Annotated in this window: 49 protein-coding genes and 1 pseudogene; 22 read left to right on the plus strand and 28 right to left on the minus strand. The window is 45.1% G+C overall.

Annotated elements, in window-relative coordinates; translation table 11 throughout:
* Window positions 1-140: 140 nt before the first annotated feature.
* The 5 genes and pseudogenes from FEF09_RS34910 to FEF09_RS22385 form a co-directional block, all read right to left on the minus strand.
* Window positions 141-2,112: pseudogene (locus FEF09_RS34910) on the minus strand (glycosyl hydrolase family 95 catalytic domain-containing protein).
* A gap of 13 nt (window positions 2,113-2,125) precedes the next feature.
* Window positions 2,126-3,346: a DUF4998 domain-containing protein gene (locus FEF09_RS22370; RefSeq protein ID WP_146307170.1), complete on the minus strand. Its 1,221-nt coding sequence runs from the start codon at window positions 3,344-3,346 to the stop codon at window positions 2,126-2,128.
* Window positions 3,347-3,364: 18 nt separating this feature from the next.
* Window positions 3,365-4,624 (minus strand): DUF4959 domain-containing protein, encoded by a 1,260-nt coding sequence (locus tag FEF09_RS22375; protein WP_146307171.1) that lies wholly within the window; start codon window positions 4,622-4,624, stop codon window positions 3,365-3,367.
* Between the two features lie 36 nt (window positions 4,625-4,660).
* Window positions 4,661-6,577 (minus strand): RagB/SusD family nutrient uptake outer membrane protein, encoded by a 1,917-nt coding sequence (locus FEF09_RS22380; RefSeq protein WP_146307172.1) that lies wholly within the window; start codon window positions 6,575-6,577, stop codon window positions 4,661-4,663.
* A 10-nt stretch (window positions 6,578-6,587) separates the two neighbouring features.
* Window positions 6,588-9,833 carry a SusC/RagA family TonB-linked outer membrane protein gene (locus FEF09_RS22385; RefSeq protein ID WP_146307173.1) on the minus strand — a complete coding sequence of 1,082 codons (3,246 nt, stop codon included), beginning with the start codon at window positions 9,831-9,833 and terminating at the stop codon, window positions 6,588-6,590.
* A gap of 188 nt (window positions 9,834-10,021) precedes the next feature.
* Between FEF09_RS22385 and FEF09_RS22390 the strand changes: the two genes are divergently transcribed.
* From FEF09_RS22390 to FEF09_RS22420, 7 genes are all read left to right on the plus strand, one after another.
* Window positions 10,022-10,942 (plus strand): AraC family transcriptional regulator, encoded by a 921-nt coding sequence (locus FEF09_RS22390; RefSeq protein WP_146307174.1) that lies wholly within the window; start codon window positions 10,022-10,024, stop codon window positions 10,940-10,942.
* 79 nt (window positions 10,943-11,021) lie between these two features.
* A complete protein-coding gene (locus tag FEF09_RS22395; RefSeq protein WP_146307175.1) occupies window positions 11,022-11,627 on the plus strand; it encodes a hypothetical protein in 606 nt (201 codons plus the stop codon).
* A 374-nt stretch (window positions 11,628-12,001) separates the two neighbouring features.
* Entirely contained in the window at window positions 12,002-12,565 is a 564-nt protein-coding gene (locus FEF09_RS22400) for an RNA polymerase sigma-70 factor (RefSeq protein WP_146307176.1), read from the plus strand.
* A gap of 64 nt (window positions 12,566-12,629) precedes the next feature.
* The gene (locus FEF09_RS22405) at window positions 12,630-13,637 is read left to right on the plus strand and encodes a FecR family protein (RefSeq protein ID WP_146307177.1); all 1,008 of its coding nucleotides are present in this window, start codon (window positions 12,630-12,632) and stop codon (window positions 13,635-13,637) included.
* Between the two features lie 12 nt (window positions 13,638-13,649).
* Entirely contained in the window at window positions 13,650-17,066 is a 3,417-nt protein-coding gene (locus tag FEF09_RS22410; RefSeq protein ID WP_146307178.1) for a SusC/RagA family TonB-linked outer membrane protein, read from the plus strand.
* A gap of 11 nt (window positions 17,067-17,077) precedes the next feature.
* Window positions 17,078-18,529 carry a SusD/RagB family nutrient-binding outer membrane lipoprotein gene (locus tag FEF09_RS22415; RefSeq protein ID WP_261387677.1) on the plus strand — a complete coding sequence of 484 codons (1,452 nt, stop codon included), beginning with the start codon at window positions 17,078-17,080 and terminating at the stop codon, window positions 18,527-18,529.
* 23 nt (window positions 18,530-18,552) lie between these two features.
* Complete coding sequence (locus FEF09_RS22420; protein ID WP_261387678.1) at window positions 18,553-19,803, plus strand: alkaline phosphatase family protein; 1,251 nt, start codon at window positions 18,553-18,555, stop codon at window positions 19,801-19,803.
* Here FEF09_RS22420 and FEF09_RS22425 read toward each other — a convergent pair.
* Window positions 19,777-20,310 carry a DinB family protein gene (locus tag FEF09_RS22425; RefSeq protein WP_146307180.1) on the minus strand — a complete coding sequence of 178 codons (534 nt, stop codon included), beginning with the start codon at window positions 20,308-20,310 and terminating at the stop codon, window positions 19,777-19,779. The two genes, FEF09_RS22420 and FEF09_RS22425, sit on opposite strands and share 27 nt — an antisense overlap.
* 148 nt (window positions 20,311-20,458) lie before the next feature.
* Between FEF09_RS22425 and FEF09_RS22430 the strand changes: the two genes are divergently transcribed.
* The gene (locus FEF09_RS22430) at window positions 20,459-21,301 is read left to right on the plus strand and encodes a rhomboid family intramembrane serine protease (protein ID WP_146307181.1); all 843 of its coding nucleotides are present in this window, start codon (window positions 20,459-20,461) and stop codon (window positions 21,299-21,301) included.
* A gap of 112 nt (window positions 21,302-21,413) precedes the next feature.
* On the opposite strand, the gene FEF09_RS22435 is transcribed toward FEF09_RS22430, so the two are convergent.
* Entirely contained in the window at window positions 21,414-23,537 is a 2,124-nt protein-coding gene (locus FEF09_RS22435) for a T9SS type A sorting domain-containing protein (RefSeq protein ID WP_146307182.1), read from the minus strand.
* A gap of 121 nt (window positions 23,538-23,658) precedes the next feature.
* Window positions 23,659-24,330, minus strand: a complete 672-nt coding sequence (locus tag FEF09_RS22440; RefSeq protein ID WP_146307183.1) for a suppressor of fused domain protein — start codon at window positions 24,328-24,330, stop codon at window positions 23,659-23,661.
* Between the two features lie 127 nt (window positions 24,331-24,457).
* On the opposite strand from FEF09_RS22440, the gene FEF09_RS22445 reads away from it, so the two are divergent.
* The 3 genes from FEF09_RS22445 to FEF09_RS22455 all read left to right on the plus strand — a co-directional run bounded on the left by FEF09_RS22445 (window position 24,458) and on the right by FEF09_RS22455 (window position 26,722).
* Window positions 24,458-25,171 (plus strand): TIGR02117 family protein, encoded by a 714-nt coding sequence (locus tag FEF09_RS22445; protein WP_186774463.1) that lies wholly within the window; start codon window positions 24,458-24,460, stop codon window positions 25,169-25,171.
* Between the two features lie 49 nt (window positions 25,172-25,220).
* On the plus strand, window positions 25,221-26,102 hold the full coding sequence (locus tag FEF09_RS22450) for a helix-turn-helix domain-containing protein (RefSeq protein ID WP_146307184.1): 882 nt from the start codon (window positions 25,221-25,223) through the stop codon (window positions 26,100-26,102).
* A gap of 77 nt (window positions 26,103-26,179) precedes the next feature.
* Entirely contained in the window at window positions 26,180-26,722 is a 543-nt protein-coding gene (locus tag FEF09_RS22455; protein WP_146307185.1) for a YbhB/YbcL family Raf kinase inhibitor-like protein, read from the plus strand.
* A gap of 59 nt (window positions 26,723-26,781) precedes the next feature.
* Here the strand turns inward: FEF09_RS22455 and FEF09_RS22460 are convergent, their stop codons facing one another.
* The 4 genes from FEF09_RS22460 to FEF09_RS22475 all read right to left on the minus strand — a co-directional run bounded on the left by FEF09_RS22460 (window position 26,782) and on the right by FEF09_RS22475 (window position 29,739).
* A complete protein-coding gene (locus tag FEF09_RS22460) occupies window positions 26,782-27,195 on the minus strand; it encodes a S41 family peptidase (protein ID WP_315898178.1) in 414 nt (137 codons plus the stop codon).
* The gene (locus tag FEF09_RS22465; RefSeq protein ID WP_146307187.1) at window positions 27,080-27,823 is read right to left on the minus strand and encodes a S41 family peptidase; all 744 of its coding nucleotides are present in this window, start codon (window positions 27,821-27,823) and stop codon (window positions 27,080-27,082) included. The genes FEF09_RS22460 and FEF09_RS22465 overlap by 116 nt, the downstream gene beginning before the upstream one ends.
* A 17-nt stretch (window positions 27,824-27,840) precedes the next feature.
* Window positions 27,841-28,545 carry a M949_RS01915 family surface polysaccharide biosynthesis protein gene (locus FEF09_RS22470; protein ID WP_146307188.1) on the minus strand — a complete coding sequence of 235 codons (705 nt, stop codon included), beginning with the start codon at window positions 28,543-28,545 and terminating at the stop codon, window positions 27,841-27,843.
* 213 nt (window positions 28,546-28,758) lie between these two features.
* Entirely contained in the window at window positions 28,759-29,739 is a 981-nt protein-coding gene (locus tag FEF09_RS22475) for a zinc metalloprotease (protein ID WP_146307189.1), read from the minus strand.
* A 333-nt stretch (window positions 29,740-30,072) separates the two neighbouring features.
* On the opposite strand from FEF09_RS22475, the gene FEF09_RS22480 reads away from it, so the two are divergent.
* Both FEF09_RS22480 and FEF09_RS22485 read left to right on the plus strand, forming a co-directional pair.
* Window positions 30,073-31,056: a 2-hydroxyacid dehydrogenase gene (locus tag FEF09_RS22480; RefSeq protein WP_146307190.1), complete on the plus strand. Its 984-nt coding sequence runs from the start codon at window positions 30,073-30,075 to the stop codon at window positions 31,054-31,056.
* A 184-nt stretch (window positions 31,057-31,240) separates the two neighbouring features.
* Window positions 31,241-33,385, plus strand: a complete 2,145-nt coding sequence (locus tag FEF09_RS22485; protein ID WP_186774465.1) for a T9SS type A sorting domain-containing protein — start codon at window positions 31,241-31,243, stop codon at window positions 33,383-33,385.
* Window positions 33,386-33,466: 81 nt separating this feature from the next.
* On the opposite strand, the gene FEF09_RS22490 is transcribed toward FEF09_RS22485, so the two are convergent.
* A complete protein-coding gene (locus FEF09_RS22490; RefSeq protein ID WP_146307191.1) occupies window positions 33,467-34,450 on the minus strand; it encodes a hypothetical protein in 984 nt (327 codons plus the stop codon).
* 138 nt (window positions 34,451-34,588) lie between these two features.
* Window positions 34,589-35,929 (minus strand): serine hydrolase, encoded by a 1,341-nt coding sequence (locus tag FEF09_RS22495; protein WP_146307192.1) that lies wholly within the window; start codon window positions 35,927-35,929, stop codon window positions 34,589-34,591.
* Window positions 35,930-36,015: 86 nt separating this feature from the next.
* On the opposite strand from FEF09_RS22495, the gene FEF09_RS22500 reads away from it, so the two are divergent.
* Window positions 36,016-36,837 (plus strand): ThuA domain-containing protein, encoded by an 822-nt coding sequence (locus tag FEF09_RS22500; RefSeq protein WP_146307193.1) that lies wholly within the window; start codon window positions 36,016-36,018, stop codon window positions 36,835-36,837.
* Here the strand turns inward: FEF09_RS22500 and FEF09_RS22505 are convergent, their stop codons facing one another.
* The 7 genes from FEF09_RS22505 to allB are packed head-to-tail and all read right to left on the minus strand — an operon-like array spanning window position 36,838 to window position 42,754.
* Window positions 36,838-37,035 (minus strand): KTSC domain-containing protein, encoded by a 198-nt coding sequence (locus tag FEF09_RS22505; protein ID WP_146307194.1) that lies wholly within the window; start codon window positions 37,033-37,035, stop codon window positions 36,838-36,840.
* A gap of 55 nt (window positions 37,036-37,090) precedes the next feature.
* Window positions 37,091-38,524, minus strand: a complete 1,434-nt coding sequence (locus FEF09_RS22510) for a DUF6986 family protein (RefSeq protein ID WP_146307195.1) — start codon at window positions 38,522-38,524, stop codon at window positions 37,091-37,093.
* A gap of 14 nt (window positions 38,525-38,538) precedes the next feature.
* A complete protein-coding gene (gene uraH / locus FEF09_RS22515) occupies window positions 38,539-38,877 on the minus strand; it encodes a hydroxyisourate hydrolase (RefSeq protein ID WP_146307196.1) in 339 nt (112 codons plus the stop codon).
* On the minus strand, window positions 38,874-39,380 hold the full coding sequence (gene uraD / locus FEF09_RS22520; RefSeq protein ID WP_146307197.1) for a 2-oxo-4-hydroxy-4-carboxy-5-ureidoimidazoline decarboxylase: 507 nt from the start codon (window positions 39,378-39,380) through the stop codon (window positions 38,874-38,876). The genes uraH and uraD overlap by 4 nt, the downstream gene beginning before the upstream one ends.
* Window positions 39,381-39,393: 13 nt before the next feature.
* Window positions 39,394-40,140 carry a (S)-ureidoglycine aminohydrolase gene (allE, locus tag FEF09_RS22525; RefSeq protein ID WP_146307198.1) on the minus strand — a complete coding sequence of 249 codons (747 nt, stop codon included), beginning with the start codon at window positions 40,138-40,140 and terminating at the stop codon, window positions 39,394-39,396.
* 1 nt (window position 40,141) lies between these two features.
* Entirely contained in the window at window positions 40,142-41,392 is a 1,251-nt protein-coding gene (locus tag FEF09_RS22530) for an allantoate amidohydrolase (protein WP_146307199.1), read from the minus strand.
* A 15-nt stretch (window positions 41,393-41,407) separates the two neighbouring features.
* Complete coding sequence (gene allB, locus FEF09_RS22535; protein ID WP_146307200.1) at window positions 41,408-42,754, minus strand: allantoinase AllB; 1,347 nt, start codon at window positions 42,752-42,754, stop codon at window positions 41,408-41,410.
* Between the two features lie 78 nt (window positions 42,755-42,832).
* On the opposite strand from allB, the gene pucL reads away from it, so the two are divergent.
* Window positions 42,833-43,678: a factor-independent urate hydroxylase gene (gene pucL, locus FEF09_RS22540; RefSeq protein WP_146307201.1), complete on the plus strand. Its 846-nt coding sequence runs from the start codon at window positions 42,833-42,835 to the stop codon at window positions 43,676-43,678.
* Here pucL and FEF09_RS22545 read toward each other — a convergent pair.
* The 3 genes from FEF09_RS22545 to FEF09_RS22555 are packed head-to-tail and all read right to left on the minus strand — an operon-like array spanning window position 43,623 to window position 48,336.
* A complete protein-coding gene (locus FEF09_RS22545; RefSeq protein ID WP_146307202.1) occupies window positions 43,623-44,642 on the minus strand; it encodes an XdhC family protein in 1,020 nt (339 codons plus the stop codon). The genes pucL and FEF09_RS22545 overlap by 56 nt on opposite strands.
* On the minus strand, window positions 44,605-46,914 hold the full coding sequence (locus FEF09_RS22550) for a xanthine dehydrogenase molybdopterin binding subunit (protein ID WP_146307203.1): 2,310 nt from the start codon (window positions 46,912-46,914) through the stop codon (window positions 44,605-44,607). Before FEF09_RS22550 ends, FEF09_RS22545 begins: the two co-directional genes overlap by 38 nt.
* Before the next feature lie 6 nt (window positions 46,915-46,920).
* Entirely contained in the window at window positions 46,921-48,336 is a 1,416-nt protein-coding gene (locus FEF09_RS22555) for an FAD binding domain-containing protein (RefSeq protein ID WP_186774466.1), read from the minus strand.
* 180 nt (window positions 48,337-48,516) lie between these two features.
* Between FEF09_RS22555 and FEF09_RS22560 the strand changes: the two genes are divergently transcribed.
* Window positions 48,517-48,837 carry an ArsR/SmtB family transcription factor gene (locus FEF09_RS22560; protein ID WP_146307204.1) on the plus strand — a complete coding sequence of 107 codons (321 nt, stop codon included), beginning with the start codon at window positions 48,517-48,519 and terminating at the stop codon, window positions 48,835-48,837.
* Window positions 48,838-48,878: 41 nt separating this feature from the next.
* Here the strand turns inward: FEF09_RS22560 and FEF09_RS22565 are convergent, their stop codons facing one another.
* From FEF09_RS22565 to FEF09_RS22575, 3 genes are all read right to left on the minus strand, one after another.
* Window positions 48,879-49,529 (minus strand): HD domain-containing protein, encoded by a 651-nt coding sequence (locus FEF09_RS22565; RefSeq protein WP_146307205.1) that lies wholly within the window; start codon window positions 49,527-49,529, stop codon window positions 48,879-48,881.
* A 66-nt stretch (window positions 49,530-49,595) separates the two neighbouring features.
* Window positions 49,596-50,459 (minus strand): helix-turn-helix domain-containing protein, encoded by an 864-nt coding sequence (locus tag FEF09_RS22570; protein ID WP_146307206.1) that lies wholly within the window; start codon window positions 50,457-50,459, stop codon window positions 49,596-49,598.
* 375 nt (window positions 50,460-50,834) lie between these two features.
* A complete protein-coding gene (locus FEF09_RS22575; RefSeq protein WP_146307207.1) occupies window positions 50,835-51,320 on the minus strand; it encodes a GNAT family N-acetyltransferase in 486 nt (161 codons plus the stop codon).
* A 172-nt stretch (window positions 51,321-51,492) separates the two neighbouring features.
* Between FEF09_RS22575 and FEF09_RS22580 the strand changes: the two genes are divergently transcribed.
* From FEF09_RS22580 to FEF09_RS22590, 3 genes are read left to right on the plus strand one after another with little or no spacing between them, the layout of a single operon-like run.
* Window positions 51,493-52,044 (plus strand): RNA polymerase sigma-70 factor, encoded by a 552-nt coding sequence (locus FEF09_RS22580; protein ID WP_186774467.1) that lies wholly within the window; start codon window positions 51,493-51,495, stop codon window positions 52,042-52,044.
* A gap of 9 nt (window positions 52,045-52,053) precedes the next feature.
* Window positions 52,054-53,043 (plus strand): FecR family protein, encoded by a 990-nt coding sequence (locus tag FEF09_RS22585; RefSeq protein WP_146307209.1) that lies wholly within the window; start codon window positions 52,054-52,056, stop codon window positions 53,041-53,043.
* 16 nt (window positions 53,044-53,059) lie between these two features.
* Window positions 53,060-54,427, plus strand: a complete 1,368-nt coding sequence (locus FEF09_RS22590) for a hypothetical protein (RefSeq protein ID WP_146307210.1) — start codon at window positions 53,060-53,062, stop codon at window positions 54,425-54,427.
* Window positions 54,428-54,469: 42 nt separating this feature from the next.
* Here FEF09_RS22590 and FEF09_RS22595 read toward each other — a convergent pair whose 3' ends face one another.
* Window positions 54,470-55,372, minus strand: a complete 903-nt coding sequence (locus FEF09_RS22595; RefSeq protein ID WP_146307211.1) for a LysR family transcriptional regulator — start codon at window positions 55,370-55,372, stop codon at window positions 54,470-54,472.
* Between the two features lie 102 nt (window positions 55,373-55,474).
* Here FEF09_RS22595 and FEF09_RS22600 point away from each other — a divergent pair, with 102 nt between their 5' ends.
* The 3 genes from FEF09_RS22600 to FEF09_RS22610 all read left to right on the plus strand — a co-directional run bounded on the left by FEF09_RS22600 (window position 55,475) and on the right by FEF09_RS22610 (window position 57,624).
* Complete coding sequence (locus FEF09_RS22600; RefSeq protein WP_146307212.1) at window positions 55,475-56,074, plus strand: NAD(P)H-dependent oxidoreductase; 600 nt, start codon at window positions 55,475-55,477, stop codon at window positions 56,072-56,074.
* Between the two features lie 11 nt (window positions 56,075-56,085).
* On the plus strand, window positions 56,086-57,087 hold the full coding sequence (locus FEF09_RS22605; protein ID WP_146307213.1) for an aldo/keto reductase: 1,002 nt from the start codon (window positions 56,086-56,088) through the stop codon (window positions 57,085-57,087).
* 129 nt (window positions 57,088-57,216) lie between these two features.
* Complete coding sequence (locus tag FEF09_RS22610) at window positions 57,217-57,624, plus strand: DUF6157 family protein (protein ID WP_146307214.1); 408 nt, start codon at window positions 57,217-57,219, stop codon at window positions 57,622-57,624.
* The last annotated feature ends 47 nt before the right edge of the window (window positions 57,625-57,671 follow it).

Consider the following 57,671-nt stretch of genomic DNA (forward strand, 5'->3'; position numbering starts at 1 on the left):
ATAAATCCTGCGTGGCTTTGTATCAGCATTTCAGCGATACCTGCTGTTGCACCGAAGTTACCGTCGATAACATATTCTGGTAAACGCCGCCACCTGCACCATAGTTGATATCAGTTCTGGCTGTTGGTTGAGCAATTCTTTCAGCAATTTGAAGGAGCGGTTGCCATCCTGTAATCTCGCCAGAACAGCAGCTTATAAGCGATTGTCCAGCTGGGACCGTCATCTCCTCTTACTTCCAGCGTTTTCTTTGCTGCTGCTGCCAGATCAGGCGTATTTTCTGCGCTGATCAGCGAAGCAGGATACAATCCCCAGAGATGTGAAATATGTCGTGCTGTGGTTCTGTTTCTTTATAGTCTTCCAGCCACTCCATGATCCTGCCATCCGGCGCAATTACTCCGGGAGGTGGTAACAACGTTACTTTTTGTTGCAGCTCTTTTTTGAAATCAGCATCAAGTCCCAGTTCGGTAGCGGCGGTGATAACATTGTTGAACAGATCACGTACGATCTGGTTGTCAATCGTAGCGCCAATACAGATGCTGGCATGTTTGCCATTGGGCAGATAGAATGCATTTTCAGGTGAGGAAGAAGGTGACATCACCAACCAGCCGGTTTTCTCATCTTTTATCAGCAGACTGTTATAAAACTCCGCAGATCCTTTTAATACAGGATAGATGTCTGCGAGGTACTTTTTATCATTGGTAAATGCGTAGTGCTCCCAAAGGTTGTTACACAGCCAGCCGGAGCCAGACTTCGTAGCACCCCATGAGGCGCTTTCTCCGGGTTCGGTGAAGCCCCATACATTCGTAATAACATGCGCCACCCATCCCGGTGCATTGTAATAAGCTTTTGCGGTACGCTGACCGGGTTCCACCAGTCCTTTTACGAGATCTGCCAGTGGCAGATTCAATTCAGACAGATTCGATACTTCCACCGGCCAGTGATTCATCTGTACATTCACGTCAAGATGGTAATCACCGTTCCACGGAGTATGCACCTGATTGCCCACAAGCCTTGTAAGTTTGGAGGCAACAGGCCTTTTCTGGTGCTGCAGATAGTCAGATAACGTCCAAACTGATAGAACAGGACCGGCAACTCATTGTCTGCAGCAGCATTGTTATAAAATGCGGCCAGCCTTTTATCAGTTGTCAGCGCCCCGGCAGTACCTTTACCCAGATCTACCTGTACTCTGTTAAACAGTTTCGTATAATTACGGATATGCGCCTGTTGCTGTGCTTCATATGGCTTTTTTACAGCTGATGACAACACAGTGCTGATCTGTTTCCTGAAATCATTTTGATGGAAATCAGTACCGGCTGCCACATAGAGGATCACCTCTGTCGCATTTTTGATGACCAGCGCATGTTCTTCTGTAGTGATTGTACCACCTTTCAGTTGTGCTTTTACATTCGCCTGATATTGCATGCCTTTTGCATCATTACCACTGTCCAGCTGACCGTACAACAGCAGTTCGCCGTTTTCTGTGCGGGTAGCAGCTTTTTCCGGACGACTCATCGTGATACGTAAATTCAACTTGCCGGCCTGACTGGCAGTGAGCCGGATAAAAGAAAGATCATCTCCAAAACTGGTGAAGTACTCCCTGTTATAGGTCACGCTATTTACTTTATAACTACAGGAAGCAATGGCCTGTTGCAGAGATAATTTTCTCTCATAGGCTGTTGGTTCCACTTTGTCCGCCTTGTCATATGAAAACTGTATCTGCAGTTCCCCCAAAGTCTGGTAACAGCCAAAAGGAACGTCGCCGGAGCCTTTACCTGTGCAGATAAAGTCTTTATCCATTAATGACTGCGCCTCATCATTACGACCCGCTTTCAGCAGTTCCTGTATCTTGGGCAACTGCTTATAAGCCTCATAATTATTGGCATCCTGTGGTGCACCTGACCATAAGGTGATGTCGTTCAGTACCACTTTTTCTGTCTGAATGCCACCATCCGGCATCATTCCCAAACGTCCATTGCCCAGTGGCAATGTTTCTTCCCATACGGCCGCCGGTTTGTCATATTTCAGCGTAAGTGAACTTTGCTGCGCTTTACAAAGGGCAGCAGGCATCATCATGACAATAGCGGTAATAACGTGTTTCTTTAAGATCTTCATCAGTTTATTATGCTTATTCTTTGTTCCAGAAGGTAATTTCCGACAGGTTCACATAACTTGTCTCTCCGTTGGCATTATGGAGGAACCTGATACGGATATAACGTACAGGCGGAGGATTGTCAATCAGGTTGGTTTTGTAGGCATTGTTGCCATTGTCTGTTCTGATCACTTCTTTTAATAATGTCCAGCCTTTATTGATCATCGCATCTTTCCAGCCTGCGTCATTCGGATTCATTTCAGGGATGGTATTGTTGAGATCAGCGATCCCCCATACTTCGAATTGATCAGGATTGTTACAGCAGTCTCTGCCTGTTTCCTCGATCACGCCAAGATTGTTGTATACCTTTCCCATATCAAAGCTGAGTGTTCTCGGCAATGAGCCGTTTCCATCCGCATGGAAGATATTCGGATATCCCTGCGGACCAACGGAACCATCCCATAATCTGCTGACTCTGGTATCTGACTGATAGATACCCATATCTCCCCACATGTCGCGTTCCTGAAACAGACTCTTGTCGCATTGCACCAGCCTGTATATATCAGGGAAAGTGTCAGCACGCAATGTATAGAATGTATCCAGTGCATTTGACACAGGAATATAGGAAGATTGATACAGAACAGGAGTACCAAATTTATAGTCGGTCAGTGTGAGCATATCGTCGGCCGGTGCCAGTGATTTGCTGACTTCCTGATTCTGCTGATTGGTATACTTCAATGTTGTGCTGATATTGATCGTATCAGGTGCAACAAAACGGAGTGTTACTGAATTGTCTTCATTAACAGTAAAAGGATTATCAGCGTCTGTCAGTCTGTTATTGAGTGTCGCAGTATATACAGATCCATACACTCTGGCATTGCTGATCTCCGTGGCTACGGAACGATTTCCTTTTGCATCATAAGAATAGACTGTAAAAGAATATACATATTCTGACAGACCGGGGATCGTGCATTTTACCGTGTCTGTTGTGTTGTGTGTCGATGCTGCAATGTTGAGCGAGTCAGCGCCATTGTTCCAGAAAACCCTGTATTGCACAATACTCTGATCAGGGCTTGGCTGCCATATCAACTGTATTCTTCCATTACCGGGCATGGCTTGTGGATTGGCCACTTTACCGGGATACACTAATTCTTCCCCATTCAGAAATTCACGGTAGTCCGTAGGTTTCTTGCTGCATCCGAGGACGGTGAGTAAACCGCCGAGCAGACATATGTTAGCTATTTTATATCGTTTCATTGTTTGCTTTTTTGAAGGTTATCTCGGATCGCCCCAGAATGACAGTTCGGTAACGTTGAAGAAATTGTTGGTCTGCGCCATATTGGAAACACACTCAAAACGCAGATATCTCACCTTTGGCAGAGTCAGGGAGAAATTGTAGCTGAACCCTGCATTCCAGAACAGCAGATCTGCATTGGTGTACTGTGGGTTCGGTAATCCGGATGGTTTATCCGGCGCTGTAAAGAAGCCCATATTGATCCAGCCTTTTGGCGTCATTCCTCCTACTGGTGGAAGGTGATTTTCATCCGGCATTGTTTCATCTTCCGGACTGTCCTCTCGTCCCCATAACACCCATGTCCTTGGCGCACCGGCCTGCCATAACCATGTACCACTTCCATCAATACCTCTGTTCCAGATAGTATACCGGCTCAGTCTTGCAGCTTTACCCATGTCAAATGTGATCACTGCCGGCCATACCAATGGTTGTATCGGTTGTTCGGTATGATATCCCGGAGATCCCGTATTGTTATTCCAGAGATTTTCTATTGACCATCCAAAGCCTGTTCTGGCGTCTGTACCCAGCTGATAGCTACGGAACTGTGATTTATCCATTTGCGCCTCATAAACAGGCGTAATAGTGGAAAGGAGCGTGTCTGAGATGTTGCCCCACTGGTCGGTCACATATACACCGAATTTCTGTGGAATGGTATCATATCCGTGCAGACTGAATGAGATAGTATCCTTATCCGTATAGTTCTGCGCAATGATCTGATACTTGTTGGTCTGATCCGGGGCAATAACAATGATCCCCAGATTAGCTTTCGCCTTGTTGATCGCGTCTATCTGTACACCGCCGAAGTCCTGACGCATCGTTACGGTAGGACGGGACAGCAGATAGGGTGGCGTATCGGGATGTACTTTGACACTCACCGGTTCTGATGATACCTGTGCCCGGCTTACTACGCGTAATTCTACGTCATAGTCCTGACTCTTTGCAAAACCACTTACGGTAACGCTGTCGGAATAATAAGAGGACTTGGTTTCCCTGCTTGTCTTATCATTGATCTTGTAAGTAGCCTGTACATAAAGGATGTTGGAAGACTTAGGCAACGTATAAGTAATATAGGCGCCTCCATTAAAGTTCACCACCTTTACATCTTTGACAGGATCCGGTTTGGTCATGTCTGTAGATACGATTTCGTTGTAACCGTCAATCTCCTTACAGGAGAAAGGCAGTAAGCCTGATATAAAGAATAACAGCAGCAGCTGTTGTATATGACGCATTTTAAATTTCATACCGTGAATGTTGTGTTGATCAATAGATGCGACGCTTTACCAGTAAAGGGTCTGTACCAGATTCGGATTCGTGAGCAGGTCATAGTCCTGAATAGGATAGAGATAGTTCCGCACACCGAAAACGGTCTGCTGTGCAATTCTCAGCTGATAGTAACCTTCGGTTGTTCTGTTGAACACATTCCATCCCTGTAATGGTGTACTCAGTACATTCTGTAACTCTTTCCATCTGCGTAAATCCCATCCTGCCTGACCTTCGAAGGCTGTTTCAATTCTTCTTTCCTGATGAATAATTGCACGTAATCCGTCTTTGGTATTATACTTATTCGGACTGGTTGAGTATTGGGACCATGATTCCGCTACTCCTTTCAAACCCGCTCTTTCTCTTACTTTGTCGATCCACAGGAAAGCATCAGCACCCGGTCCGTTTACTTCATTCAGACATTCTGCATACAGCAGCCACAGACTGGTCAGGCGCATGAATGGCCATGAATAGTTCTGTTGTACGCTTGTTTGTCCGAAGGTAGTCTGATAAGGTACCAGTTTCTTCGCCCAGTAACCCGTCGCGTTATAACGCAGCTGATCAGGAGGTGCAGCGAATCCGTTCACCGCATTGACGAAGTTCGGATTGTTATCATCGAGATTGCCGGAACCAAACCATACGCTTCCATCAAATGCAACATCTGCATAATAACGGGGCTCACGGTTAAAGTTGCCTTTTACAGTGGTATATCCTTTTTTGATATAATAGGCATGTGAATCGTCGCCCACCTGTAGTTTGTAACGGTTCTTATAATCCCATGTTCTGTCTTCGCTGATCGGTACACCGTTTTTACTGTAGAAGAGCTCTGACTGACCAATCGGTACAGAGAAGTTCGAATACACCGCAAACACATTCGCAGCTGCATCTGCAGTGACTCTCGGAGAGGCCATGTACTGCCAGCCAAACTGTGGATTGAGTGTCCATACCTGTTCAGGATTCCAGCTATCTACAAAGGCGCCTTGTATAGTCAGCAACCTGCGTGTTTCATCCGACATATGCACAATACCTCCGCTCAGTCTCAGCTGATACAAATTGGCGCCCGCAGCAGTTGCTGCATCAATCGCATCCTTACAGGCTGCCATTGCCAGTTGCCATTTGCTCTCGTCATAAGCTGCTGAAAACAGCTGCGTACCGTCTTTTCTCTTCATCGCTACATAGTCACGGTTACCATTGAATAATGGACTTGCAGCGGTTGCCAGTACTTCTGCTTTTACAGCTTTTGCTATTGTTGCACTGATACGACCCTGTTCGGCAGCCAGATTCTGTATCACCGGCGGAAGATCTACGATCGCTTCATCCAGTAAGCGTACTACATAACTGAAGCAGGAGTCTACAGGTTGTTGTTTTATTCTTACATCGTCTATCGAAGCATTGACAGGTAAATTGACATCCACGATAGGAATGGGGCCATACATTCTGATCAGCCAGTAGTGAAAATAGGCTTTCAGAAATTTGGCTTCAGCAGCCCATCTCTTACGTTGAAACTCGGGCAGATCAAGTGGTATGTGTACGTTCTCCAGAAAGATATTACACTTACGGATGGCCTGCCACATGTTCAGTCCCATGTTATAACCATCCCAATAGTTTAAAAGAGGATTGGCGCTGTTCTGTATTCCACGCAGAATACTGAAACCGGCGTCTCCACCGCCACCACCTAATGTGGTCTGATCCTGTAATGGATAAGGGAACATGACTTCACCCGAAGTGGTAAAGCCGGCGTTACGACGTATATCTGTAAGTGCCTGCATAGTGGCATAACAGCCAAACAGGTAAGCCTGGGTTTCATTCGCGTTAGCAAATGCACTTTCCAGCGTAGCAACATCGTCAGGTACTACGTCCAGATATTTGTTACAGGACGATAGCAGACATATAGATAAGGCTGTGCTGATGAATATTTTTATGATGGTTTGCATCTGCAATCATTTATAAGTTGACATTGATACCAAAGTTGAACACCTTCTGGATAGGATAAGCGAATCCCTGTCCGGCCTGTTCAGGATCCCACAGTTTGAAGCTGCTGAATGTGAAAAGATTCAGACCGCTGAAGTAAAGACGCATATTTCTGATATGCATTTTTCTGGCAAAGTCCTTAGGGATAGTATATCCGATCTCCAGTGATTTCAGTCGCATGAAACTACCATCTCTCAGCCACCATGTGCTCTGCTGCTGGTTGTTCAGGATGTCAGTGGTGGAAAGGCGTGGCCACAGCGCATAAAGATTTTGTTTTTCTTCTGACCAGTGGTCATCAGCATACGCCTGAAGGATCTGTGCATTATTGATAAATGGTGCAGTACCATATTTACCCCAATATCTGTCATCCTCTGAGGTTGCATTGATGAAGAAAGATTCTCTTGCAAGACCCTGGAAGAAAGCATTCAGGTCAAAGTTTTTATAACCAAATGAAAAACCGAAACCATAGATGATCTGCGGAGTAGTGGGCAGACCAATAGGCACCTGATCGTCCTGATTGATAATACCATCTTTATTCACATCCCTGTATTTGATATCACCACCGATAGGTAATGGGGAAGAACCAAACAACTGAGTAGGAGAGTTTGCCGCTTCTTTGTCATCTACAAACAGTCGCTCTGCGATATAACCGAATGGCTGGTTGATCGGACGACCGGTCTGGAAGCGATAATCATACTTGTATTGCGGTTCTTCGTAGCGGCCGTACTTATTCGCAGTAGCGGTAAAGTTAGCCAGTACAGATACCCAGAAGTTTTTGTTGATAGTTTGTTTATAGTTGATATTCAGATCCAGACCTTTTGCATAAGCAGTACCCACGTTGGATTTAACTGCTGCTTCCAGACCATTGGTAACAGGAATATAACCACGTTGCTGCAGGATATTATACCTGTATTCATGATAGATCTCTGCCGTAACATTCAGTTTGTCAACGAATGTCATTTCTGCGGCAAGGTTTGTTTTGCGGGCCGTTTCCCATGTTACACCCGGATTAGGATAGTTGCGGATAGTAGTACCGTACAGTTTCACACTGTTGTTGGTGCCGAATACCGCAGAAGGTCCATTAACATCATCCGGTTTAACATTGGACAGATAATAGAAACGGGTGTTGTCGATATTGTCATTTCCGACAAGACCATAGCTACCTCTCAGTTTAAATCTGGTCAATACATTGGAGATCGGTCCTTTCCAGAACTTTTCGTTTGACACTACCCAGCCTGCACCGATCGTCGGGAAGAATCCCCAGCGATTCTGCATAGAGAAACGTTCAGAACCATTGTACCCGAAGTTGAATTCAAGGAAATATTTCGTGGCATAAGAATAGGTCGCTCTGCCTGCGAGTCCGAGGTTACGGTATGGCAGTGAATATTGTAATGATGGTTGGTTTGTCTCCGGATCATTTGCATCCGCATTCAGCTTCTGCTGACGGGTAGCAATGATGGCGCTACTGATATTATGTTTGCCGAAAGCACGAGCGTAATCGATTGAGCCCTGCAAGTAAAGAAAAGTGTTTACATCCTTGTTACCAGGGTAGTAGCTAAGAAATTCCTGTGCAGATCCTGGTTGATTGTTCAGCCATGTCAGTGAATAAGTATTGCTGGGCTGGTCGTAGTTAGCTACATCATAGTAGAAAGGCAGGTAAGATCTGGTCAGATCAAAATATGCGTAACGGTTGGTACTGAATAAGCCATGGAAGGCCAGTCCTTCGGTGATAAAGTTGAAGTTCTGATTAAGCTCGAACTGTGCAGACAATCTTGATTCTGAAAAGCTTTTATAACCATACATCAGCGAAGCATATGGATTGGATTGCAATCCGCCGGAAGTAGTTAGTGAATTACCAAACAGGATATGTTTGGTCAGGAGGTTGGCACTATCTGCCGGGAAATAGGCTGGAAATGCTACCGGACTGGTATGCAGTGCTCTGTCATACATATCACTTGCCAGACCGGAACGGTCGCCGGTAATAGGACCGGTGTATTCGTTGAAATTACCCCATAGACGAACAACTGCTTCAGTGGTTTTTGTCAATTTTACATTCACATTGGAACGAAGCTGATAGTTTTCAAACTTCATGGAAGAGTTAAAATTGTTCACCGGATTTACCTGCAGGATTCCATTATCCCTGTCATAAGAACCTGCGATATAATATCTCGCTGCGTCTGTTCCCCCTTGTACGCTGAAATTCGCACGCTGTGTGGTTGTCTGATCTTTGAAAAGTGTTTTCATCCAGTCTACTGCCGGATATACATATGGATTGTGGCCGGGTGCCTTGTCCATAGTCGCCTGTGTATTGATGATGTCATTCGGTGTATAGAGCGGAGTGGCCAGTGGATTTCTGGTAGTCAGCGCTTCGTTATACAGTCGCATGTAAGTCACCGGATCTGCCAGTTTAACCGTCTGTGTAGGACGTGAAATAGAGCGCTCATAACGGACATTCACATTGGCTTTACCTGCTTTACCTTCTTTGGTGGTTACAAGGATCACACCGTTTGCACCTCTTGCGCCATACAGCGCAGCAGCACTGGCATCTTTCAGGATGGAGAAGCTGGCGATGTCATCTACCTGCAGACGGGCAAGGTCGTTGGCACTCAGTTCGATGTTGTCCACAAGGATCAGCGGACTTGCACTGTAACCGAAAGTGGTCACCCCACGGATAAAGAAGTTGGAGTTGTCCAGACCGGGCTGGCCTCCGCGTTGAAAAGCAACCATACCCGCAATCTGTCCTGCCATCGCATTTGTCAGGTTGCTGGATGGAATTTTCAATGCACCGGGATCGATCGATGTAACAGATCCCACAACTGCTTCTTTTCTCTGTTTACGACCATAAGCAACCACCACCACTTCTTCCGCTTTGAATGTGGTCGGCTTTAACACAAGGTTGATTACTTTGGTAGAATTACTAACGCTGATAAACTGTTGTTCAAAACCTACGAAGGAAAACCGGAGCATTGTACCCGGTTCAACATCAAGGATGAACTTTCCAGTCTGGTTGGTCGATGTAGCGACGTTTTTTTTGTTTTCCGCAACAATGTTCACTCCTTCGAGTTTTGCGCCTGACGAATCGGTAATCGTACCGGTGACGGTGATTTTGGCCGGCTGTTGTGCAAATGCGTTGTAGGCAAAGAACGTGGAAAACAGCGTTAATAGGTATACGTGTTTTAGCGCCCCGGGTAACCGGGACATGGAGAGGATACGTGGCATAAACCAGCTTTTTGGGAAATTGTGTTAGTGAAAAATGCTATTTCATAAATGGAATTATCTGGCAAATCTATTTCATCACCTTTGCGGTGTAAATAGTTAATTCGTCTATTTTGATGAATTATTCCACGATTATTCGTCGGGAATAAGTATTTTTCAGTTACAAGAAACATCAAAACAACAATCACGTTATGGGGACTTTGAAGAGAAGGGACGGCTTCGAAGGAGAACAGTTAATAAGTCTCCCCGAGGCAGTCTGGAAAAACGCAATCAAAATCAATCCTGTATTGGGCCAGCTGTATATTACCCATATCGGTTATTTTCCTAAAGCCGCCTTTCATTATAGAGACAGAGAGAAAGGCTGTGTTGATAATATACTGATCTACTGTACGCATGGTAAAGGCTGGTACTCAATAGACGACAGGACATTCAAGGTCGGCATGAACGAATACGTCATCATCCCTGCAACGGAGCTTCCTTTACGCTATGGATCCGATGATGAAAACCCATGGACCATTTACTGGGTGCACTTTACAGGGAAAGACATGGCCGCATTTAATCAGGGGTTCAATATCGGTTTATATGACGGACCAAGGCATATTCACAGAAATGAAAAAGGCATTCAGCTGTGGAACACTATGTTTCAATGCCTGAAAATGGGATTCGGAAAAGACAATCTTGGCAAGGCAAACCTGCATCTGTACCACTTTCTGGCTACTTTCCTGTTTCCGGATAAAACACTCCGCGAGCGACAGCAAAGCCGCGACAGGATCAATGAAACAATCATTTACATGCAGCAACATCTCACTGCTGTACTGACAGTAGAAGAGCTTGCACAGCTGGTAGAACTGTCTCCGTCTCATTTTTCCACGCTGTTCAAAAAGACGACCGGCATGTCACCGCTGAACTATTTTATCCACCTGAAACTGCAACAGGCCTGCCTCTTGCTATACACGACAGATATGAAAATCAAGCAGGTCGGTGTAGCAATAGGTTATGATGACCCTTACCATTTTTCAAGACTGTTCAAGAAGAGTATGCACGTCAGTCCGGAACACTACCGGGGCATGCGCAGAAAGGATCACGGAGGGATGGATTGTCTCGTGTTGTGATATATATTATTATACAGGCACCAGATTTTTTGACGCAGATATTTTTTTAACACATTTGCATATTTTTTTCACTGGTCTATTGAAGGGCAAGACCAGCAATGGTTTCAGCGAAGATGAAAAAGCGGCTGGTATGGTGCTCTACCAGACCAGCGACGGGAGTGCTGTGATTGTTTACCAATTTAGTTTTATTTTGGCCGATGGAATCGCCGGCGCATTTCCGGCAATGATAAAACTAACAGGTATGAATATGAAAAGGCTTTTCCTCGGTATGACATTTTTCCTGAGTCTGGTATGCTCAGATATTTTCGCACAGCAAACAAAACCAGCCAGACAGTTGCGTGAAGGCACACATAATTTTACGCTGCAATGGATCAGCTGGGATAAACCCGGTAAAGTGCAGATAAAGAAACAGCAGGATGGTACATTTACCGTGAAAGGAGAACAACGTGGAAATGATGGTGACTTCGTTACGATCGATGGTACACTCACTGTCGTCACTTTCGCAGAAATGACATTCACCGGTAAGATACAGACCAGATATGCCAATATTAACAAGGGAGAGGTATGTGATAAAACAGGTACTTATCACTTCCTCGCAAAAGGTGCAAGAAAATATTGGCGCCTGCAGGAAATGGATAACTGTGAAGGAAATAATGTGGTAGATTATGTAGATATCTACTTTTAATATTTAAATGAAATAATAAATGCGCTGTTTGCAGATAAATGCAGGCAGCGCTTTTTTATTCCTGCCTGCAACCATGATACATCAGACTGTTGTATTTTTAGCAAATAAAGTATCCGGTATCGTAGAGATGTGTATCATACAGTACTCATCCTATACTCATCCTACCTTAATGCTACGTTATTAACGTAGCATTAAGGTAGGATGAGTATAGGATGAAGCAGATCACATCTGAAAGAAAGCATTCCGATTACAAAACGCGCCGTTTTCAGCTGCCGGTATGTATAAAAGTTTAGTAATTAACCCCTGATGACACGTTCTAAGACTTAATAAAAACCTAACATTAAAACCCGCGCCCGCCCCTTAGCTTTGTGCCAATGGCACGCCAGTCTTTCGATGATAACTACTACCTGCAATTATTCATCTCCGGCAGCGAAGATGCATTTGATGCTATCTTCAAACGTTATTATGAAGGATTATTGCAGTTTGCCAAGGTACTTCTGCCATACCCCACAGATGAAGCAGAAGACATTGTAGCTGAAATGTTCTGTACCTTATGGCATAACCGTCGGCAAATAGACATTTCCACCACTTTAAGCGCTTATTTGTACGTCTCTGTAAGAAACAGGGTGTTTGACTATTACCGTAAGCGTAAGACGATTTTTAACCTCCCGGAAGAAGCACTGGCAGATACCCCGGATGCTGGTTATCAACAACCTGATCATCAGCTGATGTATAAAGATATTACCTCACAAATACAGTCGCTTGTCGCTCAGTTACCACCCCAGATGCGGCTTGTATTCAAGATGCACAGATATGAAGGATTCAGCTATGATGAGATTGCGGGTCTATTAAATATATCTCTGAATTCCGTTAAGACACACATGTTCCGCGCACTCAAATTCCTCAAAGCAGCCTACCCAATGTTACCAATATGTTAACTCGTTTTTTGCTGTCACGAACAGGATCAATCTTATCGTCCTTGTCTTTGTAAACGGAAAAATATTGGAACAGCAGGAGCTTTATTTACTGATCACAAAGCATTTTAACGAACAGACCGCCCCATGGGAAGAAGATTTTTTGGCTGATTGGCTGGTGAGCGCAGAAGAGAACAGACAAACCTACAGCGCACTGAAAGACATATGGCAAAGCAGCTATCAGCAACATGATGAAGTATTGGTCAATGCAGCACTGCAGGATGTGAAACAACGCATCAGCAGACGTCCGCAATCACGACTGATCACTATTATTAATCAATACCGTACACAGATCGCGGCCGCAGCTGTTGTAGCAGGTATTATAATAAGCAGTGTACTTTATCTGCGCCATAACGGAGATGGTAACGCTATCGCCTATATGGAAAAGAAGAGCTTACCCGGTCAGGTGCTGAAAGTGACAATGCCAGACAGTACAGTCGTGCACCTCGCTCCACAAAGTAGTATCCGTTATGCACCCGATTTCGGAAAGGGTGATAGAAAAATCATTCTGGAAGGTGAGGCATTTTTCGATGTCAGCAAAGACGCACATCATCCTTTTACCGTACAGGCAGGTCAATTGTCAGTACAGGTATTGGGTACGCGTTTCAATGTCGCACACTATAAAGGTGCAGACAGCGCTGCCGTATCACTGGTAGACGGAAAGGTACAGGTGAGTGTTCCCGCTCAGCCAAAACCGTATGAACTACAGCCAGGACAGGAATTGTATTATGACAGTCACGCGCAGCATGCTTACACCAGAACGTATGATGTGGAATCTGTAACCGGTTGGACGTCCCGTTTACTCGTATTCCGCAACGAAACACTGGCAGTAGTAGCCCGCAGACTGGAGCAATTGTATGATGTCGAGATCACCTTCGCAGACCCGGCTATGGCTAATTACAAGCTTTTTGCAAAGTTTAGTGACAAGCCACTCAATTACATTCTGAACGTGATCAAAGCAACGGACAATCTTGATTACACCATTGACGGAAAAAAGATCCGATTTACCAACAACAACGCCTATCAATCACGCTAAATGCATGAATTTATGTTTCCTTTTTACCAACATCTGAGTACCGCACGCAGTAAGGTAGTTTTATGCCTGTTGCTTTGCTGTGTGTTTTCATTGCCATTTACAACCGTAAAGGCAGGAATGCGCGCGGACCTGCACAAGGTGCCCTGCTCCCTGACCGTACATAATAAACCATTGGAAGAAGTGTTCGAATTGATCGAACAACAAACGCATTACGCCATCATCTGTGTGGACCAGTCCGGACTGATGGAGAAAAAAGTAAATCTGACCGCAAGAAATACAACGCTGGAAAACGTATTACAGCAACTCGCAGGACAGGTCGCATTTAACTACAAGTGTCTGGATAATAACATCATTGTAAAAGCAGGTACTGTGAATGCCCCGGGAGATCCCGCTGAAAAAACCATTTCCGGTAAAGTAACGGATGCTAAAAAGCAAGCCTTGCCCGGCGTATCTATCATGGTAAAAGGTACCAAACGTGGTACGATCTCCACTGATAATGGTGACTTCCAGATCAAAGCAAATGAAGGAGAAGTGTTACAGTTCTTTTTCACGGGCTTTCAACCTTATCAGCTGACTGTTGGTAAAGGTGAAACATATCAGGTAACCCTGCTGGACGATGAGAAGAAACTCTCCGAAGTACTGGTAACCGCACTCGGTATCAAAAAGGAAAAAGCAAAAGTTGGTTATTCTGCACAGGAAGTAAAAGGTGCTGACCTCGTAAAGGCGCGTGAGCCGAACGTGATCAGTTCACTGACAGGTCGCGTGGCGGGTCTGACCATCAGAAATACCACTGACCTCTTTCAGGATCCGGGTATTTCCCTCCGTGGTGCAAAACCATTGATCGTTATAGATGGTATCCCTGATCAGTCAGCGGATCTTTATAAGATCAATGCAGATGATATCGAAAGTATGACCGTACTGAAAGGTGCTTCTGCTTCCGCATTATACGGTTCTATAGGCTACAACGGCGCTATCATGATCACTACCAAAAGAAGTGGTTCTAAAGACCTGAGCGTTGATTTTAACTCTTCTACACAATTCCAGACCAGCTTTATCCGCATCCCTAAAGTGCAGACCACTTATGGTAACGGTTTCAAAGGTGAATATCAATATATAGACGGTTCCGGTAGCGGTCCTGAAGGTTTCGGCTGGATATGGGGCCCTAAACTGGACCAGCGTGATCCTTCCACACCAAGTGGTTATTATGAAACACCACAGTTCAACAGCCCTGTTGACCCTACAACCGGTAAACTGGTACCATTGCCTTTCCTGTCCCGTGGTAAAGACAATGTGAAGAATTTCTTCAGAACAGGTGTTATCACCAGCAATAACATCAGCTTCACAAAATCAGGCGACAACGGTACTTTCAGGGCTTCTGCTTCTCATATCTACCAGCAGGGTATCGTACCCAATACAGACCTGAAGAACACTTCCTTCAATATGGCAGGTAATTACAACCTGACAAAGAACTTCAGCATTAACGGTCGTGTGAGCTACAACAAAGAATATACACATAATTTTCCGGAGACAGGTTATGGCCCTACCAACTACCTGTACAACCTGATCCTGTGGACAGGGCCGGATATTGATGTGCGTGACCTGCGTAACTATTGGGTACCGGGTAAAGAAGGTATACAACAGCGTCATTACAATATTTCTTATTATAACAACCCTTATTTTCAGGCATATGAATACCTCAGAGGATATGATAAGAATAACACTTTTGGTTCTGTGGATCTGGATTATAAGATCAGTCCTTCTTTCAGTGCGAAATTCCGTACAGGTATTAACCAGTACAGCCTGAACCGTAATTATAACGAGCCTAAAAGCTATATCGGGTATGGTAATAAATCAAGAGGTCAGTATACAATTACCTCCGACACTTATTTCGATGTGGTGTCTGATCTGATCGTAGATTATAACCATACCTTCAGCGAACACTTCAAGGTGCATGCACAGGCAGGTGGCTCCAACTATTACCGTAATTTCAAATCAGTATCCAACAATACAGATGGCCTGACCATTCCAGGTCTGTACAATCTTGGTAACTCTGCGAATGCGGTACAATCTGCCAACTCGTTGGAAGAACGAAGAACGGCGAGTGTATATGGTATTGTTGACGTAGAACTGTACAATGCGATCTATCTCTCCCTCACAGGACGTAATGACAAGATCTCAAGATTACCTGTTGAGAACAATAGTTTCTTTTATCCTTCCTTATCCGGTTCGGTAGTGATCTCTCAGCTGACGCGTTTACCTGAATGGTTCTCTTTCCTGAAAGCGAGAGGTGCTGTATCCCGTGTATCCAGCGGGGAACTGACTGAAGGTTATACCTATGGTTACCTGCCCTCCTATGATAAGGGTACTATCTGGGACGGCGTACCCGGTTTGAAATATAAAGATGTTATCAGAAATACATCCCTGCGCCCGCAGACTTCCGATAGCTGGGAAGCTGGTGTTGATGCTAAGTTTTTCGGTAACAGATTGGGTTTTGAATTAACTTATTTCCAGACCAAAGACTATAATAATATCCTGAGCATTCCGGTATCTCTGGGTAGCGGTTTTGCCAGCAGACTGAAAAATGGGCACGTTTATCAGCGTAGAGGGATTGAACTCGTAACAACGGCAACGCCAATCCGTAAAGATAAAGTCAGATGGGATGTGATGCTGAACCTGAGCACTTATCATCGTTATCTGAAAGAAATTACGGATGGCACTAAACTCGGTTATCTGAAGGCAAATGACAGAACAGACAGGATCTTCGCTACAGTTTATCAGAAAGATCCTTCCGGTAACATCATTTACAGAGCGGATGGATTCCCATTGGAAGATAATATTCAGCGTTATATTGGTAACTCAGATCCGGATCTGATCTATGGTCTGGAGAACAGTTTCTCATATGGCAATTTCAGCCTGCGTTTCCTCGTAGATGGTCGCCTCGGTGGATTAATGTATTCTACTACCAACCAGAAAATGTGGTGGGGTGGTACACATCCGGGTACCGTTAATCAGTTCAGAGATGATGCCAATGATAATAAATCAACTTTCGTAGGTAAAGGTGTGGTAGTTACTTCAGGTCAGGCCACCTATGACTCAGATGGTAACATCGTGAGTGATGACAGAAAATTTGCACCAAATACACAAGGTGTGAACTATATCGACTACATGACCAATACCAGCAATGGTGCAGATGTGAACTATAACTATTATTCACAGAGCTTCCTGAAACTGAGAGAACTTACACTTACGTACAGAGTGCCATCCAAATGGCTGAAGGGACGTGTGTTCCGCGCTGCAGATATCTCTGCTGTAGGCCGCAACCTGCTGTTGTTCACCAAAATGCCGAACGTTGATCCGGATTCAGGTGTGGATAACTTACAGACGCCTTCTACAAGAAGCATGGGTGTGAACCTTAACCTTAAATTCTAATGTCAGCAACAATGAGAAAAATATTCAACATAGCAGCCGCCCTGCTGATTGTAGCAACAGGTTGTAAGAAATTCGAAGATTTTCAGACGGATCCTAACAAGCCTACAGTATCTACTCCGGATCTGTTGCTGAGTACTGTGATACAGGATGCATTTCAATCCACTACGCTGGGCGCTACACTGGCTACCAGACAGATGGTGTTTGTGAACAGCGTATCTAATGAGCAGTATTATGGCTGGACACGCGCAGGCTTTGATACTTATAACGACCTGCGTCAGGTAGTGAAAATGGAAGAAGAAGCTAACAGAATGGATAAGCCGGAATATATTCCTCTGGTAAAATTCTTTAAGGCTTATTACTTTCTGAAGCTGACAAATACTTTTGGTGATATTCCTTATTCAGATGCATTGAAAGGAGAGAGCGGTGGATTGTCACCAGTGTATGATAAACAACAGAATATCTTTGTATCCATACTGGATGATCTGAAAGCAGCCAATGCACTGATCACCAATACTACTGCAGCAGTACAGGGAGATATCCTGTATGGTGGTACCATGCAGCAATGGAAAAGACTGATCAATACCCTGTCTTTGCGTACACTCATGAGTCTTTCACTGAAAGAGAATAATGCGTCTTTGAATGTGAAGGCAAGATTCGCAGAAATCGTGAACAATCCTGAGACCTATCCACTGATGACAGGTAATGATGATAATGGTGAACTGGTGTTCCATGATGTACTGGGTACCCGTTATCCTACTTACAATGACAATGACCTGCAGACAGCTTACTATATGGATGCAACCTTTGTTGATCTCCTGAAAGGATTGAAAGATCCGCGTTTATTCAGTTTTGCAGAAAAAACACCTGATTCTGCGGCATTGCCGGACAATAATTTTGCAGCTTATGGTGGTGCGAAAGGTAGCGATCCTTTGAATGATAACAGTACGAAAGTACTGGCAGGTGAAGTATCCAAGATCAAATCCCGTTATTTCAACAATCCTGTGAATGAACCAAGTATCGCTATTGGTTATGCAGAACTGCAGTTTATTCTGGCCGAAGGGGTTGTACGCGGATGGATCACCGGTAGTGCAGCTGATTACTATAAGAAAGGTATACAGGCTTCTATGTTGTTTTATGGTATCGCCCAGACTTCTATAGATCAATACCTGACCACAAATCCTTTCCCTGCTGCTGATCAGCTGAAAGCTATCATGACCCAGAAATACATCGCTTCTTTCATGAACAGTGACTGGAACTTCTTCTATGAGCAACGCCGTACCGGTTTACCTGCTTTTGATGTTTCCGGCGGCGGTGTGCTGAACGATAAGAAAGTACCTAAACGCTGGATGTATCCTGTGTCTGAATTACAGAATAACCAGACGAATGTAAATGCAGCTATCAGCAGTCAGTTCTCCGGCAATGATAATATCAACGGAATTATGTGGTTACTGAAAGCAGAATAAGTTGTATTTTATAATTTTAAGTCATGATGAAGAAAATATACCTGGCCTCCTGCTTATGCCTCCTGCTGGGAGGAGCAGCACAGGCACAGCAAAGAGAAAAGAAGGTGGTGTTTGTCATTGCAGATGGTATTCCGGCAGATGTACTGGAAAAACTGCAGACGCCTGCGATTGACCGTATTGTTGATGCGGGCAGGTATACGCGTATGCATGTAGGCGGGGATAAGAATACCTATAACCAGACGCCTACCATATCGGCGGTAGGGTATAATAGTCTGCTGACGGGTACCTGGGTGAACAAACACAATGTGCCTGATAATGACATCACTGATCCTAACTATCATTATTATAACCTTTTCCGCCTGTTTAAAACACAGTATCCGGCAAAGAAGGTCGCGATCTATTCCAGCTGGCTGGACAATCGTACCAAACTGGCGGGAGATGGACTGGCACAGGCCGGAAATGTGCATATCGATCTGCATGCAGATGGTTATGAACTCGATACTGTTCATTTTCCACATGACAGGAAAAGGGACTTTATGCATGCTATTGACGAAAAGGTGATTGATGAGGCAAGCGCCGGTATCAAAAAAGACGCACCATCCCTGTCATGGGTATATCTGGAGTATACCGACGATATGGGACACGGCTATGGTGACAGTCCGGAGTTCTACAAAGCAGTTGAACTGATGGATAAACAGATGGGGCGTCTCTGGGAAGCGATCACCTACAGACAGCAACATTTTAAGGAGGATTGGATGCTGGTAATAACTACCGACCATGGCCGTGATGAAAAGACCGGTCGTGATCACGGCGGACAATCTGCGCGTCAGCGGAGCACATGGATGGTAAGCAGTTATAAGCCTGCCAATGAGTATGCCCGTTATTATGAGCCGGGTATTGTGGATATCATGCCTACTATTGCCCGTTACCTTCATATGGATATTCCGGTAGGTACGGCCCGTGAGATAGACGGTATCCCTATGATCGGTAAAGTAGCGGTAGCGAATGTAAATGCCAATTTCATACAGGAGCAGATCGACCTGAAATGGTCAGCCCTGCAGGATACAGGCAAGGTGAAGATATGGGTGACCACCACAAACAATTTCAAAACGGGAGGTACTGACGAGTACAAATTGCTGGCAACTGTACCCGTACAGGACCGTCATGCGCTGATAAACGTTGGGCAATTGCCGTCCCGCTTTTATAAGATCGTACTGGAAACAGATGCTAATACTGTGAATACGTGGTTAGATCTGGATGCCAAGTCCAGGTAAGTAACGCTCTTTCAGTATCCGCAGATGGTGTAGTTCATGTCCGGGAATGATATAAGCCAGTGTCCGTACAGAGACTGGTTTCCCACTGGCGGTGCCTATCACGGTTTCCTGCTCTTTTTTAAGATTACGTAAGAGGAATATAGTAGATTCCCGTACTACCCTGAATTCATTTGCCAGGTCCTGCAATGTGCGGTCATTGGCAAATGAGTTCGGGACGTAATCGTCCTGTTCAAAGCCGGGTAAGCCCTGTTGTTCTCCACGGGCAAAACACATCAACCGGTAAGCAAATACCCGCTCTGTATCGATCATATGCCCCAAAGTTTCCTTGATCGTCCACTTCCCCGGAGCATACGCATAACTTCCTTTTTCTTCAGGAATCTTCGTAAAGAACGCATACGTACTGTCTTTCAGTTCTTCTGCGATAGCCGGTACTTCCGCATCACCGACACAGTTAAGATAAACTTCCTGGTAGGGTACAAATTCGCCAGGTTGAGGTCTTGAAATCATGGGTGCGATTTTTGCTAATATTAATTAAAATTCCGTGAAAGCGCGAATTCATGACGGCAGAATTGGATATATTTGTAGTAATCGCAATATCCGAGTGAACGATATATCCGGCTGACGTTCCCTATAGTTATTTTAAAACCCGCATTGAATGGCATACATTGGTCTTATTAACCTCTTACTGATTGTTGTAAACATTGCAGTGTCTTACAAAGGACTAAAGGATCGTTCCTTTTTTAACAAGTATTCTTTTGAAGTGGATCGTATCCTGATAGAAAAGGACTACAAACGACTGATTTCCTCCGGTTTCCTGCATGTCAGCTGGATGCACCTGTTTTTCAACATGGTATCACTTTACCTGTTCAGTAGTAGTCTGGAATTAAAGCTGGGGCCTACGGCTTACCTGACTTTATATTTTGCCAGTCTGATTGGCGGTAACCTGCTGTCCCTGCTGATTCACCGGAACCATGGGGACTACAGTGCGGTAGGTGCTTCCGGAGCTGTTTGCGGGGTTATTTTCGCTTCCATCGCCGTGTATCCTGCTATGAAGCTGGGTTTCTTCGGAATACCCTTCTCTATCCCCGGTTGGGCGTATGGCGTGTTATTCGTTTTATACTCCGTTTACGGAATCAAATCTAAGAAAGATAATATAGGACATGAGGCGCACCTTGGTGGTGCATTGATCGGGATGATTGTGGCATTGTGTATGGTACCGGAAGTAATTGCGGAAAATTATCGCACCATACTGTCTATTCTCCTCCCGGGCTCCCTTTTCGTTTATGTGATTGCCCAATGTCCGCATATACTGTTTATCGACAATAAGTATTTTAAAGCGCATGTCGGCGATTATGATCTGGACGACAGGTATCATCTGGAACGTGCCGGTCAGCAGCATGATCTTGATTATCTGCTGGAAAAGATCCATAAACGTGGCATGAAAAGCCTGACCAGAAAGGAGCGGGATATGCTGATGAAATACTCTGAGGAGGTGTGATAAAGCCAGTTCCTGACCTTCGCTTCAAAGACTGCCTGATAGTTTCAGGTATCCATAAAAGAAAAGCGCCTGTATCATATTTTGATACAGGCGCTTTTCTTTTATGGATATTTTAGTGAACAACTACAATTTCTTTTGTGACTACTTTCTTCCCATTACTCAACCTGAGATAATACATGCCGCTTTTCAGTTGAGAAACAGGATACTGAACACTGTTTCCTGCTACCTGCAAAGGTTTCTCTTCAATGAGATGACCCGCGGTGCTGAGAATGGATAAGGCAATTTTTCCCTGCCATCCTTTATCAAACTGTAAAGTAATATGATTGTTGGCAGGCTGTGGATAGATACTGAAGCCTGCTTCATTTGCTGTTGTTTTAGAGACAGCCGCTGTTCTTGCCCCAAAATTGGCCGCTGTTGTATCACTGATGATGATATCGTCTATATAGGTCTTAAAATTGCCGGTTTCATTGCCATGTACATAATCGACAATGATCCGGTCAATTGTTTTTCCGCTTAACCATCTGCCGATGTTGCAACTTACCTGTGACCAGCTGTTTACGGTACCGTGTCCGGCACCGGGATGCATCGATACACCATTCTGGTCAACCGCGCCTGCATCCCGCAACGAAGTACCATCTGTCATAATCAGATCTACTGTAACATAACGGGAGATGTTATTGGTGGGATAGAGCCAGAAACTAAGTCCGGTACTGGCGGTAACCGGAATATTGACGTCAAACACTTTATAGGCGCAGTAAGCATTCGCAGTAGCAGAAGTGGCCCTTCCAGCAAAACGGATGGCAGAAGGCCCCGTACGGCTGACCTCATTCTGCACAATACCACAGATAGGAGTGCCGGTACCATTATCGCCGGTAACATTGGTAGGTATAACACTTTGGTCGGGTGTGTCTGTCCATGTAAGTGTAGCGTCATATTGTGCCTCCATACTGGTACGGAACCAGAGTGGTGCAGTGGAATAAGGGATAGTGACATTGGTGGTCAGCGGCGCAGTACCTTTCAGTACTTTAGTCGCCTGTCCTGCCAGTCGCAGATAGAAGTCGGCGCCGATATAGGTACCATCTGCACTGGTTGTCAGGAAATATTGATTATTAGGTACCGCAAAGTAGCTATCCGCCATTTTTGCAATAACAGTACCTTCATCATATTCATCAAACATGGCGATATAAGCCGTGTTCATCCCCAGACTTTTGATGTTGTAAAGCTGACGCCAGAAGAATTCACCTTTGCTGCGGGAAATCTGGTTGCTGGTACCACCATTCCAGTTGCTCCAGGCAAAGCCGGGAAATATAACCGGCTGATAATCCAGTCCGTTTGCATTACAATACGCCAGGTCAGGTGCCAGGTTCTCATTTTTGAAATTATCAGCACCTTCAATGTTGCCAAACCGGCCTACAGCCCATGGAGACAGCATATTGAATGCTTTGTATACATGCTCATATCCGGCATAGGAATCGCGCGTTCCTGTACGCCATCCGGCAGGTACACCACCGATGACATAATAGCCTTTGCCTTTCAGCCAGTTGATAATGGCGAGGCTGTTAGCAGGTTGGTTGCTGCGCTCATTCAGGCCGAAGCCCCATATACAGATAACAGGTTTGCCGTTCTGATGGGCATAATAAGGGGACTCCTGCGGACGAAGATCATTTTCAATATGCAGCCAGTCTGCTTTGAAGAAGGCAGTATCGTCCGCATTCATATCATACATGATATAGAAAATACGCTGATACTTTTCGGCACTACGTCTTATTCTGAGTACAAGGCTGTCCATACTTGCTTTATAGACGCCGTCTCTTGTAGGGCCCAGAAAGCGTTGTTGTGCGACACCATCAATTCCGTTTTGTTGCATCCATGAAAAATGCAGGTCGATGGTTGTCTGTTTCCATGAGGTGAATAAGCGGGCATTACGGCCATCGTTCAGGTTGCCCAGAGCGGTCTGGAACAGGTTGGCAGCCGGGTATTCCGTTATATCCGGATAGGCTTCAAAAGTGATACGTCCGGGTGCTGGCTTAGGTGTGTCTGAACGATATCGGCCGGAGCTCCAGTGAGACCATCTCTCAATGGGCGAGCCGTCGCCGTAGCAATTGAACCATGCCTGATATCCGCACATCAGTTTACCGGTCACTGATTGTGCTGCAGGCGCTACCTGCGCGTTGGAATGGAGTGTGATGGTCAGTAGTAACGTGAACACTAAAGACCATGCTGAGGGTTTTCGCATAGAGGGTTTGTTTTGATTGTTTCTCAAGATATAATACATGCATACCTGTGTACATGGAGATGTTCACAGGTATGCACATTTATAGCAGTATACAATGCAGTTTCTACGCGATCGTAATGTACTAAACTACTGATGGTCTGTCAATGTCAGAAATGGTGGCATTCCCTTGTTGCAGTAGCAGTTCGGCCAGTTTCATACGGCCTTCTGCACCATGTTGGGTTACGTATTCAAGTTCTGCCAGTGTCAGTAATTTTACGTTGACGATTTTAACCGGTTCGATTGTAAGCTCGAGGGTATCGGGTACAGCTTCATCAGGGAGTCCCATAATTACACCCACTCTTCCTTCCTCATTCACAAATTCAGCAGGGACGTCCACATCGTAGAATTCACTGGTAATATAGGTCATTTCCTCCAGCAGCCCTACGATGTTTCCATGATTGGCCATTAGCTGTGCTGCCTGGTAGGCCATCTGAAACTGCCACGTATTGCTTGCCTGTCCTTCGATAGGAGCGGAGGCTACATAGACTTCCAGTCCGAATCCGTTGTAAGGGGCATTCGCATTGTTTGTCTCCATATCATCATAAGGATCGCTCAGTCCATCGCTGGCAATGATCGTACGATCAGCCCGGCGGATAGTGGCGTATGCCTGTCTGAGTGAGGGCCATCTCGGACCGCCCATAAAGGAAGGATTGATTGCATGGGCAATCACATCAGGGTCCAATTTGCCAACCGTATTCCAGTATTCGTCCCTTAATTTGCAGGAGGCCTCGAAGTGTTCCTCGTAGGTATTCATTGGAGTTGTATTTTAATTCCTGTAATGTATAATAATATGCTTATGAAACAAAGTGTTGGCTGTTTTTTAACATAACCTGACTACAGGAATAGTTGACAATCTACCGACAGATTACTAATTTTAGCAGATGGAAGCATGGCTTCCGGTAAATAAAACAGCATTGAAGAAAATTATCAAGATTGTTGGGTGGACCATTCTGACCCCGGTATTACTCGTAGCCCTGTATCTGTCAGCAGCTTATGTACTTTCACGCATTTCCGTCGATAAAGAAGAACCTTCCGGAAATGACATCACATTGTTCATCCTTACCAATGGCGTGCATACTGACCTTGTAATGCCTGTCAGAAATGCACAGATCGACTGGAGTAAAGAGGTGTTATTTTCCAATACTAAAAGCAATGATACCACTGCACAGTGGATCGCTTTTGGATGGGGGGATAAAGGCTTTTATCTGGAAACGCCCACATGGGCAGATCTGAAGTTTAGTACCGCTTTTAAGGCCGCTACCGGACTTAGTACCTCCGCTATTCATGCCACTTACTATTACAGTATGTCAGCAGGTAGTGATTGTATAAAACTGAGTACAGACAGCGCACATTACGCAAAACTGATCAGGTACATACAAGAGAGTTTTGACCGGGATGAACAGGGGCGTATCATGCATATTGTAACGGATGCCAATTATGGTAAAACAGATGCATTTTACGAAGCAAAAGGCAGTTATAGCCTGTTTCATACCTGCAATACATGGGCAAATAGCGGTTTAAAAAGCGGCGGACAAAAAGCTTGTCTATGGACGCCTTTTGACAAGGGGATCTTTTATCAATACAGCCACAGGTAGCAATGAGTATATAGCGCGTCCCTGTAATATTGGTTATCTTAGTGCAGGTATGGTTAAGCAGCAAATTTACTCCGTTCCCTCATTCATGCTTCCTGCGAATGTGGTTAAAGAAGAGATACATATACTGGCGCATCAGTTTACGGACAGCTGGGTGAAAAGTAAAGTCACATTAGAACAACATCTTTTCAGCTTTCTGGTAGAAGGCGAGAAGAGCGTGTTCTATGCGGAAAAGCACGCCGTGATTGATAACACACAGTTTGTATTATTATCGGCCGGTAACTGCATCATGAGTGAGAAAAAGATCTCAGCAGATGGGTTTTATAAAAGTGTCGTGCTGACTTTCGAACCGGCTGTACTCACAAGATTCTTTTTGAAATATCCACATCTGTGTGTTGAAAAAGACCATAAGGGCCAGACAGAAGAACCCTTCCTTGTTTTCCGGACAGATAGCTTTCTGCAAAATTTTGTACAGTCCCTGTGTTTGATGGCTGCATCAGATAAACCGCTGCCAATAGACCTGCGGATACTTAAATTTGAAGAGTTGCTGTTGTATATGTCTGATCGTTATCCACAACAGTTATTGCGTCTTCGGGCAAATGTGAATAGTAATGAGGAAGAGGCTGTGATCAGAAGGTCAGCCGAATCCAATCTCTATAACAATGTAACCATCGAGGAACTGGCCTTTTTGTGTAACATGAGCCTGTCTACTTACAAGCGAAAGTTTCAAAAGATATATGGTACATCTCCCACACGCTGGTTCCTGCAAAAAAGGATGGAGCAGGCAGTAGGCATGTTACTGGTACAGCGGGAGAAACCCAGCGAGATTTATCATAAACTGGGATATGAAAATCATTCCAGCTTTACACAATCCTTTAAGCAGGTGTATGGTCTGACACCCAGTGAATACCAGCAACAGAAACTGACCGTTTAACAACAACTTCTGAGCTGTTAGCCCTATATCTTCCCCTGTCTCGCATAGTAGCTTTGCAGTACTTTAAAACAAGTACTATGAAAAGAACGAGCACTTTGCTGGCATTGATGGTCTTCGCCTGTTCTGCTATGGCGCAGACGTTTACCTTGAAGAGTAATGACCTCGGAGGTCAGTTTGTCAATAGTCAGTTACTGAATGGAATGATGGGGTATAACGGAGGTAATGTTTCCCCGCAGCTATCATGGGAAAATGCACCTGCGGGTACGCAGAGTTTTGCCGTAACCATGTATGATGTGGACGCTCCTTCCGGTAGTGGCTTCTGGCATTGGGTAGTGTATAATATTCCGGCAGATGTACACGAACTGCCAGCTGGTGCGGGGACTACTGAGCGTAAATTACTGCCTGCCGGTGCCGCTCAGGGTATCAATGACGCGGGTATGCCGGGTTATCTGGGGCCCGGTCCGCTGCCGGGCTTACCACATCAGTATATCATCACGGTATATGCCTTAAAGACAAAAATCAGTCCTGATAAAAGTACGCCAGCTGCATTTGTGGGTGTGATGCTGAATCAGCAGTTATTGGCTAAGGCGTCTATTGTTGGTTATTCACAGCATCCATAACAATAAAAAACGTCTGCATGATCCATGCAGACGTTTTTATCTCAGTGTATATAGTAGTACTATTTGGTTTTCGCCGCAGCGATATCATCCTGTTCTTTCTTTATCAGCTTTTCTGCTTCGGTTCTTGCATCTTCTCCTTTTACAGCCACGTCAGGAATCACACCTTTTCCTTCCCAGCCTTCTTCTGAACCGGGAGCTGCCACCATTTTAACAGGCATAAATACTACGAGGTTTTCTTTCAGCGGGATCATTGAACCAGCTATACCAGCACCAGCAGTTGTATCACCTACGATTGTAGCACGGTGCATTTGTTGTAATGCAAAAGCGAAACCTTCTGTAGCGGAGGCAGTGTGTTTATTAACGAGTATATACTTTGCTGTCCGGCATTCTTTTGCCCGGTACAAAGGGATATGTCCATTCCTGAATATCTTTGGTCCTGTCTTTATGATAGCCATGCAGGTAATAGCGTTCATCGCCGGCATTGAAGAAATAGCCTGCGAGGAAACGTCCCATCATACCAGTTCCACCACCATTATCTCTGATGTCAATGATGATGTTTTTGGAATAAGCGGCCATATTCATAGCATTAGCGGCCATTTCAAAAGCTTCCTGATCACCATGGAAACCACCGGATATCTTGATATAGGCAGTAGATGTTTTCTTATTCAGTTCTACAGCATCGAAGCCGTAGTTATTCTGACGTTTTCTTTCCAGTTCCAGCCGGTCGTCTTCTGGCGTACGTGTATTGGAAAATGATCTGGTCAGTTGTTCATAATAGTCTTTGCTATGAAAGATGGTAAGGTGCACATCCTTATGCGTTTCACGCAAATCTGAGGTGATCTTCCGGGCCAGTTTTGCCGGTGTGAGATCCTGATAAGCTTTCTTTGATTCCTGACTTTTCAGGGTAGCAATATATTTCCTGGAGATCTCCGGAAATGGATAACCTTCTTCCAGTTGTCTGCTGATTTTTCCGATAATTTCATGTGCATCTTCTTTACTCACGACATGACCCGTATCCTGCGGCGTTTGCTGAGCTGACAGGCAAAGCGGAAGGCATAGTGCGCCCAACAGGGCTGCTGATTTATAAAAATGTAGTTTCATACCTCGATTCTGGTTGCTTAATATATCTGTGTTTGTTTTTTGTTCATTCCTTTTTCATAGTCTGTCGGATAGATGATCAGATCTTTCTCCGCCAGTGTATGCATCAACTTCCGGACATGTTGTTGCACCGCCATTGGCAGAGTGTAAAATGTTGCGTCTACCTGTATGTTACGTCCTTCATCCATTACGGAGTTCTGACACCTGATGGCAGCCTTTTGTCCTTTATAGTACAGGACGATCTTCACTCTTCCGTCATCATATCCGTTCATGCCATTGGTGCCGTATACCAATAACGGATCGATGGTACCATCATTATCAAGGTCTTTCAGCTCACAGAATTTTGTCCAGAACCAGTTAGAAGTTTCTACCCCCTCTTTTGGATCATGACTGTTTCTGAAGTCATTCAGTTCCCCCGTTTTAGTAAATCCGCCTGTGGTGGATAGTTGCAGAAATATAGCCTTGATCTTATAATGCACAGTATCATCTGCTTTGATCTCGTCTCTGCTTTCACAAAGTGCCAGATAATAAGTTCCCGTAACATCTTTGTAACGATAAGCCCGCTGTACAGGCAGGCTTTGGAAATAGGTATTTCTTACAGCATCATCAAACGTCTTTTCGGTGACAGATGGAGAAAGAATTTCACTCTCTGTTTTTGTCTGTTGTGCGTATAGTAATTTACCACTCGTAAGGATGATAACCAGTGCTATCAGAAACATCCGCATAATGACGAATCTTTAATGAATTGTTATTATCTTAAATGAATTGTTAATGCAGTAGGGGCGGGCGTTTCGCCCTGCTGCAAGATATTATTATTCGTCAATTTTAGCAACGTGAAACGAAAGAAATTTTGCCTTTAAGCAAACAAAAAAAGCGAAGGATGAATAATCGTCTTAACAACATTCAATTACATAAAAGCTCTCTCCCGGAACTTTTATTTACTGGGCAAAACCAGTACGGCCACCACCAGTCAGGAAGGTCGCCAGCATTCTGGTTTTTTGTCCGGCAGTAAACATATACATACACCTGTCATCAGTATAGTCCATGTAGTTCATGGTCATCTCTATCGGATTACCTGCGCAGGTGCTCAGGTGTGGATAGGAAAGACAACCATAGTTAGGCGCGTTGTGTGTAGGCGTATCGCCAACAAAGTCATTACCGCAGGTTGCATCACCCCAGATATGACGCAGGTTAAGCCAGTGGCCTATTTCATGGGTGGCAGTTCTGCCTTTGTTGAAAGGTGCGGTAGCAGTACCGGTATTACCGAAGCAATCATCTGCGATGACTACGCCATCTGTGGCAGCTGCGCCACCCGGGAACTGTGCATAACCGATCACACCACCGCTCATGGCTCCCACTATCCATATATTCAGTACAGAATCTGGTGTAGTAGCGGCAATGCCACCTGAAGATACCTGCTTCATAGCATCGTTGGTGCTCCAGCTGGTGCGGGTAGTGGATTTTCTTACTACGGATTTCAATTCATAATGAACACCTATACTGGCTTTCACAGAACCGAAAGTAGTAATGGTATCATACTCAGGATTGAGTCCGTTAAAGTCCTGATTCAGAATGTCTATCTGAGACTGGATCTGTGCAAGGGAAATGTTTTCAGCAGTTGTTCTGTATAATACGTTAACAACTACAGGGATCAGAATAGAACCATCAGGCAGCAGACGAAATGCAGATTTGTCTTTCGCTACACGTGCGGTGAGATCTTCTATACGGGCCATTCTTGCCGCCAGCGAAGGGTCTTTTCTCAATTGTTCCTGTAATACTTCCATGGAAGCGCAACGTTTTCCGAGGGTTGCGGGCTGTTCTTCCGGCGTGTTGTTGTCTGTTGTGGCAGGTTTATCATTTTTAGAGCAGGCTGAGAATAGAATGGTGCCACAAAGCAATAGCAAACATAGTCTTTTCATTGTGTTTACAGATTTTGGTAGTTACTCATACATCTATCTTAGGGTTTACTTTACCGGGAGAGAGCAGGATAGATTGTGGGTTTACCATACAAATATAGGCGGATCGGGTGCAAAAAATAAGCCTCCCGGGTAAATCCTGAGAGGCTTATCAGACTAGACTAAAATAAACAATAAAACTAACGCTTTAACCAAATTGACCTGCTCTTAATGGGTACGAGGGAAAAGGTAAATTTTGTTCAGGTGCAAAATTATCTGAAAGACTTTGTTGAAAATATCCCTGAAAACCGTCATTTATGTATTTTGTGGGTGGATAACCTGAAATTTAATATAGCTATGCGAAAGAGAGTGTACATAACAAGAACAGTTCCTGAGATTGCGTTGCAACATTTAAAAGCGAATGGTATCGATTATACAGTATGGACAGAAAGACGTCATCAGTCGGAAGAAGAACTGATACCTGTTCTGAAGGATTATGATGCCATTATTGTGTCCGGTCCGCTCAAAGTAAACCGCGCTTTTCTGGAAGCATGCAGCCACCTGAAAATTGTCTCCATGATGTCGGTAGGGTATGATAATGTAGATGTTGCCGCTGCAAAAGAGCTGGGTATTGCTGTAGGCAATACGCCGGGAGTGCTGAGCGGTGCTACTGCTGATACCGCTTTTCTGCTATTACTGGCCGCCTCCCGTAAAGCTTTTCATATGCACAAGGAGATTATCAGGGGAAACTGGAATTTCTGGGATCCTACGGCTAACCTTGGTCTGGAGTTGAAAGGTAAAACACTGGGAATAGTTGGTTTAGGCAGAATAGGATTTGAATTGGCGCAACGATGTATCGGCGCCTATGGTATGAAACTGATTTATCATAACCGCGGTACAAATGAGGAAGCAGAAAGAGAACTGGGGGCTGTCCGCGTATCTTTCGACGAACTGTTACAGCAGAGTGATGTAGTCTCCGTACATACAGCCCTGACACCTGAAACAAAAGAGCTCTTTAATAAAGACGCATTCAGTAAGATGAAACCAACTGCCATCTTCGTCAATACGGCAAGGGGTGGCATCCATAACGAAGCTGATCTGATCGCCGCTTTGGAAAGCGGAACCATCTGGGGCGCAGGACTGGATGTAACAAATCCTGAACCGATGGCAGCAGATAATCCTTTACTCAATATGCATAATGTAGCCGTATTACCGCATATCGGTTCGGCAACCGTTGATACCCGTAATGCTATGGCAGCCATAGCCGCCAAAAATGTCATCAGGACATTTGAAGGAAGAGCGCTTGAGCATGCCGTTGTTGAAAATATTCATCGCCTGTAAGGGAGGTTGCAGGGGAAAGCGTTTATTTAAATTACGAATTGGGAATTGCCTTTTAGTAAAGGGTTTAGTTAGTGTTAATAGTCTTTTAGACATTTATAAAAATAGTCTTCTGTTGTTAACTTGCAACTAACCGGTTCCTGATTCGTAATTGTTTAAGTATCCGGTCACCCTAAAACTTTCCCGTATGAAAATGCCCGCTACACATCTACTGCTATGTTGCAGTATCCTGTTCTTTTCTTTTGCCACTTCGGCACAGTCCAAACAAATGGAATTTCTTTCAAGAGCCCCCGTAGCCGTCCGGCAAAGCAGCAGTGCTGTTTTTGTCAGCTGGCGTATGCTGGGGACTGACCCTGCTGCCATCAGTTTTAACGTGTATAGAAACGGTGTAAAACTCAATGCAAGCCCTATTACCAATTCCACGAATTATGTAGATAACGTTACCACTAATGGCACTTATACCATACGTCCGGTTATTAACGGAACGGAACAAGCTCCTACAGCTGCTGTCAGCGTGTGGACAAGCATCTATAAAACCATCCCGCTACAGATCCCGCCGGGTGGTACTACACCAGCTGGTGAAGCATACATCTATACTGCAAATGATTGTAGTGCAGGTGATCTGGATGGTGATGGTGAATATGAGATCATCCTGAAATGGGACCCTACCAACGCCAAAGACAATAGTCAGGGTGGCTATACCGGTAATGTTTATATAGACGCTTACAAGATGAACGGTACACGCATGTGGCGTATTGATCTGGGCCGTAATATCCGTGCAGGTGCACACTATACACAGTTTATGGTGTATGATCTGGACGGTGATGGGAAAGCGGAAGTTGCAATGAAAACTGCTGATGCTACTATTGATGGTGTCGGTACTGTGATCGGTACCGCCAGCGCAGATTACAGAAACAGTAGCGGATATGTGTTGAGCGGACCTGAATTTCTGACCATCTTCAACGGACAAACAGGTGCTGCAATGGCTACTACCAATTATCTGCCTGCACGTGGCACCGTCTCTTCGTGGGGGGATAACTACGGGAATCGTGTGGATAGATTCGTCAATGCTGTGGCCTATCTCGATGGTGCCCGTCCTTCGCTGATCATGGGACGTGGATATTATACCCGTCTGGTGAGAGTGGCATGGGACTGGCGTAACGGTCAACTGACACAACGCTGGACTTTTGACAGTAATACCTCCGGTAATAGTGCCTACGCCGGACAAGGAAATCATCAGGTAACTGTCGGAGATGTGGATAACGACGGTAAACAGGAACTGATCAATGGTTCCAGTGCTATTAACGATAACGGGAGCGGCCTCTATGCCAACGGACTCGGACATGGGGATGCTATGCATATGACCGATCTCGATCCTGAGAGACCCGGACAGGAATTATGGCAGTGCCATGAGACGCAATCCCAATATGGCAACTATGGTATTGAATTCAGGGATGCAGGCAGTGGTACGCCGATATGGGGAAGAGGCCCTTCTCAGGGTGTTTCCGGAGATATTGGCAGAGCGATGGCGGGAGATGTAGATCCGACTTACCCCGGTTATGAGGTATGGGCTTCTGCCGGCGAACTATATACCTGTAAAGGCGTTTCCATCGGTACCGCCAAACCCAGTAACAATTTCGGTATCTGGTGGGATGGTGATCTGTGCCGGGAACTGCTGGATGGTGTAAAACTGGATAAATGGAACTATACTTCAAAAACACTGAATCGCATACTGACCTTGTCTGATTACGGCGCCACTTCCAATAACAGCACAAAGGCCAACCCATGTTTAACAGCAGATCTGTTGGGAGACTGGCGGGAAGAAATACTCCTGAGAAGCAGTGATAACACCAGTCTGTTGTTATTCACAACGACAACGCATACCAGCTTCAGACTGTATACCCTGATGCATAATCCACAGTACCGTACAGCTATTGCGTGGCAGAATACAGCCTATAATCAGCCGCCTTATCCTGATTACTATCTTGGTACTGGTATGAGCACACCACCGCAACCAAATATCTATATCCCTAATAGTCAGGCGGCAAGGACAGCCGTACAGAGCACAGCCATAATACCGGATGCTAATACACTGGTCATCCGCCCCAATCCTGTGGATAATGCCGCTTACCTCGACTATAAAAGTGAGAGTACGCGTTTAATCGTCGTTATAAGCGCAGGAGACGGCCGTGTGGTGTTCAGGCGTACTGGTAGTGTCACGGAGTTAAATAACGGTTTAAATGCCGTAATAGGTGGTTTTGCGAAGGGATTGTACGTCGTGCAGCTGAGAGATGGGAAGAAGCAATTTAAAGGAAAGCTTGTGAAGCAATAGCAGGATACAGATAGTTATAAATAAAGCGGGGCTTCCTGTATTGGAACGCCCCGCTTTATTTATAATAGTGAGATTGTCGGATTATTTCTTTTGTTCATAAAAGAATTCTATTCCGACCATGTCCCACACCGGGTAGATATTATTTTCAAAGTAGTTGAATGTTTTCAGTATGCCATTCTGGTCAAACGTCGCTTTGTTCTCATAATCTACGTACTTTATGAACTCATCCTTTATTACTGTACCGACTTCATACAGTCTGCCTGTTCCATTATTGAAAACATTTTTTGCTGATGTATACAGATAAGTGGTGAACAGATAAGGTTCCATTGCATTTTGGTATGACAGGCCGTTCTCGCGTAACGCCAGTACGAACAGGTACCCGGCAGGTAATCTGGACAGGCCTATATTTGCGTCATTATTTTGTATGGAAGGGAAGGTTGCACGTTGGACGTCAGCATAACTGGTATAATCATAAGTTCTTCCCTGCATGGACGCTAAATTGTTTGACGGGGTCCATAAAAAATCAAATTGTGCTGAGTAAACTGATGAATTGGTTTTAGTATAGAGGGTATACTTCACTGTAGTTACCTGTCCCTGATCGTTCCTTGTTGGGTTTATGATAACATGATCGCCATCACCATGATCATTGGGAAGGTTAGATCCCAATATAATACTGTCAAGCAGGCCCTTACTATACATCAGAGAGTAGGTATTCGTATACCCTTCAGCCAGCGACGAACTGGTGAGTACAGTTGACAGCGAGCCATTTTCGTTGTAAGAGAATGTATATACAATTTTAGATAAATTGTTTACATGTTCAACTTTTATAAGCTGGTCCTTCTCATTATAAATAAGTGTGTCGCGCATCAAAGGGCCGTTTATACCGTCTCTGAATTTGTTATAATGGATCGTCTTTCTTAACAGTATATTGCCGGGCATCGTCTCCGCTGGCTTACCTGGGTCGATCTCAGGTTCGATGATATTTATCTTGTCTTTTTTACAGGCAAAAAACAATGTGAGTGTAACCACGATCAGTAGTACATTACTGAGTTTAACAAGTTTCATAGGTCAATAGAATTAATGAAGGTTGCAAAGTTAATGCAAACAAATGCTAAAAATATATAAATTGTTTATTGGTCAGAGAGAATAAAAAAAAGCTTCCGGAATATCATTCCGGAAGCCAGTAAATATCTTCAGCAAGCCTTATTTTATCTTTTTGCCGGGCAATTCCCTGTCATTCTGATACAGGATCATGCCTGTTACTTCATTTTTATCGTTTCTGGTAAACCTCACCTGTGCATCCACTATTTTCAGGAAAAAGAAATCCTCTTTCTCTGCAAATAAAGGTGATTCCCGCTGACCGGTAGGTTGTCCCATCAGCATACCCTCTTTTACGCTCATGACGATGTTAAAACCGGGACGCAGGTTATATTCTCCTGTATATTGTTGCAGTGTTGCCTCTGGTAGTCTGATCGTGATCCTTTCTTTCGGTATGTTATAAGGTTGATTGTACAATACGGCCAGTAGTGACGAAGCTATTTTACTAACGTCTCTGTCGGAGGCATTATCGAGTACGATCACACAGACATCATCTTCCGGTACTCTCATGATGCTGGTGATATATCCGTGGATACCACCGCCATGTGAAACTTTCCGTTTACCAGCAATGGAATCTGACTCCCATCCGTAGCCATAATGATTCATAAACGGGGTGTACGCCTTCTCCCAGTCGGCCTTAGAGATAATCTTATACTGCTGGGCCGCCTGATGCCATTTATACAGGTCGGCAGTAGTACTGTACATCGCGCCGGCTGCAAACGACACCGTTGAATCTACACCCGGAGCCAGTGTACTGCTGGAATCGTTGATGTTGAAATAACCGGTAGACTTTTTACTATCCTTCAGGTTTTTGAAATCAAAGCCCGTATGATCCATATGTAATGGCGTAAAGATGTACTTTCTTACAACTTGCTCATAAGGTTTACCAGTCGCCTTTTCGATGATATAGCCGAGCATGGAATAGCCTGAATTGGAATAATCCCATTTGGTACCGGGGGAGAAGTTCAGCGGTTTGTCTTTAAACAGGGCCATGATCTTTTCTCTGCTGGCCGGATTACTGACTTCTTTATCCATAAAGTCTTTGTCATTGGTATAGTTGAATATACCAGAAGTATGTGTCAGCAGATTTTCTATGGTAATACTATCTCCTTTCGGATAATCCGGGAAATATTTAGACAGCTTATCCTGTATGCTGAGTTTATGTTCTTCTGCCAGTTTCAGGATGACAGTAGCTGTGAATTGTTTGGTAACAGATCCCAGCTGAAAAATAGTACTGGTTTCATTGCGGATACTGTCTGCAGTACGCTGATAACCATAAGCTTTATCCAGCAATATGTTGCCTTTCTGTGCCACTAATACGGTACCATTGAACTTGTGTAACCTGCTGTACGCGCTGACAAGTGAGTCCATTTTTGCAGTCGTGTCCTGTGCAAATGCATTGTGCAATGAGCCGAGGATAAGCCCGAGGCAAAGCAATTTTTTCATGTGAATTGAGATTTGGGAAGACGGCTGGGCTATGTTGTGAACCTAAAGATAATGTTATATTTTGGGATTATATAAATTCACGTATCATGAAAAGATTATTGCAGGGAATATTGATCTGTTGCTGTTCTCTGACCCTCCTCTCCGTACAAGCCCAGAAAAATAAACCTTTTAAAGTACTTGGTTTCTACACCGCCTTACACGATCAGGCGCACATCAGTTTTGTACATGAAGCCAACCGCTGGTTTGCCGATATGGCAAAACGGTATCACTTCACTTACGATTCCACCAATGACTGGAATAAGCTGAATACAGATGTATTGGCGCAATATCAGGTGGTTCTCTTCCTTGACACCAGACCAGATACACCTGCCCAACGGGAGGCTTTCAGGAAGTATATGGAAAATGGTGGCGCATGGATGGGCTTCCATTTCTCCGCTTTTGCCCTGACGCCATCTGATTATCCGCAGAACTGGGATTGGTACCATAACGAGTTCCTCGGCTCCGGTTCCTATGGTAGTAATACCTGGCGGCCAACGTCCGCTATTCTACGTGTGGAACACCCGGAGCATCCTGCAATGAAACACCTGCCGGCTACTTTCAAGGCATCCCCGAATGAATGGTACAGATGGGCTAATGACCTGAAAACCAATAAAGATATAGAGATACTCTTATCTATTGATCCGGCGAGTTTTCCGTTGGGTACCGGTCCTAAACCACATGAGATATGGCATAGCGGCTATTACCCTGTTGCGTGGACAAACAAACGTTACAAGATGATCTATATGAATATGGGGCATAATGATATTGATTATGAGCATCATACCAATAAAGACCTGTCTCATACCTTTGACAACAAGATACAAAGCCGCTTTATACTGGATGCATTATTGTGGCTGGGAGGTCGTTGATCAGCTTACTTTCTCATAAGCATAATGGCCTTTGATGTGTTTGTTCAGATAAGTGCCTTTAGACCCGGAGCTTTTCATCGCCTGATATACTTCCTCCGGTACGTTCTTGTAGTCATAGACCATACCCGAAACGAAGATGACCCGCAAAGTAGCTGTCTCATGGTCATAATGCATTTTATATACAACAGACGATGGCATCACTGATCTGTGTACAATTGCCGCGCCAGTTCCGGCAGCGTCAGCTGTATATGGATCAGTGCTGTTTTCTTCTGCCTTCCAGTATCCGGTAGAAGGAACGACTTCTTATTTCGTCAAGCGTCAGGCCTGTCGCCATTACTTCCTCTTCAGTGATCGCCCCGCAATTGATGGCTTTCAGAAAGAAATTCAGGAGTCCTTGTCCGGTAGCAGCATCATCAAAGATGTCTTTCGTTAATGTGGATATTGCGGCACGTTCTACAAATGTTTTCAGCCGGAATAAGGCATCCTCATAGTTACTCAGGAAGAACAGATAAATTGCTGCGTACCGCATAGGCAGTTGTGCCGGGTTCAGATCCCATCCCTGATAAAACCCGTTGATCAGTGAATGTTGGCTATGGCCATAACCTGTACGCCAGGCATGATGTACACTTGCCGCGTTTTCCTGTAACTGCGCCAGACTCAGATGATCGCCTTTATGGGGCGCAATGGGAATAACATTGGTAGCACCATCGGAAAGAAATATACCTGTACCTCCTAATGCGACTTTCGTCATATGATGCGCGAAGTCACATACCGGATGTGCCATCGTCTGATATCTTGCTGTAATACCACAGGAGGCCGTATAATCGTAAGTGCCAAAATGTGCCGCAATGCAACGTCCTTCGCTGGCGCGGATGATACGCATCAGAGGATTCCTTCCCTCATCATCCATAATGATCTGTGTTGCTTCTACCATGGTTTCCATTTTCAATGCACCTGCCGGCAGGCCATGCGCTTTTTCCAGTAGTTCGAATAGTCTGACCAGTGTAGTTGCCTGTTCGGGAATAGTCACCTTGGGCAGCATGACAACAAAGTTCGCAGGTAATACTCCTTTCGTTTCCTGCAGGAGCGTCGTGAGAAACAGGTCCAGTGTTCTTACACTACGATATTTGAGGTCTTCTGTAAACGGCTTGATCCGGATACCGATGAAAGGGGAGATTGTCTGTTGTTGCATTCCCAGCGCCAGTTCTTTTGCGGCAGCAATGGCCGTCGCATCTTCTTCTGCATCCGGGCGATTGCCAAAGCCGTCTTCGAAATCTATGCGGAAATCTTCCACGGCTTCTGTGGATAACTTGCGGACTATCTTATTGTAAACCGTATAATACAAAAAGGCTGGTTCCTGTTTACGGTCTTGATCTGACAGATGCTCCAGTTTTTGCTGTAAGGCGGCAATGTCTGCCGTTTTATCAGGTAATTGTTGGTGTCCCTCCAATTGCAAGGCTTTTGCCAGCGTAACAAAATCAGGTGCATATGTCTGCAGGTGTTTCAGCGCAATCTCTCCCATACGGGTGCAGGTATCGGCTTTGAAAAGATTAGCACCGCCATAGACGGTATGTACGGGTTGTCTGTCAGGCTTATCACCGGGATATATCTGCTGGAATTTCAGATTTGCTTGTTGCAATGTCTGCAGCAGCTGTTCTTTTTCATTTTCAGCTATAGCGAGTTGCATAGTCAGGGGGTGTTTTAGGTACCACGGTAAGTGGAATAACCAAATGGATTTAACAAAAGGGGAACATGGTAATGTTGCTGATCGTTGATAAAGAAAACAACTTCTACAAAGGGGTAGAAGCTGTTGATGCCTCGGGTATCAAAGTAGGGTTGTGTTTCAAACCTGAGTTTATACACACCGGCGGTTAATATTTCTTTCTTCTGCAGCAGATCAGTCACCCTGCCATCCTGATTGGTATGACCGGAAGCGATGGCCGTCCAGTCTTCTTCCTGTTGCCGGAAAAGATGGACGGCCACGCCCTGTGCAGGAAGGCCTGCGGAAGTATCCAGTATATGTGTGGTGATCCGGCTCATGCGCTCAGCAGCTTTTTGAGTCTGATAGCGGTGATCTTTTCCTGTTCACCCATTGCGATCTTTATCTCTTCTCCTTCATTGTTTTTCAGTCGCTCGGTAAGGATTGATAACATTTCGGGAGCTGATTTACCGGTAGCGCATACGATGAAGATGTAGCCGAATTTATCTTCATACAGTTTATTCCCTTTTGCAAAGGCCTGCAATATTACGGTCGAAGCGTCGACTGTACCCACCTGTTCTCCGGCGGCCCATTGTCCTGTAGCTGCAAACTTGTGTTGCAGGGCATGCAGGTCGCCTATTTTCGGGTGATGGGTAAAAGCTTCTTTCCAATCTTTTTCTGTACAGGAATGCCAGTTACGGGCCGCGGCTGCCAGCAGACTGTCTTCATCCTGTACGGGAAATTCATTGCTCATTTTCTGAATCCATGCGGTTGCGCCACAGCATTTACTGAGCGCTTCATTTAATTGTTCTGGTGGTAGTGCATTAAGTGCTGTCAAAGTCATTGGGTGGAATTTATTATAGAGTAGTGGGGAACCTGTTTACATTCTTGTAATAGATGTAAACGGCAGGTTCTTTTCCCATAGCAGTAAACCATTGCTGGCAATAGGGTGCCATCCAGATGGCGTCACCTTTTTTAACCGGATACCATTCATGATCCAGCATATAGATACCCTGTCCCTGTAGGTAGAGTAATCCGTGTTCCATGACATGTGTTTCTACAAAAGGCAGATGTCCGCCGGGATCGTAGGTGAAGATGTTCACCGCCATATCAAAAGAGAGATCTTCTGGTAATAAGACCTGTAAACGAAGCGCCGGATCACCCAGAAAGGCAGGGCCGTCTACATTTTCGGCGTTGCCGAAGATGAACGGCGGACGTTTATATCCTTCGAGTGGTTCGTATACTTTATGAAAAGTAAGGATCTGGGTACCTGTTGTAAATTCATCCAGACGATAGGAATGTCCGGCAGGTACGTATACAAAATGTCCATCAAGCAATGTTTTATCCTGCTCATCCACTTTTGCGGTGCATTGACCGGAGATGACATAAAAAAAGATCTGTCCGGTTTCTGTATTGCCGGAAATAACGGTGTCTGGTTCTGCGGTGATCAATGTCTGTGCGAGGTGCGCGCCCATCTTTTCATTAATGAGCACATTCACGCGGCAATTGGTCCATCCGGGTACTACGCTGTTGACATGTCCATCCGGAGATATCACTGCATGGCTACGTGTTACTACTGATCTCGTCAATGCTGATATTTTCATATTACCGCTTTTTATAGACCTCGGTGAGGCGATGAATAAAATGATCTGATACTTTTACGGCGGCGGCGATATCGGGTACTTCTACATTTTCCAGCGGCTGGTGACTGATACCTTTGTAACATCTGACAAACAGCATGCACACAGGTGCAACTGCAGCAATGGTCACGGCGTCATGTCCTGCACCACTATGCAGGTTCTTCAGGTCATAGCCTGCTGCCGTAACGGACTGTGCGAGCAGATGGCTTAAAGCCGTATCACACGCGACAGGTTTATGTTTTTGTATAAGGTCCCAGTCTGCTGTAAGTTGTCTTTCATGACAGATCTGGGAGGCAATATCCTTCAGTGATCTTCTCGCTTTTTTAAGGATCATGCCATCACTGCTTCTCAGGTCCAGTGTACAGGTCACTTCTCCCGGTATTACATTACTGGCCTGATCAGCAATATGCAGGGTGCCTATTGTCGCCAGTAGTGCATCTTTCTGTGTAGATGCATAGTGTTCGGCTGCCAGTATGAATTCAGCTGTTGCACACAATGCATCATGTCGCATGTCCATCGGTACGGTGCCGGCATGTCCTGATACGCCATTGAACTTTACACGGATGCGTTGTTGTCCGGCGATACTTTGTACAATGGCTACCGGCAGTTTCTCTTCGTACAATACAGGCCCCTGTTCAATGTGTATTTCAAAATATCCCAGCCATTCTTCCCGGGGAATTACATCATCGGATAACAATGCCGGATCTCCGCCAATGGTTTTGATCGCATCACGGAGTGTAATGCCGTCACTGTCTGTTTTATTCAGCAGTGAGATATCAAATGTGCCGGCTACAGCCGTGCTGCCCAGATAAGCAGTGTGAAACCGTACTCCTTCTTCATCGCTGAAAGCGATCAGTTCTATGTTGAAAGGTAACTGTACATTTTCCTCCTGCAGATGGTGGATCAGGTCTATGCCCATGATAACACCCAGAGGTCCGTCAAAGCGGCCTGCATTTCTGACGGTATCGATATGGGAAGCGATCACCAATGTACGTGCATCGGGTACCTGACTATTCCATCTGCCTCTTACATTACCGATGTTGTCTATTCTGGCTGTCAGTCCTGCTTCCTGCATCCATGACAATACTTTACTGCAGCCGCTGATAAATGCGGGCGAGCCAAATGTGCGTGTGATACAGGTTGTGTCCTCGCTGATATCTGCCAGTTCGTGAACTCTGGCAAGGATACTGTTTGCGCGGTGCAGGTAGTTTTCCATACGGCAGTATTTAATCTATACGTTCGATTGTCTGAAAATGTTTTTCCCCTGATGTGTATGGGGGAAAATTCCCTGATCGAATACTTTTACTCCTTTCAGATACGTCTGTTCCACTACACCATATAATCTTTCATTCAGGTAGGGCGTCAGTTTGTGTTTATGATACAAACTTTCTGCATTTACCGTAAATGATTGTTCCGGATCCCAGACAACGAGGTCGGCATCATATCCTTCAGCGATCTTTCCTTTCTTATGTTGAAGTCCTGTTAATACAGCAGGACCTTCGCAGAGCCAGCGGGCTATCTGTGGAATTGTGATACCCCTGCTTCTTCCGGCTGTCCATAGTGCGGGTAATGCCAGTTGCAGGGAAGCAATGCCTCCCCATGCCTGCGTAAAATCGCCTGTTTCCAGCTGTTTCAGTTCCGGCGGACAGGGAGAGTGGTCTGTGGCAACAAAGTCTATAATACCGGCTTTTAAAGCCTCCCACAGCTGTGCGTTATTCTCCCTTTCCCTTATAGGTGGTGCACATTTAAAACTGGTATTGCCATCGGGAATCTCTTCTGCGTTAAAATAGAGGTAGTGCTGGCCTGTTTCGACCGTCAGCGGTAAGCCTTTCTGCCGGGCGATCGTGATTTGTTCTATGGCCGCAGCAGCAGACAGATGAACAATATGTACCCGGCATTGATATAATTCACAGAAATGAATCATCAGTGCAATGGCTGCCTGTTCCCATAAGGGAGGACGGGAAGCCATATATTGGCGGTAAGAACGCTTATTATCCTGTAACGGATATTGTAAATCTGGCATCAGTTCACAATGTACCAGCAGGGGTAGGTTATGTCTGGCAATAATGGGCATGGCCATTTCCAGATCAGCTGCTGTAACATTGGGAAATTCTTCAATACCTGAATGGGTAAGGAATGCTTTGAAACCGGTAACACCTCTATGTGCGAGTCCTTCAATTTCATGTGTATTACCGGGTACAATACCACCCCAGTAGCCACAGTTACAATGTAACTGCGGAGTGGCTGCCTGTATTTTTTCTTCAAATGCCTTTACACTGGTGGTTACCGGAGAGGCATTCAGCGGCATGTCTATGAGCGTGGTAACACCTCCTGCCACAGCTGCCTTCGTAGCCGTTTCGAAACCTTCCCAGTCTGTTCTGCCGGGTTCGTTGATATGCACATGGGGATCGATAATGCCCGGCATCAGTATGCTGTTACCAATGTCTACAATGGTAACGGCATCTTCAGGCAGCGTCTCACTCACTGAGTAGATGGAACCATCTCTCACTACTACCACCGCAGGTCTTAAACCATCAGGTGTGAGTATATTATTTCCTTTTATAATGAGGTCAGACATATATGGGGGCTTCTAAGTAAAAATAGGCAATTAATTCTTTATATTAGGGTATGTGACCACCAAATAAAATGCCTCAAAATGAAAATCAGACTCGGAGAAAACTGCTATGGAAAAAACGCGGTACAGCTGTCCAAAATTATACGTCATCCCGCTTATCATGAATTCAGACAAATAACAGTGAACGTATCGCTGAAAGGCGATTTCGAAGAGGCGCATACAGTGGGTGATAATACTAAAATATTGCCCACCGATACACAAAAAAATACCGTGTATGCTCTTGCGAAAGATCACTTTAAAACTTCCATAGAAGACTTTGCCCTGCATCTGGTGCATCACTTTGTTACCACACAGCCACAGGTAACGGAGGCGACTGTTGAAATAGCGGAACATGCGTATCACCGTCTCTTACTGGATGGTACAAGTCATCCGCATGCCTATATCAGCGGCGGCCAGGAAAAGCATACCACGCTGGTCAGAAAAGATGCTGCAAATGTCAGTGTCAGTTCGGGTATCAGTGACCTGCTGATCCTTAAAACCACTGACTCTGCTTTTGAAAAGTATATCAAAGACCGGTATACCACCCTGAAAGAAACAAGTGATCGCATACTGGCCACAAAATGTACGGTGAACTGGGTATATGATAAATTGCCGGCTGATTACAATCAACAGTTCGACGGTATCCGGGACGTGCTGTTGCGTACATTTGCCGGACATAAAAGCTTATCTGTGCAACAGACGCTGTTTGCCATGGGGAAAGCAGTACTGGAAGCATATGCCGGCGTGAAAGAGATTTCTCTTGAGATGCCCAATAAACATCATATCCCTTTTAATCTGGAACAATTCAATATTCCGCACGAAAACGAAATATTTATTGCGACGGATGAGCCTTATGGTCTGATTTCGGCAACCGTTGTACGGGATTAGCAAGATGTCTTACCTGTATGATCTGTGCCGCAATACTGACGGCTATTTCCTCCGGTGTCTGACTGCCGATCTCGATACCGACAGGGGCACAAAGTCTGCTTAATAGTGTTTCATCTATACCTTCTGCCCGATATGTTTCCAGCATCTTGTCAATTTTAGCAGCGCTGCCCAAAACGCCGCAATAGGCGAAAGACTTGTGCATCAGGGCGCGGATGGCAATATCATCTGTACGGTAACCTACCGTCATGATCACTACATAGTGATGGTCTCCGCCGGGGATCATTATTTTTAGCTGACTATAATCACGTACTATCGTCTTTTCGTGCGCGGTATTGTTTTCCAGCAGAGTATGTACATGCGGACGGTCTTCAAATACATGTACATAAAAGTCCAGTTTGCGCATCAGTTCTGAGAGTGCCAGTGAACAATGTCCGCCACCAATGATATACAGATAGTCTTTGTATCCGATCTTTTCCTGATAGTGCCAGTCCAGCTCTGATTGCATATGAAATACCTGATCGGGCTTGCCTTGTATATCCGTGCTGAATTGTAGTCCGAGAGGCGACAATTCAAGTATACCCTGATGATGCAGGGTGAGACAGGCAATGATCTTATTGACGGGGGTAATACTTTCCGGCGTCAGTTTATACAACAGGATGGTCTGATCGCCTGAGCAGATCATACCACTTTGGTTTTTGGGAACGGTTTTGTCGTGATATTGCTGATGAATGGAATAAGAGGTGGCAAAGTGTCCCAATTGTTCTTTGGCCATCTCGGCAAATTTATGTTCCATAATTCCACCACCGATGGAGCCAGCTATGTCTCCCGACTGATTGACTGCCATAAAGAAGCCTCTTCTTCCGGGGCTGCTGCCATTACTTTCCAGTACATAGAGGAGCATAACGGGAATGTTCTGCCGGAGGCTTTTACTGATCAATTCCCAGGTGACTAACTGTTTCTGCATGTTGTTGATTCTTTTCCGGATTGGTTTTAGAATATAATGCCAACAGCACTTTTTCAGGTGTCATAGGAGTGATAAACGGGATATCAGCATACGGATGGAAAGCCCGTATGGCGTTATGCAGGGCAAACCATGCGCCTATACCGTACATCAGAGGCGGTTCTCCTACCGCTTTGGACCGGAATATAGCAAGGTTCTCCCTGTTAGTTTGTAAAGCTGCTATATCAATTGTTTTAGGGACGGAATAGATATCCGGCACTTTGTAAGTAGATAGCGCGTTCGATCGCAGTCTGCCTTCTTTATCATACACAACTTCTTCCATGGTCATCCAGCCGATACCTTGTACAATACCACCTTCGATCTGTCCACGGTCAATGTCTGTATTCATACTGTTGCCAAAGTCGTGTACTACTTTTACGGTATCAATGGTATAGATACCCCGCAGACAATCAACGGTTGCTTCAAGTATTGCCGTGCCATACACATGATAGGCAAAAGGATGTCCTTTTTCTTTTACCGCATCGTAGTGAATGTCCGGCGTGGCATAATGTCCGTGTTCAGACAGGCTGATACGTCTTGCAAAGGCGGTAGTGATCAGTTCCTGCCAGTCCCAGTGGGAGGGCATCTCATTCACAAGTACCTTTCCGTCAGACAATGAGATACTGTCAGTACTTACCTGAAAGGCTTCCGCAGCCAATCTCTTCAATCTGTCCAGTATAGCCGTACAGGCAATGAGCGTGGCTTTCCCATTCAGATCGGCTGTAGCACTGGCAGCAGAAGGAGAGGTGTTGGCAATGGTATAGGTGCTGGTATTATTGAGTCTGATCTTTTCCGGAGGAATAGAAAATGTCTGTGCTGCTACCTGCAATATTTTGGTGTTGACACCCTGACCCATTTCAACAGCGCCGGTACTGATGCCTACGCTGCCATCGGAATAAATATGTACAAGTGAACGGGCATTGTTCATCATGGTATTGGTAAAGGAAATACCAAAACAGATGGGCATAAATGCCAGTCCTTTTTTAAACAGTTTGTTGTCGGCATTGAATTGCTGTATTCTTCTCTGCTGATCGATGACATCATACAATGCCTCTGCTTTTTCCCATGAGTTAAGCGCTTCACTTTCGGCTGTTTGTCCGTAAGGAAATTCCTGACCTGTACTGATCAGATTTCGCTTCTGGATAATCGCGGCCTCCACTTTTAATACGCATGCTGCTTTCGCGATAGCTGCTTCTATCACAAACATACCCTGTGGACCGCCAAAGCCTCTGAAGGCGGTATTCGGTGGCAGGTGTGTTCTGCAGCTCCACGCTGTTGCTTTTACGTTGGGAATGTAGTAGGCGTTGGTACAATGAAATAATGTTCTGGCCAGTACCGCCGGCGAAAGATCTGCGGCGGCGCCGGCATTCTGGAAGAAGGATGCTTCATAGGCGAGGATCTTCAGATCTTTATCCAGACCTATTTTAAAGTCGGCGGCGTAGGGGTGTCGTTTACCTGTCATAGCCATATCTTCCATCCGGTGCAGGGCGTATTTAACAGGTTTCTTCAGTAACCATGCAGCCAGTGCACACAGAGCAGCCCATGTATTGGCCTGATCTTCCTTGCCACCAAAGCCACCACCAAGTCTTGTTACAATGACTTCAAAACGATGCATAGGCGCCCCGATAACACCGGATACGGCACGTTGTACTGCTGTTGGTCCCTGTGTGGAGGAATAGATCCGCAGACTGTTATTTTCCTGTGGAATGGCGTATGCCCCCTGTGTTTCAATGTACAGGTGTTCCTGTCCGTTGATATCCACATTTCCATCTATGATATAAGCACATTGTTGCCATGCATGGTCTGTATCTCCCAGCTGGAAGGTACGTGGTGGTATGATCAGTTCCCCTTTTGCCTGTGCTTCCCTTGGATCAGTGATGACGGGGAGCGGATCTGTTTTTATACGGATCTTTCTGACTGCAGCACGTGCTGCTTCTCTTGTCCGGGCTACAACAAAGGCGACAGGCATTCCGCAGAAGTGTACATGTTTATCGGCCAGTAGGGGTTCGTCTTTGATGATGCCGCCTATCTCATTGTGTCCGGGGATATCAGCGGCTGTGAAGATGCGTACGACGCCCGGTATCTGCAGGGCTTCTTCGAGTATTAATTCCCTGATCACGCCATGTGCGCAGGGGGAACCATATGCGGCTCCGAACAATGTTCCGTTCAATACGGGTACATCATCCAGATACACAGAGGTACCGCTGACATGGGTGTTGGAATCAATATTCTTCATACAGCACTATAATAAGCGTTCCACCTGAAGCGTGGGGAACAGGGTGATGAAATGTGCTTTTATCAGTTGTTCGAGCAGCAGTCGTTTATATTCTGCTGTACCTCTCGTATCGCTGATAGGCGTGATCTCCAGTTGTGCAATGGCGCATGCCTGTTTGATGGTCGCTGTACCGGGGGCTTTTCCTGTCAGGAAAGCGGCAGTATCTGTCAGCATTAATGGCACCGGACCAACGCCGCCGGCAGAGATGCGTATTTCCCGGATCAGATTTGCGGCCATCGTAATACTGACAGCACTGTTGACACTGGCAATATCGAGATGTGTACGTTTGCTGACCTTTTCAAAATTGAAACCGGTGCTGTCTCCCGGCAATTCAAACCAGCAACGGGTAATATATTCTTCCGGTGTCTTGTTCAGCTGTTTATATCCTTTATAGAAATCGCGCAGCGGCAATGTCCGGACGGTATGTCCGTCGCTCAGTTCCAATATAGTATCCAGTGCCAGAAAGAAGATGGTCATGTCTCCGATGGGAGAGGCATTGACAAAATTACCGGCGATGGTGGCCATGTTCCTGATGGGGGTGGAAGAGACCAGTTTCAGATAATTACCAAGCGCAGGAAACCAGTTACGCATAACAGATGATTCCAGCAGATCATTCACTGTGACGGAGGCGCCCAGTACACAGCGATTATCTTCGCGGGTAATGCCTTTCAGCAGTTCCTGTCCGAGAAGGAAGCGGATCGGCTGTTCCTGTATGGTTTCAGGTTGTTGTACATACAGATCTGTACCGCCACCGACAAATATTGGATGACTGTCGGGAGAAGGGTTTAATTCGCCGTTTAAGGACATAATAAGGCGCTTTAAGCGCTCTTTTACCCCTGCGAAGTATTCCGGGAGTATTTGTTGTCCGGCGGCAAATATGGCCGGTTCTTCGCCATTTCTGTCGATCAGTAGTTTTGCTACTGTGCCGGCTGCTCTTTCAATAGATTTGTAACCGGTACATCTGCAGATATTTCCATCTATGGCTGCAATGGCATTTTCCGCATCAGGTGTTTTTCTGTCGAGGCAGAAACCAGCCAGCGACATGACAAATCCGGGTGTACAGAAACCGCATTGCGTGGCGCAGTTGTCAGCCATTGCCTGTTGTATGGGATTGAGTGCCGGCAACATATTAATGCCTTCTATAGTGACAATATGTTTGCCATGGGCATTACCCAGTGGCGTCAGACAGGATGTCCACGCGCGGTATACCAATACGCCCTGTTTCAGTTCTCCCGCGAGGATAGTGCAGGCGCCGCAGTCACCTTCATTACAACCGGTTTTTGTACCGGTCAGGTGCTGATGATATCTGATGAAATCCAGCAGCGGCATACCAGGGGGCAGGGTGGTACCAACATCTTCATTATTAAGGATAAACTTCAACAAGGGTTACAAAGGTGCTTTCTCTGAAGTTAACGAAAATTTTCCATGTCCGGAAGGGGCATTTCGTGATTATAAGCGGGTTTTTCATGTGTATGCGATGTTGAAAAACAGCATTGATGGAAAGAAGACTGGCTTTCCGTAATTTTGTAACCAAACGGTTGCTTAAAATCAGTTGTTCATATCATGAGAAGGGATGTTTTTCAGGCTATAGCAGATCCTACGAGGCGGGAGATCATCAATTTACTGGCGCATCAGACCCTCAATCTGAATGCGATTGCGGATAAATTTGACATCAGCAGACCGGCAGTCTCCAAACATATCAGGATACTGACGGAATGCGGACTACTGATGATCACCCAGCAGGGGAGAGAACGATATTGTCGTGCGGACCTGCAGAAGTTGCAGGAGGTATCGGAATGGACGGCGCAATTCCGTTCTTTCTGGGAGCAGCGACTGGATGCGTTGGGGGAGTTTTTGGAGAAAGGACCGCAGGATGAGCAGTAAGAGACAGGATTGGCGCTTCATTTACGAAGCGCCAATCTGCTTTATTCGCCCCATGGTGAGTGCAGAATGCAATCGCAGAAGTTCTTTCGCTCGAAGTTTGGTATCATAAAAGCACACACGTCTGCTTTGATATTCCCGAAGGTGGTGTCTGTTTTATGCTTAAAACCATCGAAGAAAGCAGGGATGATCTTCTTTTTAAAATCCGTTCTTGGGAATGCTTTAATGATTGCATCCCTGTTTTCTGTACTCAGGTGCTCATATCCTTCACCCATCACATCCAGTCCTACGCCTGAATACATCAATGCTACTTCCGGTTCTTTATATTCGGCAATACCAATGGTGGTGTGCAGGGCAATGGTATCCCATACACGTTGTAATGACTGTTCCGGATAACCATGACTTTTCAGGAAGTCTCTTGCTGCGTTGGCACCATCTACTTCGAAGCGTTTATCCGGACTGCTGTAATGCGGTACCAGTCCGAGGTCGTGAAAAATGGAACTGATATACAGTAGTTCTGTATCGTGTTTTATGTTGTTACGTTTTGCATTCAGAGAGGAAAAGAGGAATACCCTGAGCGAATGGTTGTAGAGAAATTCTGTACCATGTTCCAGCAGCAACTCTGTGGCCTGCTTCGCTACCTGACTGTCCGGAATGTCTACTCCTGCTAATTTTGATAATCTGGTTACTGGCATAATGTTAAAATTTATACCCCAAAATTACCGGGAAAGGAAAGCGGAGGAAATGCTAAAATCGGTGATTCAGATACCAATTTTAACAAACTGGGATCTGTATTCTATGGGAGAAATGTGTGTTTCTTTTTTGAAGAAGTTGCTGAACTGATAAGGTGTGGCAAAGTTGAGTATATAAGAAATCTCTTTCACTGGTTTTGTGGAAAACTGCAACATACGTTTGGCTTCTGCCACCAGTTGTCCGTTGATAATATCCTTTGCATTTCTGCCTCCGCAACGTTTACAAAGGTCGGCCAGTTGCCGGTAGCTGATACCCAGCTTTCCGGCGTAGTCATTCACTTCATGTGTATTACGATATTCTTTGCTGACCAGTTCTACATACTGGCGGTATACTTTGTTTTCTGTTGTACTGTGTCCTGCGTGTAGCAGACTATTGACATTGGCTACTTTGATCATGATGATCTTAAGATAGGCTGCCAATGCGTCGCCTTTATTCACATAATCAGGACTATTGAATTCTTCAAGTGTTGTGGCAAGCAGGCTGTCGATAGCCAGTTCGTCTGCTGCGTTTAACTGCATCTGCTGATGACCGGAAGGATCATTGTAGAGTACCGCTTTGCAGTTAGCCGCGCTGGCTGGCGTTTTCTCCCAGAAACAGTCTCCGAAGCGGAGTATATACCCGCTGATCTGATTGTGGTCGCTGACGGAATAGATCTGTCCTTTGGAGATAATAAAGAGGCTATGAGGGGCGATTGCATGGGCTTTTCCGTCAATGGTCATAGTACCATGCCCCTCCTGCACGAATATCAGTTCGTTGAAGGAAATGCGTCGCAGGAAATCATCTTCAAACAGGCGACCATCTATCGTCGCTATTGAAAAAGAATCTTTCAGCGCAGGGTTGATATCTATGTTTAATATGTTAGCCGTCTGCATACCATAAAGTTAAATAAATATCCATAGTAAGGATATTTAAAGAATTGATGCTTTTATAGATAGTGTGGTAAAAAAGACCTCCACGGTGATGTGGAGGTCTTTTTTACCACGTGGAAATTAAGCAAATCGTGTTTTATCAGGATATGGATATGGTTTCCGTTGTGTCTTTTATTGGTTTAATATCGGTTGTTTTTTCCGACTGGAAAGATGCGGCTTTTCAGTGGATTGGAAAATCCCCGAAAACGGGGAGGAGGCTTTTCACCGATGTATAACGAAGGTATTTCATGACTACGCCGTCATCTCTTCGTAGTGGTACGAAGCAATAACGGCGTAATCATGAAGTTATATGGGGATGATGGTAAAAACTGATGAAGATCAAAGTGGTTTTAGCATCCAGACGGTGCAGGCGAAATGGCCGGAATTGCCTAGTGGCTTTTCAAGGTACTGGAAACCAGCTTTTTCATAGATGCTGATTGCTTTTGTGAAGTCTGGGAAAGATTCCAGATAGATCTCTTTATAACCTAATTGTCTGGCGCCTTCAAAGGTCTGTTCCATCAGGGTTTTGCCCAGTCCTTTCCCACGGGCGGCACTGCTCAGATAGTATTTAACGAGTTCGACGCATCCTTCCGGTAAGCCGGCTGTAGGGAACAGACCGCAGCCACCCAGCACCACGCCGTCCTCTTCTGCAATATAATAAGCACTACCGGGCGTCTGGAAAAGGTCGGACAGGTGATCTGTTTCCGGATCGGAGTAAACGGTGCCGGTTTTCGGTACGGTATCAAATTCGTCAAACGTGTTACGGATGATCGCTGCTAATGCTGCATTATCAGCCGGGCTAATGTTTCTTATAGTTACTGGCATGGCGTATACTGTTCAGGGAATGATTGAACAGGATGCAAAAATAACTTAATCAGCGGGTTAGAACAGTGACAAACTGTACCATTGGGAAAAATAAAATATTTTCCGGCCGCATAAGGGTATTGATCTGCTGGCGTGTCTTCTATATAACCGGTCATGCTAAAAGCTGTACACATTGAATAAACTGATCAACCCGCAAAGTGCGAAGGATATTTACAGGCAGTGCTTTCACGATAACTTTGAGCGCCTGCACCGCTATGCCTTTACACTGTTACAGGATAATGAGGAAGCCAGAGATGTTGTGCAACAGGCTTTTATCAAACTTTGGCAAAAACGGGACGAGATCAATCTTGAGCTGGCCGGCCGTTCATACCTATATACAACGGTACAGAGACTGTGTATCAACATTTACAGGCATAATAAAGTCAGGAGGCATTATAAAGATTCGGTACTGGCTACGCATCAGGAGGAGTATACTGATCATCAGCTGGAAAACCGGGAGATCAGTAACAGGATCAGTGCGGCTATGGATGCTTTGCCGCCAAAATGCCGGGAGATATTCTGTAAGAGTCGTTTTGAAGAAAAGAAATACGCAGAGATCGCCGCAGAGTTAAACATATCGGTCAAGACTGTAGAGGTGCAGATGGGCAAGGCTTTGAAGATTATGAGGGAGCAGCTGGCAGATATCATCACAATTTCCATTATTCTCATTGCATATTTCAAATAGCGCTTCATCATGAGTTTACATCAAAAGATAGCAATAGATACCACTCTACTGACCAGATATCTGGCCGGCGAAGCGACCCCGGACGAAGCGATGGCAATAGATGACTGGTTGAAAGAAGGTACGCATATACAGGAATTTGAACGCCTGCAACAGTCATGGCAACTTATTTATGGTGCCATTGCATATCAGGCGCCAAAGGAAGATCAGGAATGGGCGGCGCTGGAGGCTGCCTTACCCGCAACAAAAAAGCATGGTAGCCTCAGGCGGATGGTCGTACGTTATGCAGTGGCAGCTTTGATCACTGGTGTGCTGCTGGGGGCGGGATTGTATACTTATCTTCATTACAGCAGACCGGTATGGCAGCAAGCGCTTGCCGGAGCGGCACGTGATGTGCGTAAGGGTGTATTACCGGATGGATCAGGTATTGTTATCAACAGAAACAGCACCCTGCAGTATGCGGCGGATTATAATAAAGATGACCGGAAAGTATTACTGGAAGGAGAAGGGTATTTTAATGTTGTGGCAGATAAGGAACGACCTTTTATAGTGCATAATGGCGCATTGAAAATACAGGTGCTGGGTACTTCCTTCAATGTGAAAGAAGATACAGGCAGGACTATCGTCACTGTTACTGCCGGGAAAGTAAAATTATATACGGAAGATCATGAACTGATCGTTGCTGCAGGACAAACAGGCACTTATCTGCCGGCAACGGATGAGTTACTGTTGAGCAATAGTGTGGATGCCAACAGTATCAGTTATGCCACCGGTGATTTTTCCTTTCAGGATATGTCATTGCCGGATATCTGTCACCATCTTGAAAATACATTTGGAGTGCAGATTATACTGAATAATGCACAGTTATCGCAATGCCGTATGTCGGCTCATTTCAAAGACAGACCACTTAGTTATATCATGGATATCATGTCGGCTACATTAGACATTGAATACACCACAAAGGACAGTATCATTCATATCAGCGGAAACGGCTGTAATTAACCTATAATTCTGTACTATGCTGAAACGCGTAATCTATCTTCCATTCCTGATCGGAATGGCGCAACTCCCTGTTATCTCCAAAGCCCAGCTAACTAAAGAGAAAAGTGAAAAGCGTATCGTTATTAACAGTAATACTATCCGTGTTGCTGATCTGCTCGGGATCTTCGCCCGGGAAACAGATCTGGAGTTTTCTTTTAATTCAAAAAAACTGAGCCCGTCAAAGGTGATAGCTGTCGCTCATCATGAGCAGACATTATCTGCGTGGCTGAAAGAACTGGAGCTGTCAACAGGTATTCACGTGAAAGTGAAGGGCGATCATATTATCCTGCAGGATACGCCTCCTGTTGTAAATAGTGTGGCGGCAGATGATCTATCGCCTGCCGGATACAAAGGCAGGCGGTCAGTAGGTACAAGAACGGTAGATGAGAAGGGTAACAGGAATGATATCTTAGCTGGCAATAGTGGTAAAAGACAGGCGATTACAGAGAAGGAACATACATCCTCCGGCGTAGCTGCAAATAATAAATTTGTTGCAGGGCGTAAAAGAAGCAGGCCTGAGGCTGATACTGCCGCGGACGGGGAAGAGCCTTTAGCTGAATTTTACGCGTCATATGAGACTGACTCTCTTGCGTCTGATCAGTCGGGCGCTAAGAATGAGACGGCTTCAGACAATTCGGTTTATGTAAGAGAAAATAGATCGCTATCAGATCTGCTCAGTGAAGTATTGAGTAAGACCGAATTGCGCCGTATACCTGCACATGAAATGCCTGCACCTGATAAACATGTCACGCTTACTGCCAATAAAACGGTCGTTTATCCGAAGGATACAACAGCCGTAGCAAGGGGTGTTATCGCGGACAGTACCCGTAAAAAAGCACCGTCATTGCGTACGGTAACCCGGCTGGATCTGGGTTTACAAGGAGTAGGTATTTCTCTTGAGGTGCCTGTCAGCAGCAAATATACTATTGAGTTTTCCGGTGGTCTGGGAGGGGGATATGACTTGTCTGATGGTAGCTTCAGCTATGACTGGGGATTGCTTAATCCCTGTGCATATCTGTCAGCCAATGGCCGGTATTATTATAACCGGGACAAACGGGCTGCAAAGGGGAAAAGTCTTGTGTTGAATGCAGGCGATTATTTTGGATTGCGTTTAAAGTATACTTCAGCTGAGATTACCGGTGGCGGTTCTGTAAGTGATGCGATACTGGCGAATATACATTGGGGTATGCAAAGGCCGATAGGCAGGAAGTGGGTTATTAACGGTCATGCGGGCATAGGATGGGCTTACAATGCTGTTAACTCTATTGATCCGGCGGGAGGAAAGGTGTATCCGGCGGCTGAATTTAAGATCTCTTATGCGCTGAACAGCAAACGTCATTTATAAATGCAGCAGGCGCCCTATATATAGGGCGCTTGCTGTTTAATATCATACCGGTAACATTACTTTTCTGAATAAGTCTTTGATCACATCGATTTCCTCGGCATACATTGTTTTCTTCCGGGTGCCAAAGTGTAAGGTGTTTTTGAGTTTGGTTTTCCCTTCCCACAACAGTTTGATTTCACCTGCCTCAATTTCTTTTCTGCAAAGGAAATCAGGGATCACAGCAACCCCTTTTCCACTCTTCAGACAGCGTACGATTGAATTGAGATTGGGTACAATGTAATTGGGACGGAAGTCCGGATGATGATTGAAATTCAATTTCCAGAAGCGAAACAGGTGCTCCATATCTCCTGTTGTACCATACCATTTCTCTTGTTTCAGCCAGTCTTCTATCACCTGCATATCTTTCCCCCTTGCCAGTTTATTAAAGGCTTTGCTATCCACATCATTTCCTGCTACCAGTACGATGGTTTCTGAAGAAAAGGCTTCATGTTCTATATTGGCTGATGTACCTCTATGTGGGGTGATAATAAGATCCAGAATGCCTTTGTCAAGGTTGTCCAGCATCTCCGGATATTCTCCGAAACGGATGATCACATTGAATGGAAGTGTGGAAATATATTGTTCCAGTGTAATCTGAAACGTTTCAAAACACATTCCTACACTGATGGTCGGTGTGTGTATTTCTGTGCTTTTCTGAAAGTTCTTTTCTGCGTCCTCCAGTTTGTTCAGCGGCTCTATGATGAAGTTGTAGAAGACCTTTCCTTTTTCCGTCGGAATCATTTTCCGTCCGGTTCTTTCAAAGAGTTTGTAGCCGACATAGCTTTCCAGAGAACTTAAATGCAGACTAACCCCCGGCTGGGAGATAAAAAGGCTTTCGGCAGCTCCTGTAAGGGTGCCGGTCTTATATATTGCTTTAAATGTTCTGTACCATTCCAGATTTACCATAACAATAGCTATTATAATTCTGATACAAAGGTATGAATTAACTTGTTTTAATAATACCGTCAGCCGGTCTACTTTTGTGTTGTCAAAAGAAAAACACACAATATGACAAAGGTATTTATCATCAATGGAGGTCAGCAGTTCGGCCATTCCGGCGGCCGTTTCAATGAAACTGTTTCGGCAGCTTCCGCTGAATTTTTTACTAACAGACCGGGCTTTGAGGTGAAAACCACCAATATCAATCACGCATACGATCTGCAGGAAGAAGTAGAGAAGTATAAATGGGCAGACGTTGTGATCTATCATACACCAATCTGGTGGTTTCAATTGCCGCATGGCTTTAAAGCATATATAGACAAGGTATTTACAGAAGGGCATGGTAAGGGGATTTATAAAAGCGATGGCCGTTCTTCTGCTAATCCTACCATCAATTATGGAACAGGAGGGATGCTGCATGGTAAAAAGTACATGGTCACCACTTCCTGGAATGCGCCTAAGGAGGCATTTACATTACCGGATGAGTTCTTCCAGCAGACCAGCGTGGACGATGGGATCCTGTTTGGTTTTCACCGGATGAATGCGTTTATCGGGATGAAGCCTTTACCGGGTATGCATTTTCATGATATAGAAAAGAATGCGGATATCCCAAGGGATCTGGGTAAGTACACCGCTCATCTGGAAAACGTATTTACAAACCTGAATTAAGTTAAACTGATATGGAATACAGAAAATTAGGCAATACGGACCTGCAGTTATCCACTATTACTTATGGCGCATTTGCCATTGGCGGTAATATGTGGGGCGGAAATGAAAAACAGGATTCAATTGCAGCAGTGCATGCTTCACTGGATCATGGTGTGACAACGATCGATACGGCTCCTTTTTATGGGTTTGGGCTGAGTGAAGAACTGATCGGAGAAGCGATTAAAGGAAAGGACAGGAGTAAGATACAGTTACTGACCAAGTTCGGTCTGGTATGGGATGGCAGTAATCAGGGTAAAGGTGAATATTTCTTTGATGCTGCTGCTGATGGCAGGAATATCCCTGTGTATAAATATACTTCCAAAGCGAATATCATCAAGGAGCTGGAAGAGAGTCTGAAAAGACTGGGTACTGATTATGTGGATCTGTTACAGCTGCACTGGCCGGATGCGACAACACCCATCGATGAGACCATGGAAGCATTGCAAACCCTGATCCGTCAGGGAAAGATCAAAGCGGCTGGTGTGAGTAACTATAACCTTGCGCAGGTGCAGGAAGCAGAAAAGACCATACAGCTGGCTTCCAATCAGGTATCCTACAGCATGCTGAACAGAAGTATCGAACAGGATCTGGTACCATATGCTATCGAAAATAAGATTGGTATCATTGCTTATAGTCCGCTGGAAAGAGGACTGCTGACCGGTAAATATTTCCGTGAGGCAGCGCTGAAAGCAGATGACCACAGAAATGGTTATTTCGGTCAGTTCTCTTCAGATAAAGTGAAAGCATTTCTCGATAGCATTACACCGCTGGCGGAAAGTAAAAAAGCTTCACTGGCACAGCTGGTATTACGCTGGACGACTTTACAACCGGGTATCACTATTGTGCTGGCTGGCGCCAGAAACGTAGAACAGGCTGTACAGAATGCAGCTGCCATGAACGTACAACTGACTACAGATGAGATAGGCTTTATTAACAGGGAACTCGAAAAAGTATATAGCGGACTGGCTGTGTAAGTAAGATGAGCGATAAATAATTAATATGTACTTTCTACAGAGAGTTTCTGATCCTGGTAACAAAAGTTACCAGGATTTTTTATATTGTAGGTAATATAATATCAAAGGGACCTGTAAACAGTTTATGAAATGAAGACCACCAATTACTACAACACCTTTATTGAAGTGGCTGATGACTGCCCCGTTCAGACAGCTGAAGTGCCCCCTGTGAGAGGAGAAAAGACCATTGCTAACATAGAATTTGAGCTATTGGTTGATAACCCGTACGAATTTACCTCCGACGACGTGCTTTTTCACGTGCATGCAGCCAAACGCCAGCTGAGAACGCAGGAGTTTGAGATAGAAAGAGAGCAGTTCTTTTCTAAAGGGCAGGCTTGTTTCCGTTCTTCTCCTTTAACCAAGCGTTATGGCTGGGGCGCTCATTTTGATGCAGACGGCAGGATGGCGATCTATGCGGTTGAGTCAGACGAGTATCAACAGTTTGCGAAAGACAGGTCGCTGAAGCAGGTAAAGGCGATGCGATCAAAGAAGTCTTAGTATATAATACGGCCATAATTTTTACCTTCCAGAGGGATGTTTTTTAA

The sequence above is a fragment of the Chitinophaga pinensis genome (assembly GCF_007896845.1).
Classification (GTDB): Bacteria; Bacteroidota; Bacteroidia; order Chitinophagales; family Chitinophagaceae; genus Chitinophaga; species Chitinophaga pinensis_C.

Excerpts from the sequence above, each read along its gene's own strand:
- FEF09_RS22370 (WP_146307170.1), bottom strand. The coding sequence starts at position 3,346 with ATGAAACGATATAAAATAGCTAACATATGTCTGCTCGGCGGTTTACTC.
- FEF09_RS22415 (WP_261387677.1), top strand. The coding sequence starts at position 17,078 with ATGAGAAAAATATTCAACATAGCAGCCGCCCTGCTGATTGTAGCAACA.
- FEF09_RS22575 (WP_146307207.1), bottom strand. The coding sequence starts at position 51,320 with ATGCCAGTAACTATAAGAAACATTAGCCCGGCTGATAATGCAGCATTA.
- FEF09_RS22425 (WP_146307180.1), bottom strand. The coding sequence starts at position 20,310 with ATGATTTCAAGACCTCAACCTGGCGAATTTGTACCCTACCAGGAAGTT.
- uraD (WP_146307197.1), bottom strand. The coding sequence starts at position 39,380 with ATGACTTTGACAGCACTTAATGCACTACCACCAGAACAATTAAATGAA.
- FEF09_RS22545 (WP_146307202.1), bottom strand. The coding sequence starts at position 44,642 with ATGCAGAAACAGTTAGTCACCTGGGAATTGATCAGTAAAAGCCTCCGG.
- FEF09_RS22410 (WP_146307178.1), top strand. The coding sequence starts at position 13,650 with ATGTTTCCTTTTTACCAACATCTGAGTACCGCACGCAGTAAGGTAGTT.
- FEF09_RS22500 (WP_146307193.1), top strand. The coding sequence starts at position 36,016 with ATGAAAAGATTATTGCAGGGAATATTGATCTGTTGCTGTTCTCTGACC.
- FEF09_RS22480 (WP_146307190.1), top strand. The coding sequence starts at position 30,073 with ATGCGAAAGAGAGTGTACATAACAAGAACAGTTCCTGAGATTGCGTTG.
- allB (WP_146307200.1), bottom strand. The coding sequence starts at position 42,754 with ATGTCTGACCTCATTATAAAAGGAAATAATATACTCACACCTGATGGT.
- FEF09_RS22420 (WP_261387678.1), top strand. The coding sequence starts at position 18,553 with ATGATGAAGAAAATATACCTGGCCTCCTGCTTATGCCTCCTGCTGGGA.
- FEF09_RS22565 (WP_146307205.1), bottom strand. The coding sequence starts at position 49,529 with ATGCCAGTAACCAGATTATCAAAATTAGCAGGAGTAGACATTCCGGAC.
- FEF09_RS22595 (WP_146307211.1), bottom strand. The coding sequence starts at position 55,372 with ATGGTAAATCTGGAATGGTACAGAACATTTAAAGCAATATATAAGACC.
- FEF09_RS22465 (WP_146307187.1), bottom strand. The coding sequence starts at position 27,823 with ATGAAACTACATTTTTATAAATCAGCAGCCCTGTTGGGCGCACTATGC.
- FEF09_RS22440 (WP_146307183.1), bottom strand. The coding sequence starts at position 24,330 with ATGAATACCTACGAGGAACACTTCGAGGCCTCCTGCAAATTAAGGGAC.
- FEF09_RS22475 (WP_146307189.1), bottom strand. The coding sequence starts at position 29,739 with ATGAAAAGACTATGTTTGCTATTGCTTTGTGGCACCATTCTATTCTCA.
- FEF09_RS22610 (WP_146307214.1), top strand. The coding sequence starts at position 57,217 with ATGAAGACCACCAATTACTACAACACCTTTATTGAAGTGGCTGATGAC.
- FEF09_RS22495 (WP_146307192.1), bottom strand. The coding sequence starts at position 35,929 with ATGAAAAAATTGCTTTGCCTCGGGCTTATCCTCGGCTCATTGCACAAT.
- FEF09_RS22550 (WP_146307203.1), bottom strand. The coding sequence starts at position 46,914 with ATGAAGAATATTGATTCCAACACCCATGTCAGCGGTACCTCTGTGTAT.
- FEF09_RS22380 (WP_146307172.1), bottom strand. The coding sequence starts at position 6,577 with ATGCAAACCATCATAAAAATATTCATCAGCACAGCCTTATCTATATGT.
- pucL (WP_146307201.1), top strand. The coding sequence starts at position 42,833 with ATGAAAATCAGACTCGGAGAAAACTGCTATGGAAAAAACGCGGTACAG.
- FEF09_RS22605 (WP_146307213.1), top strand. The coding sequence starts at position 56,086 with ATGGAATACAGAAAATTAGGCAATACGGACCTGCAGTTATCCACTATT.
- FEF09_RS22390 (WP_146307174.1), top strand. The coding sequence starts at position 10,022 with ATGGGGACTTTGAAGAGAAGGGACGGCTTCGAAGGAGAACAGTTAATA.
- FEF09_RS22375 (WP_146307171.1), bottom strand. The coding sequence starts at position 4,624 with ATGAAATTTAAAATGCGTCATATACAACAGCTGCTGCTGTTATTCTTT.
- FEF09_RS22490 (WP_146307191.1), bottom strand. The coding sequence starts at position 34,450 with ATGAAACTTGTTAAACTCAGTAATGTACTACTGATCGTGGTTACACTC.
- FEF09_RS22460 (WP_315898178.1), bottom strand. The coding sequence starts at position 27,195 with ATGAACGCTATTACCTGCATGGCTATCATAAAGACAGGACCAAAGATA.
- FEF09_RS22445 (WP_186774463.1), top strand. The coding sequence starts at position 24,458 with ATGGAAGCATGGCTTCCGGTAAATAAAACAGCATTGAAGAAAATTATC.
- FEF09_RS22570 (WP_146307206.1), bottom strand. The coding sequence starts at position 50,459 with ATGCAGACGGCTAACATATTAAACATAGATATCAACCCTGCGCTGAAA.
- FEF09_RS22560 (WP_146307204.1), top strand. The coding sequence starts at position 48,517 with ATGAGAAGGGATGTTTTTCAGGCTATAGCAGATCCTACGAGGCGGGAG.
- FEF09_RS22485 (WP_186774465.1), top strand. The coding sequence starts at position 31,241 with ATGAAAATGCCCGCTACACATCTACTGCTATGTTGCAGTATCCTGTTC.
- FEF09_RS22385 (WP_146307173.1), bottom strand. The coding sequence starts at position 9,833 with ATGCCACGTATCCTCTCCATGTCCCGGTTACCCGGGGCGCTAAAACAC.
- FEF09_RS22505 (WP_146307194.1), bottom strand. The coding sequence starts at position 37,035 with ATGCCATCGTCTGTTGTATATAAAATGCATTATGACCATGAGACAGCT.
- FEF09_RS22600 (WP_146307212.1), top strand. The coding sequence starts at position 55,475 with ATGACAAAGGTATTTATCATCAATGGAGGTCAGCAGTTCGGCCATTCC.
- FEF09_RS22430 (WP_146307181.1), top strand. The coding sequence starts at position 20,459 with ATGGCATACATTGGTCTTATTAACCTCTTACTGATTGTTGTAAACATT.
- FEF09_RS22455 (WP_146307185.1), top strand. The coding sequence starts at position 26,180 with ATGAAAAGAACGAGCACTTTGCTGGCATTGATGGTCTTCGCCTGTTCT.
- FEF09_RS22590 (WP_146307210.1), top strand. The coding sequence starts at position 53,060 with ATGCTGAAACGCGTAATCTATCTTCCATTCCTGATCGGAATGGCGCAA.
- FEF09_RS22435 (WP_146307182.1), bottom strand. The coding sequence starts at position 23,537 with ATGCGAAAACCCTCAGCATGGTCTTTAGTGTTCACGTTACTACTGACC.
- FEF09_RS22450 (WP_146307184.1), top strand. The coding sequence starts at position 25,221 with ATGGTTAAGCAGCAAATTTACTCCGTTCCCTCATTCATGCTTCCTGCG.
- FEF09_RS22400 (WP_146307176.1), top strand. The coding sequence starts at position 12,002 with ATGGCACGCCAGTCTTTCGATGATAACTACTACCTGCAATTATTCATC.
- FEF09_RS22510 (WP_146307195.1), bottom strand. The coding sequence starts at position 38,524 with ATGCAACTCGCTATAGCTGAAAATGAAAAAGAACAGCTGCTGCAGACA.
- allE (WP_146307198.1), bottom strand. The coding sequence starts at position 40,140 with ATGAAAATATCAGCATTGACGAGATCAGTAGTAACACGTAGCCATGCA.
- FEF09_RS22585 (WP_146307209.1), top strand. The coding sequence starts at position 52,054 with ATGAGTTTACATCAAAAGATAGCAATAGATACCACTCTACTGACCAGA.
- FEF09_RS22530 (WP_146307199.1), bottom strand. The coding sequence starts at position 41,392 with ATGGAAAACTACCTGCACCGCGCAAACAGTATCCTTGCCAGAGTTCAC.
- uraH (WP_146307196.1), bottom strand. The coding sequence starts at position 38,877 with ATGAGCCGGATCACCACACATATACTGGATACTTCCGCAGGCCTTCCT.
- FEF09_RS22470 (WP_146307188.1), bottom strand. The coding sequence starts at position 28,545 with ATGCGGATGTTTCTGATAGCACTGGTTATCATCCTTACGAGTGGTAAA.